Origin of the sequence: Legionella sp. km772, assembly GCF_003989735.1 — a bacterium.
GTDB lineage: Bacteria > Pseudomonadota > Gammaproteobacteria > Legionellales > Legionellaceae > Legionella.
Window position 1 is genome coordinate 1 of the sequence record NZ_RZGQ01000003.1, and the last position, 56,927, is coordinate 56,927.

A 56,927-nucleotide genomic window follows, 5' to 3' on the forward strand; every position below is an offset into this window, starting at 1 on the left:
TTTTTGATTTTTTTGATGCAGTGTAATAATTTCGCTTTTTGGTCATTCTATTCCCCTCTTATATTAGAAGAATAGCTCTTAAAAATACCTTTTTTTCGTCTAAAAATCCGCGCCTATATCATATATCTTCTCCATAATAAGGTGGTATACCTATCCAATGAAGTTTATTTTGCTTTGGCTCATCATAAGAATGGGTCTGATTTTTATCTTGTTGGATTCTCCTAGTGATTTTTTGCATGACTATTTTTGTTAAGCTCTTAGAAAAGTTATCGTCCTTAATAGAGCTTATTTGTTCTTTTATGCTAGAACAGGAATCGGTAAAAAAAAGACATAAAACCGCAGCCGATAAGGGTTCAATGCTGCCCATAAAGCGATGCTTGAGATTATGTGAAAGAAATGCGGCATCCCTTTGCGCAGTATAAACATAAGCATAGACACGGGAAGCATAAGCATCACCTAATTTATTTTCTTTAACCAGATCAAACATTATCTGATCCCACTTCATTAGGCTTTTTTGCGTAATTTCATGGGATGAATTCAAGGTGTTTAATAATTGAGTATCCTGGTTGGAATAACTGAAATAAGTAGGCAGCGTTTCATGGGTGGGATGGTATAAATAAAAAGCAAGAATACAGCTCAGTGATACAATCGAGATACTTATTAAAAGAGAAATCTTTGTCACTTTTGTCATACTATCCCTTATGACAGATCTTGAACAGCCATCATAGCATAGTAAACGATCACTAAACAAATCGCTCCTGTAGTGGTGAATAGTGAATGCCTTAGCGCTTTTCAGTTAAGCTTAGGATCAACATAATAAGCAATTATAGTCTAAGCTTTGCTTGGTGTTCATCTCATTCCAGCTAAGCGGGAGGGTGAACACCAGTACTTTCTTTGTACTTGGACTGCAGTAGCCCAAACTCATCATTTATTCTCTTTAGGGGAATTTTTCAAATGAGGTGGACAAGTATATTCGGCAATCACATTACTGTGATCATCAATGGTTTGTAAAATAATAGGGAATTGCCATAGGGTGTGCAGGTGTTTTAAGACAGCCTCGGTTGTTTCCCCTAATGGGACTCTATTTTGCTGTGTATGGCGTAAGGTAAGCGAGCGATCACCTTGTAAGTCTACTGAGTAAACTTGGATATCTGGTTCAAGATAGCCTAGATTATACTGCTTTGATAAGGCCTCACGGATCTTTTGATATCCAGGATCATCATGAATGGCATTGACAAAAATTTCAGCGCTTTGATCATCATCCACGATATGGAATAGCTTTAAATCCCGAATGAGCTTCGGTGACAAATACTGGGCGATAAAACTTTCATCCTTATAATTACGCATGGCGGTATCTAAGCTGGTTAACCAATCCGTATTCGCTAAATAAGGAAACCACTGCTTGTCTTCATCCGTTGGATTTTCGCAAATACGTTTGATGTCTTGCATCATATGATAGCCCAAAGTATAGGGGTTAATCCCATTATAGTAGGGGCTATTATAGGGAACTTGCATAATAACATTGGTATGGCTTTGTAAAATTTCGAGCATGAATTCATCAGTTACTAAACCCTCATCATACAAGGCATGTAAAATGGTGTAATGCCAGAAACAAGCCCAACCCTCATTCATTACTTTGGTTTGCCCTTGCGGGTAAAAATATTGCGCCAGTTTCCTTACTATACGCACAATTTCCCGTTGCCAAGGTTCTAGTAAAGGGGCATTTTTTTCAATGAAATATAAAATATTTTCTTGGGGATCTTCAGGAAAATGCTTTTTCCGTCCCTGCTCGTCTTGTTGTTTACTTTGGGGGATCGTGCGCCATAATTCATTCACTTGTGATTGCATATAGATTTCACGATTCTGCTGGCGAATTTTTTCTTCTTGGATGGATAAGGCGGTAGGGTGCTTATAGCGATCAACGCCATAATTCATCAAAGCGTGGCAAGCATCTAAAATACTTTCCACCTCATCGATACCGTAACGCTCTTCACAGTCACTAATATATTTTTTAGCAAAAACTAAATAATCAATAATCGCATCCGCTGAGGTCCACATCTTAAAGAGATAGTTATTTTTAAAAAAAGAATTATGGCCGTAGCAGGCATGGGCGATCACTAAAGCTTGCATGGCAATGGTGTTTTCTTCCATTAAATAAGAAATACAGGGGTTAGAATTAATGACCATTTCATAGGCTAAACCCATTTGCCCCCGTTTATAACTTTTCTCCACGCCGACAAAATGTTTGCCAAAAGACCAATGATAATAACCTATAGGCATTCCAACAGCAGCATAGGCATCCATCATTTGCTCTGCGGTAATAATTTCAATTTGGTTCGGATAGGTATCTAGCCTAAAATTTTTTGCAATACGGGCAATTTCGCGATCATAGTTTTGAATTAATTCAAAGGTCCATTCGGCCCCAGTAGATAAAGGCTTCTTTTTCATGTAGTTTTCCTTTTAAACAATTCGCGAAAAACAGGATAAATATCAGCAACCGTATCGATATTTTCCATGGCAAAATTAGCATAATTCTCTTTTACTTGTTGGTATACTTCCCATAAACTTTGATGATGACGAGGCATAATTTCTATATAGGCAAAATATTGCAGTAAGGGCATAATTTTTTCTTGCAGTAACTCTTGGCAATAAGGGGAATCAGCATTCCAGTTATCGCCATCAGACGCCTGAGCTACGTAAATATTCCAGGCTTGCGGCGGATAGCGCGCCTCGATAATGGTGTGGAGTAATTCCAATGCACTCGATACCACGGTCCCCCCCGTTTCCCGAGAATAGAAGAATTCCTCTTCATTGACTTCTTTGGCCGAGGTATGGTGACGAACAAAAACTAATTCAATTTTTTCATAATTTTTGGTTAAAAACATATAGAGCAAAATAAAGAAGCGTTTGGCAATATCTTTTTTAGCCTCATCCATTGAGCCCGAGACATCCATAACACAAAACATAACCGCTTGTGTGGACGGGGCGGGGATACGGACCCGATAATTATAGCGAAGATCAATCGTATCTATAAAAGGAACGCATTGGATTTTTTTTCTAAGCACTTCACAGTCATGTTGTAATTTGGCAATTAAGGATTTATCAGGATCAGACTCCCCTAAAAGGCGGATTAATTCTGCTTCAATTTCTTTTAATTGGCGTTTATACGGAGAGGCTAAGGCGACTCGCCGACCAGTGGCTTGTCGCATGGAACGTAATACATTGATATTATTTGGAATACCGCTGGTCGACACGCCAGCCCGCACCGTTTTAAAAGCATTGATTTTAGAGAGTTCCTTTTTTACTAAATCCGGAAGCTCCAAATCTTCAAAGTAAATTTCTAAAAATTCTTCGCGAGTTAGCTCGAAAATAAAATTATCTTCACCTTCGCCATCATTACTTGCATTACTACCACTTCCCCCCGATTCACCGCCTTCTGGTCTTTTTATTCGATCGCCGGTAATAAAGTTATCATTACCCGGCAAAACGCGTTCAACATGTCCGCCTTTGCCTCGATGAAACATCGGTTCAGAAATGTCTTTCGAGGGAATAATGACCTGTTCCGCTTTATCAATTTCAGTAATACTACGCTTTCCCACTGCATCCGAAACAGCGCGCTTGATCTGATTTTTATAGCGACGAATGAAGCGCTGGCGATTAACCGTACTTTTTTTACCTGTATTTTGTCGTCGATCAATTAATTGCGACATAATTGCAGCTCCAAATCTTCCCTAAGGTCTTAGGAAAAACCTTTATCATTAATTAGTGATAAAGGTTTTTCATAGCGTAGATATCCTAATTATTGTGATTTACGTACTCGTAAATACCATTCGCAAAGCAAGCGGACTTGTTTGCGCGTATATCCTTTATCGACCATGCGTGAGATAAATTCTTCGTGTTTCTTTTTGTCATCCTCAGATGCTTTGGCATTAAATGAGATAACAGGTAAGAGATCTTCCGTATTAGTGAACATTTTTTTCTCAATTACCGTTTTTAGTTTTTCATAACTATTCCATACTGGGTTTTTACCACGGTTATTGGCGCGAGCGCGTAAAACAAAATTCACTACTTCGTTACGAAAATCTTTTGGATTTGAGATTCCTGCTGGCTTTTCAATTTTTTCGAGTTCTTGATTTAAGAGGGCGCGATCAAAGATTTCTCCGGTATCTGGGTCGCGATAGTCTTGATCCTGAATCCAAAAATCAGCATAAGTAATATAACGGTCAAAAATATTCTGGCCGTATTCCGAATAAGATTCTAAATAAGCCGTCTGAATTTCTTTGCCAATAAACTCTACATACTTCGCTGCTAAATATTCTTTAATAAAGCCTAAGTATCTTTCTTGCACTTCTTGTGGAAATTGTTCTTGCTCGATTTGTCGTTCGAGGACATACATTAAGTGCACTGGATTTGCTGCGATTTCTGTATGATCAAAGTTAAAAACTTTAGATAAAATTTTAAAGGAGAAACGAGTTGAAATACCGCTCATTCCTTCATCAACACCAGCAAAGTCTTTGTATTCCTGATACGATTTAGCCTTAGGATCGGTATCTTTAAGGCTCTCGCCGTTATAGACCCGCATCTTAGAGTAAATACTAGAATTTTGCGGCTCTTTTAAACGAGTTAGCACTGAGAATTGGGCGAGCATATCTAAGGTCCCTGGGGCGCAGTGAGCTAAAGATAAGGAGCTGTTGCTAATAAGCTTTTGATAGATTTTTAATTCCTCGGAAACTCTTAAGCAATAAGGTACTTTGACTATATTAATACGGTCAATAAAAGCCTCATTATTCTTATTGTTTCTAAAAGTTTGCCACTCAGCCTCGTTTGAATGGGCAAGGATTATTCCTTCAAAGGGGATAGAGGATAGACCTTCCGTAGCATTATAGTTCCCTTCCTGGGTGGCGGTGAGCAAGGGATGTAATACTTTAATCGGCGCTTTAAACATTTCTACGAATTCTAAAAGACCGCGGTTAGCCCGACAAAGGCCGCCAGAGTAACTATAAGCATCGGGATCATCTTGGGAGAATTCTTCAAGCTTACGAATATCGACCTTACCTACTAAAGATGAAATGTCCTGGTTGTTTTCATCGCCTGGCTCAGTTTTAGCTACGGCAATTTGTTTTAAACGCGAGGGTTTAACTTTAACCACTCTGAATTTACTGATATCGCCATTAAATTCTTGTAAACGCTTCACTGCCCAAGGTGACATTAAATAACGTAAATGGCGGGTCGGAATATTGAAGCGCTCTTTAAGGAGCTCACCATCTTCCTCGGGGTTAAATAAGGCTAAAGGGGATTCAAAAACAGGCGAACCTTTAATCGCGTAGAAGGGCGTTTTTTCCATCAAATCTTTCAGCTTTTCAGCAATAGAAGATTTACCGCCGCCCACAGGGCCTAAAAGATAAAGCACTTGTTTCGTTTCCTCCAAGCCTTGTGCTGCATGCTTTAAGAAGCCAACAATCTGCTCGATGGGCTCTTCCATGCCGTAGAACTCTTTAAACACACTGTAGCGATGAATGACTTTATTGGAAAAAATGCGTGAGAGCACGGGGTCATGTCGGGTATCAATGAGTTCTGGTTCGCCAATAGCTAGAAGCAAACGTTCTGCAGGATTGGCATAAGCAGAGGGATCTGTTTTACATAATTCAAGATATTCATCCAAACTCATTTCTTCTTCTTTGTTATCCACAAAGCGCTTGGTGTAACCTGCTAAAAAATCCTGTGTGTTCATCTCGCATCCCCTATCTCGTAAACCCAGCTTTAGATATAAACTTATTCTTGTTATTTCTTAGTGTTTTATTTCTTAGTATAGTAGGTAACTGCTTTAATTTACTATCTCCAAAATTAATTTTATTAAATAAATCACTAAACTTAATCGCTTTTTTTTAAGGAATGCAATGACTATGCCAGACACCACTGTATATTTGAAAGATTATAAACCAACCTCATTTCGGGTCGAAACGGTCGATTTAAGTTTTGATTTATATGATGATCATGCTCTTGTAACCAGCCGCCTAGTCTTGCATCGTCAGCATGAAGGCAAATTGCATCTTTATGGAGACGAATTAGAGCTTCTTAGTATTGCAATGAATGGTCAGGTTTTAGAGCCCTCGGCCTTTCAATTGCAAGAGAGTGATTTAATTATCGATAATTGCCCTGATCAACTGACCCTTGAGATCCTTACTCGTATTAAACCACAAGACAATACGCAATTATCGGGTTTATATCGTTCTAATCATTTATTTTGTACTCAATGCGAGGCGGAAGGATTTCGGCGGATCACCTATTTCCTAGATCGGCCTGATGTGTTAGCGAAATACACAACCCGAATTTCTGCAGATAAAAAACAATACCCTATTTTGTTATCCAATGGGAATTTAATGGAACAGGGCGAGGCAGAAAATGGCCGTCACTGGGTTGTATGGCAGGATCCTTTTAAAAAACCCTCTTATTTATTCGCGCTGGTTGCGGGTGATTTGGCCTGTGTTAAAGACAGCTTTGTTACTGCCTCTGGACGGGTTGTTGATTTGCGGATTTATGTAGAGCCTGGCAATGAAGATAAATGTGACCATGCCATGATTTCCTTAAAAAATTCCATGCGCTGGGATGAGGAAGTATATGGTCGAGAGTATGACTTAGACATTTTTATGATTGTTGCTGTTAGTGATTTTAATATGGGGGCGATGGAAAATAAGGGTTTAAATATCTTTAATTCTAAATATATTTTAGCCCGCCCTGACACGGCAACTGACCAAGATTTTGCTGATGTTGAGGGAGTAGTCGCGCATGAGTATTTCCATAATTGGACCGGTAATAGAGTAACCTGCCGTGATTGGTTTCAACTAAGTTTAAAAGAAGGCTTGACAGTATTCCGCGATCAAGAGTTTTCTCGTGATATGAATTCTCGTCATGTGAATCGAATTATGGACGTAAAAGCGCTCCGTAGTACCCAATTTCCTGAAGATGCCGGAAGCATGGCTCATCCAGTAAGGCCTGAATCCTACCAAGAAATTAATAACTTCTATACAGCGACTATTTACAATAAAGGGGCAGAAGTTATTAGGATGCAACATACTTTATTAGGTAAAGAGGGTTACCGTAAAGGAATGGATTTATACTTTCAACGCCATGATGGGCAGGCAGTGACCATCGATGATTTCGTTGCTGCAATGGAAGATGCCAATGGTGTAGAATTAAGCCAATTTAAACGTTGGTATAGTCAGGCTGGAACACCGGAAATTAAAGTTCAAAGTAGTTATGCAAATGGTTGTTTGACCTTACACATGCACCAATATTGTCCTGCAACTCCAGAATGCCACGATAAAAAGCCCTTTCATATTCCTATTAAAATAGCTTTATTCGACTCTAATGGGCAAACAATTCCTTTGGCCTCCGAGGTCATTGAATTAAAAGAAGAAGAACAAAGTTTCTCTTTTGCCGGCTTAACAGAAAAACCAGTTGTTTCTTTGTTAAGGGAGTTTTCCGCACCTATAGTCTTAGAAGATGGTTTAAGCGAAGCAGAGCTGATGTTTCTCCTTCGTCATGAAACCGACGGCTATGCAAAATGGAACGCGTCGCAACGGCTGGTATTAAATTGTTTGCATGAGTGCTTAAAAAAACCACTAAGTGCTGAGTGTATCGATGAAACGCTTATTGCTGCGTTTCAGCATGTATTGCTTGATAATGCGATGGATATGGATCTTCGTGCTGAATTACTTATGCCCCCGGGTTTTGAGGAGGTTGTAGCCTCCTTAACCGAGGTGGACGTGACTGCGATTGAATTTGCCCGCGATAAATTCCGCCAGCAATTGGGTTTAAGTTTGTATGACTATTGTCGGACCACTTATGATCAACTGTGGCAAATGGAAGATCACCACATGAATGGGCAGGCTTATGGACGCAGGAAACTACGAAATCTTTGTTTGTGGTTAATGATGAAGGCGAATGAACAGGCGACTCTAGAGTTATGTAAAAAGCAATTTGCTGCTGCAAAAACCATGACTGATCAAATTGCCGCTTTTTCTTTATTGGTCAACTGCGCAGATAACACCAGCCGTACGCAAGCCATTGAGCGCTTTTATCAACAATGGTCTCATGATGAGCTTGTTTTAGATAAATGGTTTATTATTCAAGCCACCAGGGAACATCAGGATACCTTAATCCATGTAGAGCAATTATTAAAACATCCTGCCTTTAGTATGAAAAACCCTAATAAAGTGCGCTCTTTAATTGGCGCGTTTTGTCAGGGAAATCCCCGAAATTTTCATCATATAGATGGAAGCGGCTACCGATTTTTAAAAAGCATGTTAATTACTTTAGATCAAATAAATCCTCAAATTGCTGCCCGTTTAGCAACGCCATTTACCCGCTGGCAGCGTTATGATAAAACAAGGCGGCAATTTATGACTGCGCACTTAGAGGAGTTAAATAATTTAAAGTTATCCCGTGATTTACAAGAAGTTGTTAGTAAAAGCTTGATTCTTACTTCGGCTTAATTTGCCTCTCTAAGCGTCATTTAATTAAATTGGGTCTTTGTTGACCCAATTTAAAAGAGGGTTTAAAAGCTACTAATTACAGTTAATAACATATAGAGGTAAATTCAGGTGTCTCTTCGTTGTGCGGTTATTGGTAATCCTATTGCTCATAGTTTATCGCCTCGCATTCATCACGCCTTTGCGCAACAGTTTAATTTGCCCTTATTGTATGAGCGCATCCTGGGTAATGATTTAACTTTCGAACAACAAGTCTTTAGTTTTTTTGCTGCAAAAGGCCGAGGCTTAAATGTGACCTTGCCATTTAAACAACGAGCTTTCATGATGGCCAATAGCCATTCAGCCCGTTGTGCCAAAGCCGGTGCAGCTAATACGCTGTGGTATGAAGATAATAAGCTGTGCGCGGATAATACCGATGGGGTGGGCTTAATAAGAGATTTGTGTCGTTACCTTCCTTTGCAAAATAGCCGTATTTTAATTCTTGGCGCTGGTGGTGCTGCCCGCGGAATTATCCACCCTCTTCTTGAGATGCAACCCCACCAACTGGTCGTTGCAAACCGTAGCCTTGAACCTCTAGCACAATTACAAGCGGAAATTGCGCAAATTCGCTGTCTTGGTTTAACGCACTTAGAGGGGGAGTTTGATCTCATTATTAACGCTACTTCAGCGGGCGTTCTGGGTGATAGTCTCATCATTCCTAAGCAAGTGCTGCAAAACCGTCCTTTTTGTTATGATCTTGCTTATCGCTACCAAGCCCTAACACCTTTTGTCGACTATACCCAACAATTGGGCTGTGAGGCTGTTGATGGTTTAGGAATGTTAGTGGAGCAAGCCGCCGAAGCATTTTATTTATGGCACAGAGTAAGGCCTGATACCCAGGCTGTCTTAAATAGCTTATAGCGTTTTAAAAGCCGTCGGACTTGCACGTCTTTTGCGCGATTTTAGATTAAACAAAAAAGGTTTCTACTTGATGGGCTACTGCTATAGTATCTTGGTAGCCTAATTCAAGAAGCTCACGGGTAAATTGCTTTTCAAATAATAAGAAGCTTAATAAATCGCCCGATTTACTGCGGCCACCTAAGACATTTAAAAGGTATCTTAAGAAGGCAGGCATAGCGGTGTAATGTTGTTCCACAATTGAGGTCATATTGCGACTCGGGCGCAAATGTAGGGTATGAATGGGGCGCCAGGGCGAACGATGCTTTTTCCATATTGAAAGTAGCGTGGAAATATCATTCATGCGATTGACCATCTCTATGTCACGATCGAGGTTGTCTAAAAACAAACCACTCAGCATATTTCCTAAGACATGGGAGAACGATATCTCTTTACTGGGCTCAGGAACGGTAGGTTTAAATTCTGGCAATTCTCGGGTGCCAAGAATCATAATTTTATCCACATTAAAACGAATTGCACCACGAAGTGGGGCGACCAATCCCATACTCCCATCACCGTAGTGGAGATCATCTATAGCGATGGTAGGGAAAAACAGGGGGAGTGCACTTGAGGCTAAAATATGGTCGGTTTGTAAGAGTGTTCTTTGACTGCTATGCCGAGGGTAATGCCAATCAAGAAAATCAGGATTATGATGATTATAAAAAGATACAGTTTGATGGCTTTCATAACAGGCAGTAATCACTTCAAAGGCTTGCAAGTCACCCTCATTGATATTATGCGCAATGCGGGAAAAATCGATATTTTCATCAATCAATTGCCGTAAGGGGGAGGTGTCAAGTAAGTGGCCCGCTTGCCGCTGCTTCATTATTAAGGTGCTTAAATTACGTAAGACCGATTTGCTTAATTCATAATTGCTCGCCTTATAAATTTGTTGGCAATGTATTTCACTCCAAATGGATTCTAACTTCTCTAAGGCATTGGGAAAGTCATCGGCATTTTCAGCCAATACTACGGCATTAATGCAACCCACACTTACCCCACTAATCACTTCAAACGGTAATTTTTTTACTTGAAGAATTTGGCCTACTGCTTTTAATGCACCAGCTTGATAAGCCCCGCGAGCACCACCACCTGCTAGATAAAGAGCTTTTTGTCCCATAATTTTTTGTTATTTTTGCCTATACTGCAAATATAGATGAGTTTGTTTTCAATTAGCAAGCGAATACTTACTTCATACAGGCTTAATATTTATTTGATATCATTAAATTAAAGGGAGATGGAGTATCTTCATGAAAATGGCCAAAAAATTTCGCAGCCAATTTAAGGTCGATGAGAAAAAAAAGCTCTTACAAGAGATACAAGAAGATTTCGATTACCATGCGAAAAAATTAAGTGCTGATGAGCTTTCTCTAATAGCCCTTAAGAAAATGTCCCGTTATGCGCGCTTTGTAAAAGATTTTCAACGCACGGCGAATGCAGTAATGACCGTTGGCGAAAGCATTGATGACATTCATGATACACCTCAAACGGAAGAAGTTGCCCATGGTTTTCATATAGGCGCTGCGGTCTTAGCAGTTTATAATTTTTTACGTATTCCCTTTATGTATTTATCAGCTTATCTATTGGATCAACCCATTCCGTTTACCTTAAGTAATAATGCTCGTTGGCTTTATTCAGCGGTATTATTGGCCTTAAGTATTACTGCCATTGCAGCACCTGTAACGGCGCCAATTATTGCCTTTGTTAGTGCGGGCATTGCGTTTGCTGCCAGTAGTTTTTTCTTAGCAAAGGTACTCTATGAGCGTTATAAGTTAGCTAAAGAAAGCGATCGGCTCGATTTGAAAATTCAACGCGCCGAAGCAGAGTTAGAGCGAATCCACCAAGAAGCCAAGCAGCTTGAGCAATCCTTTGATGAACTAACCGCAAAATCAGCCATTATCGATGCATGTATCCGTACTGATGAATTAAAGCGGTTGCACGATAAACAAAAAGTACGGTTAGAAAAACTCTATGATCAAAAACTCCAAAATACCCAATTAAAAGCGCAATTTGGGCTGAGCAAAGTACTATTTAAGAGTATTTCCTTGATTTTGGCTACGGCGACTATTGTAGGTCTAGTCGTGTCCTTATTTTTTCCACCCGTAGGCTTAGGAATTCTAGCGGGTGTAGCTCTCGTGGGGGCGACTTATTTATTAGGACGAGTATTGGCGCCAGTGCTCTCATCCTTTAGCGAATGGTTAAAAACTAAGTGGAAGCCTACTCCTCATGAAAGCTCAGAGGATAGTGATAAAAACGATTTGCGTCCGGAAGCAAGTCTTCAGGATAGCCAACAACAAAAAGACGATGCCATTATGGCTATAAAACCTAGTCCAACCCTTATCCTGGCCCATGAGTCAACTGCTGAGGTAATGCGCGAGCTTTCCGATAATAAAGTAGAAGGCTCTGGAGCGGGGCGCGAAGAGCAAGCACCTATTGCCAGTGCGCCTTTATTTTCTATCAAACCCTCGCCTAATAAAGTGGCGCCAAAAAGCAAAACCAAACAAGCCGATGAGGATGATTCCGAAACCGAAAACGAAGGGTTGTTACCTCATTAAGAGTGGACAAAATCTTATTGATGATTGCAAATGCTCCTAAATTACTTTAACGTAGATTTTTATCTCTTAGCTTAAGGAATAAAAATCATGGTGCGTTTATTTCGTGAACAACCACGGGCCTTCCACATGATTTTTATGTTGGAATTATGGGAGCGTTTCGGATTCTATACGGTTCAAGGTGTTTTAACGCTGTATTTCATTCGGTATTTAGGTTATAGCGATATAGATTCATACTATACTTTTGGCGCCTTTTCCGCTCTAGTTTATGGCCTAGTGGTGGCGGGTGGCTATCTTGGTGATCAAGTGCTGGGTACTAAACGCACCCTTGTTTTAGGTTTAATCGTTTTAGTTTTAGGCTATTTTTCTTTAGCAATCACCGATAAAGAACACGTCTTTTTTGCTTTAGGTCTAATTTGTGTTGGTAATGGCTTATTTAAAGCTAATCCCTCTAATTTATTGGCTAAATGTTATGAGCCGAATGATTCGCGCTTGCATGGCGGTTTCACCCTTTATTACATGGCTATTAATTTGGGCAGTATGGTTGCTTTGTTTGCGGGACCCACTATTGCGAGCCGTTACGGCTATTCGCCTGCTTACATGCTAAGTGCTATAGGGCTAGTTTTAGGTCTAGTTAATTATGGCTTACAACATCACTATGTGGCTCATATTCATACCCCAGCAGATGCAAGAAATATTTCTTGGTGGCAATGGCTTATGGTCTGCTTCGGTATTTTACTCGTTGCTCAAGGCTCTGCTTATTTATTACAGCATTTATCCTTAGCAAAAAATTTATTATTAGCGATTACACTTATTGTGGTCCTTAGTTATTTTTATTTAATGAAGCAGGAGAGTAAGCTTTCTTGTATGAAAATGCTGGTGGCCTTTATTCTGATGGTTGAGGCAGTTATTTTTTTCACCCTCTATCAGCAAATGCCTACCTCCCTGAATTTATTCGCAGTAAACAATGTCATCCCTGATTTTTTCGGGTTGAGTATTGATCCTCAAAGTTTTCAGGCCCTTAATCCTATTTGGATTGTAACGATGAGTCCGGTACTGGCCTATTTATATAATCGTTTACATAAGAAGAATATTTTCATTACTACTCCTTATAAATTCGCTTTAGGTATGTCCATGTGCGCATTTAGTTTTTTAATTCTCTATTTTGCACGCTATTTTTATACCGATGCTGGCATGGTTTCCTCATGGTGGTTGATTGTTAGCTACCTCTTCCAAAGTTTGGGTGAGTTGCTTGTTTCTGCTTTGGGGGTTGCCATGGTGGCGGAGCTAGTTCCAGCTACAATAGCCGGCTTTGTGATGGGAATATGGTTTTTGACCTCCGCTGTAGCTGGTTTTATCGGTGCGACTGTAGCGTCTTATACGGCCTTACCTACGCATATAAAACCAGGTATTGAATCCTTAATGATCTATACGAAGGTTTTTGCTTGCATCGGTCTTGTGACTTTAATCATCGCTGTTTGTATGTGGCTTATCTCGCCTTTACTAAGCCGTTATATTGCCCTGGAGGAAGACCAAGGCGAAAAACAAACTTCTCTTAATTTTTCTACTGTCCTGAGTTCCTCTTCATAATATAGCGGCTGCATTGCAGCCGAATCCCCTCAGCTTTTATTGCAATCACTCGACTGCAAGATAGATAAGTTACCACTCGCTCAGGGCGCTAAGAACCCATTATTATAAATAATTCGCTGCTGTATATTGGCGCCATTTTTAAAATGGGCGGCATCTTTTTACTTGTTTAACTTAATGATTTTTTCAAATTTAGCGATTTTTTCTCTAGTTGATGTTCAATCCTAAGATTCTTAATGTTTTTTTAAGGAAAAGTGTATAAAATATATTCATTTATTTGTCTTGTTTGGACAAGTGCTTTATGCAAACACGCGCGAGGTTAGCTGATGAGTAAAATGATCAAGTTAAGTGACAAAACTCAAGAACTAATTAAGCAGTATAAGATGCTAGCTTATTCTAAGAAAGAAAGTTTAGATTCGTTCTCCTCAGTCGTAGAGCAGCGTGTGTTAATAAATTGGTTGCATGAGGAAGTCAGCACCCCCTCTCCGGTTAAACGAAAAATAAAAAAAGAGATGGAATTTCTGCTCGCTTCATTACGGGTCGAGCTTTTACGGGACCTATTGCTGGCAATGGACATTAACCCTGAAAGCTACAAAAAAAATGAATCAGCCCCTTCCAACAAAAACAACTTAAAATTTTATCTACTGGCAATTGCTGGTACGGTCCTTGCTGCTTGCGAAGGTTTTGATAGTATTACTAGCCTCTTAGGGGTTTTTGCTTTACCTTCGATGATTACCCTTATGGCTGGGCTTGCTTTTTCTGCCTTATCGGTAATGGTATTTTATGGTTTTAATCTAGTTCAAGTAGCAAAAAATCTCGATGTTAAATTAAGGGATGCTCCGAAATTATTAGATCTTTATCTACTGCAATTGGATGAAATTAAGAGCCTGCGCAAAAAAATTAACACCTATAAATTGGCTCGGCTTTCATTAGACGAGTTGAATGATTTAGCCCAGGTTGTTTCAATGTTAGAAAGCCGTTTGGCTGCTTTAGGTGAGTCGAGTAAACAATTCAACGACGCCTTAAATAGCCCTCACATTAAACTGGCGAAAAACCTTTTTGTCGGGATCGCAGGCCTCATGTTTTTTGGTAGTGGTTTTTTTGCAGGGCAATCGGTAAGCGTTTTTTTGCTTGGTTTGATCATGGGTAGTGTGCTACCAACTTTTCTCCCCGTTGTTTTAGTTAGTACGGCTGTAGGGCTTGCAGCGTTTAGTTTATACTGGTATGTAGAAAAAGTTGGTCTGCAACAGTTGATTAGTGGTTGGTTTGGCCTTGATGAAGAGAAAATAGAAAAACTTTGCAGTTCAGCAGAGTTGGAAAAGCAGACTGAAAAACTGAGTAACTTAAAAGAAAAAATAGTAGAAACAGCAGAATTAGCTCGCCAGCTTAAGGACTTACAAGCGCAAGGAAAACAGGAGCCTCAACCAGATCTTGCTTTGGCAAGAGACGAGACGCGTCTGCTAAAGAACAGTGCTGGTTCTCGTCCCAAGAGTAGCGCTAGCGGTAATATCTACTCTTTTCATCAGTCTTTAAAAGCAGCACCAAAATCTATCCTTGCAGAGGAGGCAGAGGCCTCACCTACGCAGCTTGACCCAGCAAATAGCTTAATGACTCAAATTTAAAATATCTTTTATGAAGGGAATAGTAATTTTGCGATGAGCTTGTAATGAAGCCTTATCTAAAAGATCCAGCATTTGATGAAGATCATGCATGTTTCTTGAGCAGCGCTTAATTAAAAATTGCAGTACGCTTAACGACAAATCAAAGCCACGTTGGTGAGCCACAAGTTTTAAGGTCTGAATTTTTTCTTCATCGCTTAATTCATGTAATTGCCAGACCAGGCCCCAAGCTAATCGGGAGCGTAAGTCGGCTAATTGAATAGGGCTGCTACTTGGTGGTTGATTTCCGGAAATAATGAGTAAGCTGTTTTCATTATCTTTAATTTTGTTATACAAATGGAATAAAGCCTCTTCCCAGATTTTATCAGTCGCTATAGCGTCTATATCATCAATACAAATTAAAGTTTGCTCCTCTAAACCTTCTAAAGAGTCTGACCCCCATTCCTTTAAAAGGCTAAGGGGCAAATAAATAGCTGATTGATCGGAATTCACCGCTTGACAACAACCTTGCAGAATATGTGATTTTCCGCATCCAGTAGTACCCCACAAATAAAGTATTTTTTCACTCTTGAATTGCAAGATATCCACTAATTGCTGCTTTAATAATTCATTGTTTTGCCAATTAAAATTATCTAAAGTCGCTTCATCATTTAATTGGATTGCTAAGGCTAACTGCTTATTCATTGGATAATTCTTTTTTAGGCCAAGCCTTATGACAACCAATCCATAAATAATGGATATAAGTAATGAGCGTGGTTACTGCAGTAAGATAAATTAAGCTGGTTATTAGATAGGGTGAAAATTTAAAATAGGCTAATTCAAATAAACACACGGTTACTAACACCAACTGCAACGTAGTATTGAATTTACTGAGCAAGGTTGGTTCAAAATCTAATTTGCGACGAATAAACCAATACCATGCTAATACACCCATGGAAATAGTCAAGTCACGTAAAAAAACTAAAACTACTAACCACCAAGGTAAAGAGCCTAATATAGCTAAAGAGATAAAACTTGCAGCAACTAATAATTTATCAGCCATGGGATCTATGAAGGAGCCAAAAAAACTTTGCCAGTGAAAAAAGCGAGCCAACCACCCATCTAACCCGTCAGAAAGTCCGGCAAGGATAAATATATAAAAAGCCTCTTTGTATTGATGATCGAATAAATACAATACAAAGGGGACGATTAATCCTAACCGGCACAATGTTAATGCATTGGGTATATGTTTTAATATCATAGGCCTACGATAATCTAGTTGCCCTTGGGTACGTACTTTAGGGTTAATTTTGTAACTATTTAGCTGTTACAGCTAACAATAGTAAGTAGTTTATACAATACAATGTTTGCTGTCACCTTCTTGCAAGTTTAGCATTAGATTATCATTTAGTAACTCCACAATTCGATCTTTTATAGGTTCGCCATAGGATTATCCTTTTTGACATAGACAGGCTCCCTATCTATTGGTTTTAACAAATAACTTAAATGCGCTCTACTTTGCCAGGGCTCATTAATTAATTTAATGTATTGTTCTGTTAAGTAACTTGTAGGTAAGTCCTTATTTAATTTACTAAATAAATAGCTAAGGCTTTGCCGTACTTGCCTCCAGAGTCCCTGCTTCTCGATTTGGTATTTTAGATGGAGATGTTCGACCCAAAAGTAAATATTATTTTGTAGCATAGTGGTGAGGAATTCTTTTCTTAAGTCTTGGTTTAAATCACTCTCCTTGTTCCGCACCTCTTTCTTTTCCAAATTAATGCGATGTTTCATGGTAAGGTGGTCTAGGTCGCGCAGTATTAATCCTTGCGGTAGCTGCTTGCTAATACTTAGGGCCATGTGTTCCGCTTGCACTGCAAAACTAAGACTATGTTTTAAAAGCAAATGCAGTGGGCCGTGCAAAATTTTAGTGCAATAATGCGAAAAATAAACGAGCGGATTTAATCCGCTTTTTTCAATAAGATCATCGATAAGTAGATTGGAAGAAAGCGGTGAAGGAGCAAATAGGCTTAATAAAGGGATTGTTTGTTCCCCTGCATTTAAAGCATTAGGACTTTGTATTAAGCTAAAACCTACGCTAGTTTGGGGGCTGAATGCTGTTTTAAGCTGTACGGTTAAAGGTTTAGAGGATAAAAACAAGGTGTGGTTATAGTTTTGTTCGTGTACCAAAAGTGAATGTAAAATATTTTCCACCGCACCGTCTTTTTCTGGCGCTAATTTTAAAAGTGTAGCACTATTTAAGGGCATCACTAGATCAAGACTTATGGTGGGGCGTACTTTTTGCTGATGAGGCAGAAGGATGAGGCTTTTGTTATCCATAAGTCCAATACAATGGGCTTGTAAGTGGTTACGCCATACCCAAGGATGTATCGGAATAGGCTGGTATTGGCTTGCATCAAGGTGATGAAGAGAGACTTTTTGTTGCCATGAAGCATACTCTTGCGGGAATTCTTTGGCCATTAGGGGGCTAGAATCAGCTAAGGTGGTGCTTTTTCTTAGTGCAGCCCAATGAATACTATATTGGGCTTGAAATTCAGCCGAGTATTGCAAGACTTCCCGACGCGTATAAGTTCTAGTGTTTTTTAAAGAAGGGCGAAGAGCTTGGTGTAAACAAGCCCATTGCTCTAGAAATAAATAACTGCTTTGCTTGTTTTGCTGTTCTATCCAGTGCCACATGGTTGGATGCCCTGCGAGTTCTTTGCCAAGACTCCTCTGCCAGCACTTCTTATACGCTAGAGCCATGGCCATATTGGCCACGGTTTCACTGCTTTGTTGTACTAATTTATCCCAAGTAAAAAAACGACTTTCCGGCAAGGTTCTTTTTAAATGTATACGTAGTTGCTCTAAAAAATCATGGATATGATGCGAGATAAGCGGAGAGGATAGATAGCCCTCATTTATCGCTGCCTGTTGAAGCTCTTTTAAGTAGCTCCGATGCGCAAGGGTCAAGTAGTAATCAATTTGCTGTTGCGAGAGGGCAACGCCCATTTCAAACAGTAAAAAACGTAACTGATGACTTAATTCATGAAAACTGCCGTAAGCCAATGCCATAAAAACCTCGCTAAAGTGAGCTCATTTCTATCAATATAAATGATAATCATTCTCATTTGCAATATTTTAAAAAATTAATTTAACCTTTTTTCTAGGTTAAGGAGAAAGGTTAACTTTTAATGGATAAATAAGAGAGGGTAGATAAAGACGATTAGGTAAAATGGTGTTGGCTGATCCGGTAATAAAGCAATCCAAGAATTTTTCCGCCCGATAGAACAAAACAGAATAAGAGAATCAGTAAACTTGGATTGCTTCGCAATGGATTAAAAATTAGATTCTAGCTTTAAAGCAGAATTATTATCTGATTGCTTTATTGCTCTTTATTTTTTCTATAGATAATTGCCGTATGGCCAATCATTTGGACTAATTCTGCCTCTAGTTGTTGGCAGAGAGCATTAGTCATTTCAATGCGATCTTCTTTTTCCGCGCCATTAATTTTGACTTTAATCAACTCATGGGCATTTAAAGCAAGATCGGTTTCTGCAATGACTGCCTCCGTAAGCCCTTTTGCACCGAGAAGAATCACGGGTTTTAGATGGTGGGCTTGGGCTTTTAATGATTTTTTGAACGAAGTATCCAATTTAAAAGGTTTCCTATACTAAAATGGTAAATTATTGCACGTTTTGCTGGGAAACGATAGTAAAATTCAGTATGATAGGGGAAATTAGTTTTATTGTTACAATTATGCCTCGTACAAAAAGCAGCAAACGCTGGTTGCAAGAACATTTTGATGACGTTTATGTCAAAAAAGCCCAAGCTGAAGGCTACAGGAGCCGGGCTGTTTATAAATTAAAAGAAGTGGATGAGAAGGAAACCTTATTAAAACCGGGGATGACCGTTGTTGATTTAGGTGCCGCTCCAGGAGGCTGGACTCAGTATGTCAGCGAGTGCTTACAAGGTAGAGGGCATATTGTAGCTTTAGACATTTTGCCGATGGATGGTTTACCTGATGTCCACTTTATTCAAGGCGATTTTCGTGAGGACTCCGTCTTCGAAGAGCTAATAAAAGTTGTTCCTGCGCAAGGTGTGGACTTGTTATTATCCGATATGGCCCCAAATATGAGTGGTAGTGCGGCTATAGATATTCCGCGAGCGATGTATTTAGTAGAATTAGCGTTTGATTTTGCAGAGAAGATGTTAAAACCAGGAGGGAGCATGTTAGTAAAAATTTTTCATGGCGCCGGTTTTGATGAACTCGTCAAAAAAGCCCGCACTTCTTTCGATAAAGTTGTGATTCGTAAGCCTTCAGCGTCACGATCTCGCTCAAAAGAAACCTATTTGCTGGCAAAGGGCTATAATTTATAGTAGCTTTATAGTTGTATGTTAAATAAAATAATAGCCTATTTGAGTGTATCTTTAATCAAGGCGTAGTTTTATCGCTTTCACAATAGCTGTAAGTAACTAAATGAGGTTAATACTTTGAACGACATGGTTAAGAATTTATTTTTATGGCTGATCATAGCGATTGTTCTCGTCTCTGTGTTCAGTAATTTTGGTCCCCGTAACTCTGTTGCTGAAAAAGTGTCTTATAGCCAGTTCTTAAAAGAAGTCGAACAAGGCATGGTCAACTCAGTCACTGTTGAAGATAATAAAATTATTAAAGGAATGACCAAGAATAACAAACATTTTGTTACTTATATGCCTATGCCAGATAATGCCTTGCTAGGGCAATTGTTAAAGAGCAAGGTCGATGTTAGTGGCCAAGAAAAACAACAAGAAAGCTTCTTACTCCATTGGTTTATGAATTGGTTACCTATGCTTCTTCTCGTTGGTTTATGGGTCTTTTTTATGCGTCAGATGCAAGGTGGCGGTGGCCGAGGAGCTATGTCATTTGGTCGCTCGCGCGCCCGTTTGTTAGGCGAAGATCAAGTAAAAGTTACCTTTGCTGATGTAGCCGGCGTGGACGAAGCTAAAGACGAAGTTAAAGAATTAGTTGACTTTTTACGCGACCCCACTAAATTTCAAAATTTAGGTGGGCGTATTCCACGTGGCGTTTTATTAGTGGGCTCCCCTGGTACGGGTAAAACTTTATTAGCAAGAGCAGTTGCAGGGGAGGCCAAAGTTCCTTTCTTCACTATTTCCGGTTCAGACTTCGTGGAAATGTTTGTTGGGGTTGGTGCCTCGCGGGTCCGCGATATGTTTGAACAAGCTAAAAAGCATGCTCCTTGCATCATTTTTATTGATGAGATCGATGCGGTAGGACGTCATCGTGGCGCTGGATTAGGTGGCGGGCATGATGAGCGCGAGCAAACTTTAAACCAATTACTCGTTGAAATGGATGGTTTTGAAGGGAGCGAAGGAGTGATCGTGGTTGCGGCAACGAACCGGCCTGATGTGCTCGACCCTGCTTTATTAAGACCAGGTCGTTTTGATCGTCAAGTGGTTGTTCCTTTGCCAGATATCCGTGGTCGTGAGCAAATTTTGCGCGTCCATCTACAAAAAGTGCCTGTAGACATGGATGTTCAAGTGATGCCGATTGCCCAAGGTACCCCAGGGTTTTCTGGCGCCGACCTCTCTAACTTAGTGAATGAAGCTGCTCTCTTCGCTGCGCGTGCCAATAAACGTAAAGTGGGTATGATCGAGCTAGAAAAAGCAAAAGATAAAATTATGATGGGTGCTGAACGTCGCTCCATGGTTATGGACGATAATGAGAAAAAGCTTACTGCCTACCATGAAGCTGGACATGCTATCGTTGGATTATCTGTGCCTGAACACGATCCGGTTTATAAAGTGTCCATTATTCCTCGCGGTCGAGCTTTAGGGGTGACTATGTTTTTACCGGATCAAGATCGTTATAGTCATAGTAAACGCCGTTTGGAAAGTCAATTATCAAGCCTATTTGGTGGTCGTATTGCCGAGGAGTTAATCTTTGGTCTTGAAGGGGTGACTACAGGCGCTTCTAACGATATTATGCGTTCCACCGAAATCGCGCGGAAAATGGTTACCACTTGGGGTTTATCTCCCTTAGGTCCTTTGACTTTTGGAGAGGAGCAAGAAGAGGTATTTTTAGGCCGCTCGATGAACAAACAAAAAGAAATGTCGGATAAAACAGCGCAACAAATCGATGATGAAGTCCGTGCAATTATCGATAGAAATTATCAACGTGCTAAGAAAATTCTCTTGGATAATATGGATAAACTGCATTTAATGGCTGAAAGTTTGATTAAATATGAAACCATTGATGCAAACCAAATTCAAGAAATTATGTCGGGTAAAGAACCTACTCCCCCTGCAGATTGGAATAGTTACAATAAGCCTCTCGACAAAAATGACTCTATCAATAACCAATCGGCTAAACCAATTAACGGTGAAGCCATAATTAATCCCGCTGAAGAACATTAATTATTTATTGCTCATTGATGTTTGCGTAAGAGAGATTCATAGTGAATGCAGATCAATTTGATAACTGGTTGCAAGATTACCAGTTATCAACTCCTAATAACTTTAAAAAGCCGCTTATCATGGGCATTGTCAATGTAACCCAGGATTCTTTTTACGATGGAACTAACTATTTAAATTTGGATAAGGCAACTGCGCATGCCTTAAAGCTAATAAAAGAAGGTGCTGATATAATCGATATTGGTGGTGAGTCCTCTCGACCAGGAGCCGCTGAAGTCTCTTCTAACGTAGAGTTAGAACGTGTCATTCCATTGATTAAACAAATTCGTGCCAGTTCAGATTGCTGTATTTCGATTGATACCTATAAACCCGAAGTCATGCAAGCAGCCGTAGAGGCTGGTGGAAATCTTATTAATGATATTTATGCCTTACGACAAGAAGGTAGTGTAGCGATGGTGGCTCAATTGGGTGTGCCGGTATGTCTTATGCATATGAAAGGGCAACCCAAGTCCATGCAGAACAACCCCCACTACGCCAATGGAGTGGTTTCTGAGGTTGTTGATTTTTTTGTTGAGCGAATTCATCACTGTCAAGAGCAAGGGATCGCTAAAAATCGCTTAATAATCGACCCAGGTTTTGGTTTTGGTAAACAGGTTGATCATAATCTTATTTTGTTAAAACAATTGGCTGAGCTCACCCAATTTAATTTGCCTGTCCTGTTAGGGGTTTCCCGCAAAAGTACCATTGGTGCGGTGTTAAATAAAGAAGTAAATGAGCGGTTAATTGGCAGTATCGCCCTTGCTGTTTATGCCACTTTACAAGGGGTAAGCATACTTCGGGTTCACGATGTTGATGAAACGAGACAAGCAGTACAGATGATCAATGCTATTTATCAGACAATATAAACTAAAAAATTACAATTAATGCACGAACAAGAGGTAAATTAGGATGAGTAGTAAACGTAAATATTTTGGTACTGATGGCATCCGAGGACATGTGGGCCACTCCAATATTAATCCTGAGTTTATTTTAAAATTAGGCTGGGCCGTTGGACGTGTATTAGCGAATGGTCATAGAAAAAAAGTAGTGATTGGTAAAGACACGCGGGTATCTGGCTATATGTTAGAATCAGCTCTTGAAGCCGGCCTTTCTGCAGCAGGAATAGACGTGGCGTTGTTAGGTCCTATGCCTACCCCGGGGATTGCTTATTTAACCCAGACCTTAAGGGCTAATGCTGGTATAGTGATTAGTGCCTCACATAACCTCTTTGAGGATAACGGCATTAAATTCTTTTCATCCGAAGGGGGTAAATTGCCGGATCAAGTTGAATTACAAATAGAAGCAGAATTAGAAAAGAAGCTTGAAATAGTACCTTCTGTTCAATTAGGGAAAGCATCTCGTATTAATGATGCTACTGGCCGTTATATTGAATTTTGTAAATCAACTATTCCTTCTTTGACCCGCTTATCGGGATTAAAAATCGTTGTCGATTGTGCTAATGGCGCGACTTATCATATTGCACCGAATGTATTTGCTGAATTAGGCGCACAAGTAACGGCTATAGGTAATAAACCTGATGGATTTAATATAAATCAAGATTGCGGTTCTACAGCTCCAGAGGAGCTAAGACAAATGGTCTTAAGTTCAGGTGCCGATATTGGTGTTGGTTTAGATGGAGATGGGGATCGGGTTATTTTAGTCGACCCACATGGCAACGTCCTTGATGGCGATCAAATCCTCTATATTATTGCGAAAGACAGACACCAACGTGGCCTTTTACATGGAGGCGTGGTTGGTACTTTAATGAGTAATTATGGTTTAGAACTGGCGTTGGAAGATCTAAACATTCCTTTCCTACGTTCAAACGTTGGCGATCGTTATGTTTTAGAGGCCTTAAGAGAAAATGATTGGAAAATCGGCGGTGAAACTTCTGGCCATATCGTTTGTTTAGATAAAACTACAACCGGTGATGGGATCGTGGCTGCCTTACAGGTTTTATCCATTATGATCAAACAAAATAAAAGTTTAGAGCAGTTACTGGAGGGAATTTCTCTCTTGCCGCAAACCTTAATTAATTTAAAAACCGATCATGCTTCCGTATTGGCAGCAAATACACAAGTAATTTCGGCAGTAAAAAATTTAGAAGAGCGCTTAAAAGGCACCGGACGCGTTCTCCTAAGACCTTCCGGCACCGAACCTCTATTGCGGGTTATGGTAGAGGGGCGCGATGCCAACGTAGTTAAACATCAAGCTCAACAACTCTGTGACGATATTCGCCAAATCGATAGTACAATCCAAAGGCAAACCGTAAGCTAGAGGAGACTATAAATTAGGTATAGTAGGCCTCTTTAGTTGGGTCAGGTCGACCCAACTCTTAAGGCTGTTTGATTGGCGTTATAAATAATTCAGCCTCCTCAATGAGTTCCTCTGTGTGGGTCTTAAAAAAAGAAGGTTTTTTCCTGTATTCATACTCTGGCTGTCCGGAAATCTTACCGCTAATCCAACGGAAGAAATCCTCGATAGCTTCGACAACTTTAAAAAACCCCCGATGCCTCTTTAAAACCTCGTAGCGGGGATCATCAATAATAGATGACATGAGTGATGTTGCTGCAGACGTCCCCATCCCTTTCCAAGTCCAATACAAGGATTGGATGGTCTGCAGTAATAACTCTGCGGCAATGGGATGGCGGATTTTTAAATTTTTATACTGACTATGTAACTTCTTCAAGGGGACAGGGAGGGATTCTTCCTCCAGCTTTTCGGCAAAACACTCAACAATCTTATAATCTGGTTTGAGTGCCAATAAAGCCTCACAATCTTCTTTAGGGCTAGGGCAAGTCTGTCTATAAGTCTCAATAATAAAGAGTTCTTGCTTGTTTTGTAATTCGAACAATATATCTCTTATGAGATGAGAATATTTCTGAGAATAAGGTGTCTTTTTTAGAGCCTCTTCTGTTACGGCATAAAGCTCATGGTACCAGTTTTGTAGCGTTTCAGGATAGTTAGCTAATGCCGCAAGATTCGCCCTATGCCAGAGGTTTACTTGCAGCGCCTCTTCTGCGTTAGGATGGGTGGCTTTTACGCTAACCGAGGTTGTGGTTCCTGAATGCTCATCAGGGGGGGATTTTAAGGTTTGGTGTTTGATGGGGGGATGAACTGGAATAATTTCAATAGCGGCAATATCGGGAGATACAACATCTGGAGAAACAACATCAATACCATCCCTAGGAATTAATTTTGCGGGCACTAAGTTGTGGTCAACAACGGGATCAGCACTCAGCAGCTGGTTGCCCTCTTTGTCAATAATCACGGCGGTTTGCTTAGGGCTAACTGATACTTGTGGCGGTTCAGTTAAATGAGATAAGGTGGGCTTAGTAATAGGTTGACTGTCTATTATTGGCGCATCATGCTCTTTTTTTCCTGAGACAAGGGAAGTGGGGGATATATTAGGCTCATCCATTCCAATGAGGTCATCGCTAGGGCGCTCAAGTGCTGTTGCTTGTTTTATTACCTTTAATGGTTCTGCGTCAATTAGATGAACAGGAGGTAGGACTACCGGATCCGCTAAGTTTTTAGGTGGATAGTGAATTGGGGGTTGATGGATAAGATCTACATCTAGAAAAGTCGGCAGTTCATCAATAATAACAGGCGGTTCTGAGTTATTTATCGCAACTACTGCCTGATGTTCTGTCAGCGTTTTATCTTGCATCACATCGGTTTCGATAATTTTCTTTTTTATTCCAGCCATATCACTTTGACAGGTCGCCAGTTTACCACTGAATTCTTCTATTTGTGCCGCAAACGTTTTTTCTTGCTGTAATTTTGCTTTAAACTCTAAAGCAATTTTAAGTTGCTCGATATTAAATTCAACTTCCCTTTGCATAGTATTGATAGCTTGTACTTTGTCCCTTTGCAGCTGTAATTTGGCGACTAATAATTTTGCTTTACCAAAATAAAGTTCACAGGTCTCTAACTGCTCATTCTTATGAGCTAAATTCGCTTCTTCGGGTAGAGCTTGTTGTAATTCTTCAATACTAGGGAGCAAGGAGTCTTGCTCTGCGGGTAAATTATAGTCGCGCCTATAACCTAATAGCTCGCTCATGATGGGAAGTAATTTGTTAATTAAAGCCAGTAAGGCCTCATACTTCTTGATATTATCCGGTATTAAAAAGATATTATTAATTAATAATAAATAAAAATCGGTTACATCTGCTTTAGGGTTGAAATCTTCGGGTACCTTGCATCCAGGGAGTTGATTAAGGAGGGTTGTCGCCTGACTTACTAAGCGCTCCTCAGTGGCAGACGACATCACATTTGAGTTAGAAATCTTAGTTAATATCTCAATTTGTGCTAATAAATTAGTTTGTTGTAGCTGCTTTTCTTTTTGTAAGTTTAACAAGGTTAAAAAACCCAAGCGTTGAACATGAAGAGCCTGTTCTTCATTGTATTTGCTTTTATTCGCAAGCCAACTAGCCCAAGAGCCTAAATCTACATAGGATAAAATGCTGTCCACCTTCCTCTTATAGCTTTCAATGAGTGCAGGAACGTGAGGGGTTTGCTGAAACTCTATGGTTAAATCTAACTGTAGATCTTTCTTTAAAGGGTGCTTTTGGATTTTTTTCGCCAGGTCTTCTAATTCTATCGTTAATTTCGTATTAATTGCCTGGAGTGATGCTATCTTTGTTTGTGAATCACTGGTTGAAAGACATTCTGCGAATCCCTCTTGAAGTTTTTCTAATTGCGGTTTTAATTCAATAATTTTGTTTAATTTTTCGGCAATAGAGAATTGAAAGGCTTTCCAGCCTTCCTCATTGTCGATCGAAGGTAGTCTTCTTTCGAATTTATTACGCTCGCTATAATGAGAGATAGCATTGAGCAGTTCGGTTTGTTTTTCATTTAATTCTAGCAACTTTAGTTTAGCAGTAGGGAGGGTTATTACTTTAATGTATCCTTGTATGTCTTTACGGATAGCAACAATATGTTCCAACTGTCTCTTAGTAATTAAATCCGGGGGGAGTTCTTGAGTACTGCTTTCAGGAGGTTTTATTTTTAGAGTTTCAAGTAAGGTAGTATACAGGGAGGTTAATTCACTGCGACACTCGGCTATTTCATTTTTTAAACGAGTTAATTCCACTTCTAAAGCGGCTAATTCCTTTTGAGCCACGATACCTTTTTCTGAGTACAGGAGGATATCGGCTTCATGTGATTTTAAATCCTTGATTATTTCTTTCAATTCAACTCCTTGTTGCGCAAGCTTTAGGATAAGATCTAATTGCGTCCAGATGTACTCGAGACCCTTTGGTAAGGCAGAGGATGTAAATTCAGGATAATTGATAAAGATTTTTTGAACAAGTCCAGGGTCTAGCGGCTCTGATAAAGCAGAAATATGCTCTACTATCTGTTGAATAGTTGCTTTCATTTCGTCCCTCCTCCTTGTATGGTCTTTTAGGATTCTAACGAAATACCAGGATTATGCAAATAGCTAATAAACAATCCAAGGAAGATATTTTTTAAGTAATAGCGTAGAAAAAAATGCAATAGCACTACACATCTTAACCAAGTTTAGGTATAGTCTTGCGCAAATTTAGGAGTAAAGATGAGACAAAGAATTGTAGCAGGTAATTGGAAAATGAATGGCCAGTTACCGCAAGTAAAACAATTGATTCATGAGTTAAATGAATTACTACCTGCTGAGTCGTCTACCCAGGTCGTTATAGCACCGCCTGCGATCTATCTGCCAGTAGCTAATGAGTTAGCTCATCCATCTATAAAGCTTGCCGCACAAAATGTTTATCCTAAAGATGCAGGAGCCTATACAGGAGAGCTATCTGGACCGATGCTTAAGGATTATCATTGTCGTTATGTCTTAGTCGGACACTCTGAGCGTCGACAATCTTTTCAAGAAAATGAAAATTTTGTAGCAGAGAAATTCCACCATGTGAAAGATCATGGTATGATACCTATTCTTTGTGTTGGTGAAACGCTAATTGAGCGTGAAAAAGGACAAACAGAACAAGTAATAGCCAAGCAACTGCTTGCAGTGAGTGAAAAAAATAAAACTTGTTTTAAACACTGTGTCATCGCATATGAACCCGTTTGGGCCATAGGCACAGGTAAAACTGCAACGCCTGAGCAAGCACAAGAAATACATCAGTTTATTAGAAAACTGATTAAAGAAACAAATGAACATGATGCTGAGCAATTAACGCTTCTCTATGGTGGAAGTGTTAATGAACAAAACGCCAAGTCACTATTTGCTATGCCAGATATTGATGGTGGTTTGATTGGTGGTGCATCATTAAATGCGAAACAGTTTGTGGAAATTATTAAATGTATCAATTGATATTAATGATTCATGTTGTAGTTGCTATTGTCTTAATTGGCTTAGTATTGATTCAGCACGGTAAGGGTGCCGATATCGGTGCCGCTTTTGGCTCCGGTGCGTCAAATACTCTATTTGGCAGTCAAGGAACAGGTGGGTTTCTTTTTAAATTGACTGGTGGATTGGCAATTACATTTTTTGCTACCAGCTTAACGCTTTCTTATCTTGTATCTACCAAATACCAGAAAGCAGAGCAAGCGCTGCCACAGCAAACAACGTTACCTCAAAATTCAGTTCCTGTACCTGAACAAAGCAAAAGTGGAAAACAATAAAAAGTGTATTTATTTACTTGCTGGTAAGTAAATAAATTAAATAAGAATTGCCGAAGTGGTGGAATTGGTAGACACGCCGTCTTGAGGGGGCGGTGGCGTAAGCCGTGTCGGTTCGAGTCCGACCTTCGGCACCATTTTAATCCGAGCAAGGTGAGCTAATGCTATCTCAATATTTACCCATACTTGTCTTTATTATTTTAGGCTTAATTTTAGGCGTAGTTATGATGGGCGCTGGTGCCTTATTCTCTAAGCACCAACCTGACTCGGCTAAAAATGCACCCTATGAATGTGGTTTTGGTGCTTTTGAAAGCTCCCATATACCTTTTGATGTGCGCTTTTATCTAGTTGCCATTTTATTTATTATTTTTGACTTAGAGACCGCCTTCTTTTTTCCCTGGGCTGTTGCTTTACGTAAGCTCGGTTGGTTTGGGTTTGGCGCAATGATGTTATTTTTAGGCTTATTAGTAATTGGTTTTATCTACGAGTGGAAGCGAGGCGCATTAGATTGGGAGTAATCCCTTTACTAGCACACAGCTGTTTTTGATTATTAACTGCATAGAGGCGAAATAACTATGGCGGTTGCAGAATTGCAAAAAAAAGGTTTTGAAACAACAACAATTGATAAATTATTAGGATGGGCACGCAGCGGATCTATGTGGCCTATGACTTTTGGTTTGGCTTGTTGTGCAGTGGAAATGATGCACGTAGGTGCTGCGCGTTATGATTTGGATCGCTTTGGAGTGATCTTCCGTCCAAGTCCGCGTCAATCAGACGTTATGATTGTTGCTGGTACACTCTGCAATAAAATGGCTCCTGCTTTAAGAAAAGTCTATGATCAAATGCCTGAACCACGTTGGGTTATTTCAATGGGCTCTTGTGCGAATGGTGGTGGTTATTATCATTATTCTTATTCAGTCGTACGAGGTTGTGATCGTATTGTGCCCGTTGATGTCTATGTTCCAGGCTGCCCTCCAACAGCGGAGGCCCTTCTTTATGGCATTATCCAATTACAAAATAAAATTAGACATAAAAAAATAATAGAAGCCTAATTAGAACCCTCAAAGGTGCACATTAAATGACTAAAAGTGATTATTTAGTTGAACAGCTTAATGCCGAGTTTGCAAATTACATTACCCAAACAACGTTTGCTCATGGCGAACTAACTATTGAGTGCAAAGCCCAAAACATCAGAACACTGATGCTCGCTTTACGGGATAATGAGCCCTTTTGCTTTGATCAGCTCATTGATCTTTGTGGTGTAGATTATTTGTATTATGGCGAGTACGATTGGAAAACCGATTCAGCGACAGAAAATGGCTTCTCGCGTGGAGTTGAGCCGCAGGAAACAAGAGCTTGTTCTTTAGATAAGCCGCGTTTTGCTGTAGTTTATCATTTGCTGTCAACATCAAAAAATCAACGGCTACGGGTTAAGGTATTTACTGATGCTGCTCATCTCATTATTCCTTCAATCCATACCGTATGGAAAGGGGCTAATTGGTTTGAACGCGAAGCCTATGACATGTACGGTATTTTATTTGAAGGCCATCCTGATTTAAGACGTATTCTTACGGATTATGGTTTCATTGGACATCCATTCCGTAAAGATTTTCCCTTAAGCGGACAAGTAGAAATGCGCTATGATGCGAAGCTTGAAAAAGTAATTTATGCTCCCGTTGATATAACGCCCAGAATACTGGTTCCTAAGGTTATTCGAAATGACAATCGCTATATGGTCAATAAAGGTGGCGAAGAATGATTGAACTAAAAAACTATACCCTAAATTTCGGCCCCCAACATCCGGCTGCCCATGGAGTTTTACGCTTAGTCCTTGAGTTAGAGGGTGAGACGATTGTTCGTGCTGATCCGCATATAGGCCTTTTGCACCGTGCAACCGAAAAATTAGCAGAAACAAAACCCTACATTCAAAGTATAGGCTACATGGATAGACTTGATTACGTATCCATGATGTGTAATGAGCATGCCTATGTTCGTGCCATAGAAAAACTTTTAGATATTGAAGCACCTATACGAGCGCAATACATCCGAACCATGTTCGATGAGGTTACCCGCATTTTGAACCACCTGCTCTGGCTAGGTGCCGTCGCCATCGATTTGGGCGCTATGACGGTATTTCTCTACTGCTTCAGAGAGCGCGAAGATTTATTTGATTGCTATGAAGCTGTTTCGGGTGCTCGTATGCACGCGACCTATTATCGACCTGGTGGTGTTGCTCGTGACCTTCCTGATACTATGCCCAAATATAAAACCTCACGTTGGCATAGTGATCGCGAAGTGGAAAAAATGAATGAAACCAGAGAGGGTAGTTTATTAGACTTCCTCTGGGCTTTTACCGAGCGTTTTCCTAAGTGTGTTGATGAATACGAAACCCTGCTAACGGATAATCGGATTTGGAAGCAACGGACAGTAGATATTGGCATAGTTTCTCCTGAAAATGCATTGCAGTGGGGTTTCACTGGCCCAATGTTACGCGGCTCGGGCATTGCCTGGGATTTACGTAAAAAACAAAGCTACGCTGCTTATGATCAAATGGATTTCGATATCCCTGTCGGTAAAACAGGTGATTGCTACGATCGTTATTTAGTCCGGGTGGCTGAATTAAGACAATCCAATCGGATAATTAGACAATGTATTGAGTGGCTTCGCAATAATCCAGGGCCTATTAAAATCGATGACCATAAGATTACACCGCCACGTCGGGTAGAAATGAAGCATGATATGGAAGCACTTATCCATCATTTTAAGTTGTTCACTGAGGGTTTTTGTTTGCCAGCTGGTGAAGTCTACAGTGCTGTGGAAGCACCCAAAGGGGAGTTTGGGATTTATATGGTTTCTGATGGTGCGAATAAACCCTATCGTATGAAAATTCGTGCGCCAGGTTTTGCCCATTTATCGAGCTATGATGAAATGGTTCGTGGCCATATGTTAGCTGACGGTGTCGCTATTTTAGCAAGCCAAGATATCGTATTCGGTGAAATAGATCGTTAATTATTTAAAGAACTACTAGTAACTTTATAAAGGTTTTCACATGTCTGAACAGTCAGAAAAAACATTGCGTCACTATATGACAGCAGAACAGATGCAAGATATTGATCATTGGGTTGCCAAGTATCCCAATGAGCAACGTCAATCAGCAGTTATGAGTACGCTACGAATTGCCCAAGAAGCTCATGGGCACTTAACGCCTGAATTAATGGATGCTATTGCAGCCTATCTTCATATGCCAGCTATTGCGGTGTATGAAGTGGCTAGTTTTTACACAATGTACGAGCATAAACCAGTTGGAAAGCATTTGATTAATGTTTGTACTAATATTTCTTGCCAATTACGTAATTCAAAAGAAATCGTAAATTACCTAGAAACAAAATTAGGTATTCAACTAGGCGAAACAACTGACGATGGTCGATTTACTTTAAGATCCGTTGAATGTTTAGGTGCATGTGTCAACGCACCAATGATGCAGGTAGATAAAGATTATCATGAAAATCTAACTACTGATTCTATAGATAAAGTATTGGAACAATACCAATAAGTGATTGAGGTGACTGCCATGGTTGAATTAAATCAAGTTTGTTATCGAACCTTACATTTGCCAAAGTCATGGACTTTATCTGCTTATGAAAGTGTCGGTGGTTATAGTGCTTGGCGTAAAATTTTACAAGAGCAAACTTCTCCTCAATTAATCATTGATGAACTGAAGACCTCTGCTTTGCGAGGAAGAGGGGGAGCAGGATTTCCAACCGGTTTGAAATGGAGTTTCATGAATCGCAATACTCCGGTGCAAAAATATGTAGTATGCAATTCAGACGAAGGCGAACCTGGCACCTGTAAAGATAGAGATATATTAGCACTTAATCCCCATCAATTAATTGAAGGGATGGCCATTGCCGGCTATGTAATGGGATCAACGGTAGGTTATAACTATATCCGTGGGGAATTTTGGTTGCCTTATGAGCGGATGGAAGCTGCACTTAAAGAAGCTTATGAAGCCGGTTTATTAGGAAAAAATATTTTAGGTTCAGGCGTCGATTTTGATTTATATAATCACTTAGGTGCAGGAGCTTATATTTGTGGTGAAGAAACCGCATTGCTGAACTCTTTAGAGGGAAAAAAGGGTCAACCTCGGTTTAAGCCACCTTTCCCTGCTAACTATGGTTTATACGGTAAGCCGACCACCATAAATAACACTGAAACCTTTGCCTCAGTTCCAGTAATTATGGAAAAAGGTGGTGATTGGTTCTTGAAATTAGGAAAACCTAATAATGGCGGTGCTAAATGTTTTAGTGTTAGTGGTCATGTAAATAAGCCTGGTAATTTTGAAATACCTTTAGGAACTCCTTTTAAGACCTTATTAGAATTAGCCGGTGGAGTTATCAATAATCGCAAACTCAAAGCGGTTATTCCAGGCGGTACCTCCATGCCAGTTCTACCAGGTGATATCATGTTGGGTCTCGATATGGATTATGACAGTATCCAAAAGGCAGGTTCAGGCCTGGGTTCTGGCGCCGTTATCATAATGGATGAAACGACCTGTATGGTTGATGCTTTATATCGTATTTCTGAATTTTATATGGATGAATCTTGCGGGCAATGTACACCTTGCCGCGAAGGAACAGGCTGGTTAGTACGTTTACTACATCGTATCAAGCATGGTCATGGCGAACCCGGAGATGTCGAAAAGCTAGTGAACGTAGCTGACAATATTGAAGGGCGCACAATCTGTGCGTTAGGTGAGGCAGCAGCCTGGCCTGTACAGAGTTTTGTAAAGCACTTTTATCATGAATTTGATTATTTCATTAAGCATAAACGCTCGGTCGTCGCAGCATAATTTAAAAGGTTAGACCATGGCTACTATTGAAATTGACGGTAAAACATTTGAAGTTGAAAATGGCAAGATGATTATCGAAGTCGCTGATGAGGCTGGTATTCATATTCCTCGTTTTTGTTATCACAAAAAATTATCTGTTGCAGCTAACTGCCGTATGTGTTTAGTTGAAGTTGAGAACGGTCGAAAGCCTGTTCCTGCTTGTGCAACTCCCATTACTAATGGGATGAAAGTATTTACTAAATCAGAGCAAGCTCTACATTCACAAAAAGTAGTAATGGAATTTTTGTTAATTAACCATCCCTTAGATTGCCCTATTTGCGATCAGGGTGGTGAATGCGAATTACAAGATGTTTCGATGGGCTTTGGAACTGATCAATCAGAATATACCGAGAGTAAACGCTCAGTTGAAGATGATAATTTAGGAACCCTAATTGCAACTGAAATGACGCGTTGTATTCATTGCACACGCTGTGTCCGTTTTGGTGAGGAAGTGGCAGGAATCAGAGAGTTGGGAGCAACTGGCCGCGGCGAGCACATGCAAATTGGTACTTATGTAAATCATAGTATGACTTCGGAAGTTTCTGGTAATATTATCGATCTATGCCCGGTAGGTGCATTAACTTCTAAACCTTTCCGTTTTACCGCCAGGGCTTGGGAATTAGTGCAGCATGAGAGTATTGCACCGCACGATTGTCTGGGTTCAAATGTCTATCTACATACCCGTAATAATAAATTAATGCGTGCTGTTCCCAAAGAAAATGAAGCAATTAATGAAACCTGGCTTTCAGATCGTGATCGTTTCAGTTATCTGGGCTTAAATTCCGCCCACCGTGCTGGAAAACCGCAAATTAAACGCAATGGCCAATGGGAAACAGTGGATTGGGAAACCGCCTTAAAATTTACTGCCGATGGTTTCAGTAAAGTAATTAAACAATATGGTCCGGAACAAGCTGCAGCCTTTGCCTCGCCTTCTTCAACCTTAGAAGAATTGTATTTATTGCAAAAGCTCATGCGCGCTCTCGGTGTTCATAATATTGATCACCGTCTGCATCAGATAGATTTTAAAGATCAAAATCAACAAGCGGCTACACCAATAAGCACCTTAGTGTATGAGGAATTAGAACAGCAAAATAATATCATCGTGGTTGGCTGTAATATTGATAGGGAAGTACCTCTTGCGGGAATTAAATTACGTAAGGCTTACCGTAATGGTGCTCATATCTACGCCATTAATTCTGTGGACTATGAGTATCGTGCAAAATTATCAGGCTCTGTAATTGTTTCCCCATTAGAATTACCCATGCAACTGGCCCGCCTAGCCCTTGCGCTTACTAGTGATGTAAAATCCTTACCTGCAGAGGCTCAAAAACTCTTAATTGGTTTAGAGCCAGATCAAATGAGCAAAGATCTTGCTACGGGCTTGCAAAATGGTAAAACAGCAATTATTACAGGCGCACTTTGCGAAAACCATCCAGAGGCTTCATTAATTCGTACTTTAGTACATTTAATTGCGGGACTAAGTTCAGCCAAAATTTTACGCTTGACTAGCGGTGCAAATGCAGCTGGAGCCAGTCTTGCCGGGATGTTGCCACATCGACTAACTGGTGGAAAAGAACTTGCTGAACCTGGATTAGATGTGCAAGCGGCGCTGAATGCTAAACTTAAAGCTTATTTCTTAATGGGCGTGGAGCCTGGTTATGATTTCGCAAACCCTTTTGGTGCTCGTCAATCAATGTTGGGTGCTGAATTTGTGGTATTGTTGTCTGCTTATGATCAGGAGTCTATGCGCGATTATGCGGATGTGATACTTCCTATTGCACCTTATGCTGAAACCTCAGGGACTTACATTAATGTAAATAATACTTGGCAAACAGTAAAAGGTGCTTTAACACCTTTTGATGAGGCCCGTCCAGCTTGGAAGGTTCTGCGTGTTTTGGGTAATTTATTGCATTGTGATGGCTTTGAGCACACTTCTAGCGAAGAGGTTTTAAATGAGGTTCGCTCGAGCGTAGCAATGACCGCTGCAAGCGAGTATACCCCTTATTATCCAGAGTCGCTTCCTGTCATTAATCATTCATTGGTCCGCGTTGGCGAATGGCCTTTGTACCGTATTGATGCGATCGTCCGCAATGCTCAAGATTTACAAAAATGTGCAGCTTCTGAGCCCGCATGCATACGTATTCATCCCTCAACAGCAGATAGATTGCAATTAGCTGAAGTTGCTACTGTATCTCAAAGTGATATTGAGATAACATTGCCACTGATACGTGATGAGCGCATTGCAGCAGATGTGGTATGGGTCGCAAATGCAATGCCTGAAACTGTAGATTTAGGTCATTCTTTTGCTGCAATAACAATTAAGCGCTAAAATAGGTAAGAACATGCAAAATATTGCCATATTAATTTGGGTTATCATCAAGATACTGGTCATTGTAGTTCCATTATTGCTTTGCGTAGCTTATCTGATCTATGCAGAGCGTAAAGTTATCGGTTACATCCAGGTTCGTATTGGTCCAAATCGAGTAGGTTTTAAAGGTCTATTACAACCTATAGCTGATTTAATTAAGCTCATTACCAAAGAAATTATCGTTCCCACCAAATCGAACAGATATCTTTTTATTGTGGCACCTCTTTTTTCATTAGTTCCCTCCTTAGTGGGTTGGGCAGTAATTCCTTTCCAAGAGGGGATGGTGCTTACTAATATAAATGCAGGCACTTTATATATTTTTGCGATGAGTTCCTTAGGTGTTTATGGTGTCCTTATCGCTGGCTGGGCTTCTAACTCAAAATATGCCATGTTTGGGGCACTAAGAAGCACTGCGCAAACCGTTTCCTACGAAATTGCGATGGGTTTTGCTTTTGTTGGTGCCTTACTCGCAGCCGGAAGTATGAACCTTAGCGATATTGTATTGTCACAGCAAGGGGGTATTTTGCACTGGTGGTTTGTGCCGCTCTTTCCTCTATTCATTGTTTTTTGGATAGCAGGGATAGCAGAAACTAACCGCGCGCCCTTTGATTTAGCAGAAGGTGAATCAGAGATAGTTGCTGGATTCCATGTCGAGTATTCCGGAATAGGTTTTGCTCTATTCTTTCTAGCTGAATATGCCAGCATGATTTTAATCTCAGCGGTATTATCACTGGTGTTCTTAGGCGGATGGCTTTCACCCTTTGAAGGAATACCCGTACTCAATGACATCTTTTTTGTGGTTCCAGGTTTTGTCTGGTTATTATTAAAGATTAGTTTCTTCTTATTTGTGTACTTGTGGGTTAGAGCTACCTTCCCTCGCTATCGTTATGATCAGTTAATGCGTTTGGGATGGAAAGTACTTATTCCTGTTACCATAGTTTGGATTATCGTAACAGCATTAATGGTTGTTACACACCTTAAACCCTGGTTTTGATGGATAATAGAGAAGCCTAATGAAAAAAGCATATCAATACATAAAACATTACGTCCGTAGTTTTCTGTTAATAGAACTTTTGTCAGGATTAAAACTAACTGGCAAATATTTCTTTAAGAAAAAAATTACGGTTCAATTTCCGGAAGAGCAAACTCCTTTGTCTCCTCGTTTTAGGGGCTTACTCGCTTTGCGGCGCTATCCCAATGGCGAAGAGCGATGTATTGCTTGTAAACTATGTGAAGCGGTATGTCCGGCCTTAGCTATCACCATTGAATCAGATGAGCGAGAGGATGGTTCGCGCCGTACTACGCGCTATGACATCGATATGTTCAAGTGTATCAACTGTGGTTTATGTGAAGAATCTTGTCCAGTTGACTCCATAGTGGTGACCCCTATTCATCATTACCATATCAGTGAGCGTGGGCAAAATATCATGACCAAAGAAAAACTTTTGGCAGTGGGGGACTTAATGGAGCCACGTCTTGCGGCTGATCGTCTAGCTGATGAAAAATATAGATAAAGGTACGCACTATGAATGAACAAATTATCCACATAATATTTTATATCTTTGCTTTAATTGCAATTGGTTCAGCACTAATGGTCATCAGCCAAAATAACCCCGTTCGATGCGTGTTATTTTTAGTGCTCACCTTTTTTGCTAGTGCCGTGCTTTGGTTATTAGCAGAAGCCGAGTTTCTGTCGCTAATTTTAATTCTCGTTTATGTCGGCGCAGTTATGACCTTATTTTTATTTGTGGTCATGATGCTTAATATTGATGTTGAAAGTATGAAGGGCCATTTTATGCGCTACTTGCCCATAGGCTTAATTTTAGTAGCGTTTTTAACCGGATTATTAATGGTGGCCGCACCATCTGAGCTATTTAAAGCTGCTAGCGGATCACAAAAGCCCTCTTCATCGAGCTCTGAGTTACTAGCGCAAGAAGGGGTAAGCACTGCAAAAGCTGCGCTTTCTAATACAGAATCTTTAGGCCTTGTTCTTTATACAGACTATTTATTAGCCTTCGAAATCGCTGCAGTTATTTTATTAGTGGCAATTGTTTCTGCAATTACCTTGGCACACAGAGGCACCGCTCGCTCTAAACGGCAAGATGTTGTGAAGCAACTATTAACTCGAAAAGAAGATCGGGTTCAATTAGTACAAATGCAATCAGAAAAATAAAACATTGGGGAATTCTTTTATGATACCGGTTAATGATTATCTGATATTAGGTGCGATCTTGTTCGGCTTAGGCTTGGTAGGCATTATGCTAAATCGCAAAAATATCATTTTATTGCTTGTTTGTGTTGAGTTAATGCTGCTTGCCGTTAACACAAACTTTATCGCTTTTTCTCGTTATTATCATGATGTTGGCGGACAAGTTTTTGTTTTTTTCATTCTGACGGTAGCTGCTGCTGAAGCTGCAATAGGATTAGCCATAGTCATGTTACTTTATAGAAATCGTGGCAACATTGATGTTGATAAAATGAATCATTTAAAAGGTTAGAATCGTGAGTATACACCAACTATGTTTAATAATTGTTTTAGCTCCGCTAATTGGCTCAATCATATCGGGATTCTTCCGTAATCAGATAGGGCGGGTAGGTGCACATACCGTTACTATCGCTTTGGTTTTTATATCCTTAATTTTATCGCTGTATGTTGGCTGCGGTATCCTTTCAGGCTCTATCCCAACAACTAATAATTTGATTTACCATTGGGCAACCGGTGGGGCCTTATTACCTTATGATTTCAGCCTGGGTTTTCTAATAGATCCTTTAACTGTAGTGATGCTAGTTGTGGTTACTTTCGTTTCTTTGCTTGTCCATATTTATAGCATCGGCTACATGGCAGAGGATGATGGCTATCAACGTTTTTTCAGTTACATTTCGCTGTTTACCTTTATGATGCTGATGTTAGTAACCTCTAATAATTTTTTACAATTATTTTTTGGCTGGGAAGGTGTGGGCCTAGTTTCTTATTTACTCATCGGTTTCTGGTATCAGAAGGAATCTGCTATTGAAGGAAATTTAAAAGCATTTTTAGTCAACCGGGTAGGTGATTTTGGTTTTATTTTGGGAATGGGTTTAGTTTTCGCTTATACCGGTAGTCTAGATTACAGCACGGTATTTAAAAGTGCCAATTATCTCGCGAGCCAAAACATAGAGATTTTTAGTGGTCATTCTTGGTCGCTTATTACCGTTATCTGTATTCTATTATTTGTCGGTGCAATGGGTAAGTCAGCCCAAGTACCTCTTCATGTATGGCTGCCTGAGTCCATGGAGGGTCCGACCCCTATTTCTGCTTTAATCCATGCGGCTACCATGGTGACTGCTGGCGTCTTTATGGTCGCACGCATCTCCCCTTTAATGGAGTTATCAACCACAGCGCTAAGCTTTGTATTGGTTATTGGGGCAACAGGGGCCTTATTTACTGGAATCCTAGCTTTAGTAATGAATGATATCAAGCGAGTTGTTGCATACTCTACCCTATCGCAATTAGGTTATATGATGGTAGCCATGGGGGCCTCAGCTTATAGTGCGGGGATCTTTCATTTATTGACACATGCTTGTTTCAAAGCCTTGTTGTTCTTAGGCGCAGGCTCGGTAATCATTGGCATGCACCATGAACAAGATATGCGTAAAATGGGTGGCTTGTGGAACAAAATGCCCATTACCTATGTGACCTATGTCATTGGAAGTTTAGCGCTTTGTGCTTTCCCTCCTTTTGCTGGTTTTTATTCTAAAGACACGATTATCGAAGCGGCCCAGCTCAGCCAAATTCCAGGTGCTAGTTATGCCTATTTTTGTGTGGCTTTGGGGGCTATGGTAACCGCCTTATATACGTTTAGATCCTTATTTATGACCTTCCATGGTAAGCCACGGATGGATGAACATACTTTAAGCCATCTGCACGAATCACCCTGGGTGGTTTGGTTGCCCTTAGTCATCTTGGCTATTCCTTCCGTGATTATCGGCTACATACTTTATATGCCTATGTTATTTAATCAACCTAGCTTACTAAGTTCTTCCCTGTTTATTTTACCTGAACACAATGTATTAGCCGAACTAGCTCATGAAGTTAGCTCGCCGCTTAGCTCGGCACTTCACTCGGTAACTAGCTTGACCTTTTGGCTAACGGTAGCCGGTGCGCTCATTGCTTGGGTTTGCTATATTGCTGTTCCCGCAATCCCGACGATGTTAGCAAAACACCTTTCTTTCATTTATTCCGTTTTATTAAACAAATATGGCTTCGATCGTTTTAATGACCTTGTTTTTGTCAAGGGTTCTAAAATGATGGGATGCTTGTTTTATAAAGTCGGTGATCAGAAGTTGATTGATGGTTTGATAGTTAATGGCAGCGGTAAGTTAGTGCGATGGTTTTCCAGTAAAGGTCGTACAGTGCAAAGTGGCTATCTATATCATTATGCAACAGTCATGGTATTGGGATTATTCGGTTTCTTGTGTTGGTTGATACTGCGCTAAAGATAAGGTGAAAGTATGCATCATTTGCTTAGTTTATTAATTTGGTTACCCATTCTTGGTGGCGTTTTTGTCCTTTTAACTGGGGATGAAAACAATCCCAATGTATCGCGTTACCTCTCATTATTTACAGTCGTCCTGAGTCTTGTACTCTGCATTCCTTTAGTGGCAGGCTTCGATGTAAATAGCTTTAATATGCAATATATTGAAGAAATAGCGTGGATGCCCTCGCTAGGGATTAACTACACTATTGGTATCGATGGTTTGTCATTACTGCTCATTGCCTTGAGTATATTTACTAACCTGATAGTAATTCTTGCTACTTGGACGAGCATCAATAAAAAAGTTGCCCAATATCTTAGTGCATTTTTAATTATGCAGGGCTTATTAGTTGGCGTATTCTCGGCTATGGATGCTATTTTATTCTATATCTTCTGGGAAGCGACTCTAATACCAATGTACTTAATTATTGGGATCTGGGGTTCCGATAATCGCGTTTATGCAGCCATTAAGTTCTTCTTATACACCTTTTTAGGCTCGGTGCTGATGTTGGCTAGCTTTTTATACATGGGCTATATCGCAGGTTCATTCAAAATTGAAACCTTTTACGCGATTAAATTAGGAATGACTGCACAAACCTTAATTTTTATCGCTTTTTTCTTAGGTTTTGCGATAAAGATACCCATGTTTCCAGTGCATACCTGGTTACCCGATGCCCATACCGAGGCGCCAGCCGGTGGTTCTGTGGTTCTGGCAGCTATTTTGCTAAAGCTAGGTGGTTACGGTTTTATTCGCTTTACCCTGCCTATCGTTCCTGATGCAAGTGCTAAATATGCAGGCTTAATGGTCGCGTTATCGTTAATTGCGGTAGTCTACATTGGTCTTGTCGCCATTGTGCAAAAGGATATGAAACGTCTTATTGCTTACTCGTCTATTTCACATATGGGTTTTGTAACCCTTGGATGTTTCGCCATATTTAGCATTGCTAATAAGACAGGTTTAAATAATGCTGGTCTCATTCTTGAGGGCGCCATTGTGGTAATGATTTCTCATGCCTTTGTCTCGAGCGCTATGTTCGCAGGAGTCGGCTATATTTACGAGCGGATGCATACTCGCTTACTCTCAGATTTTGGCGGCATCGTCAATACTATGCCTATTTTTGCTTCATTTTTTATGTTGTTTGCGATGGCCAATGCTGGTTTACCTGGAACTTCTGGGTTTGTAGGCGAGTTTATGGTTATTTTAGGAAGTATCAAGGCTGGATTCTGGATTGCTTTTTGGGCTGCAACTACGTTGATTATCGGCGCTGCTTATACCCTTTGGATGTATAAGCGGGTTATATTTGGTGCTATAGCCAACCCCAAAGTAGCTGCGTTAAAAGATATTTCTGGTTTTGAATTGAGCGCTTATGTTTTACTGGCGTTGATGGTGATAGCGATGGGTGTTTATCCTAAGCCTATGCTTGAGTATGTACATCAAACAGTAAGCCATACTTTAGCGCTTGCTGATAAGTCCAAATTGTAACATTGCAAGGTAATCAAAAATGATCGCATTATTAGATAATATACATGTAGCACTTCCAGAAATGATTGTGCTTGCCACCGCATGCCTTGCATTGCTTGCGGATCTATTTTTACGCCAGCGCTTTAAGTCAATTGCTTATACAGTAGCCTGTATAGGGCTATTATTGGCTTTGGGTGTCAGTAGCTTATATTTAGGTGATTTTAAAGTTCTTATTTTAAATGGTCTGTTCATTAGTGATGATGCTGGGCATTTAATGAAAATCTTCATTTATCTAACAGTCTTCTTAAGTTTTGTGTATGCGCAACATTACATCGATGAACGTAAAATGCCCAGTGGCGATTATTATGTTTTAGGCTTGTTCGCAACCTTGGGAATGATGGTTTTGGTTGCCTCCCATTCACTACTAACTATCTACCTTGGTTTAGAATTAATGTCATTACCACTTTATGCAATGACAGCCATAAGACGGACGAATAGTGATGCATCAGAAGCAGCCATCAAATACTTCGTGATGGGGGCTATTGCTTCTGGTATGTTGCTGTATGGGATTTCTTTAATCTATGGGGCAACAGGGAAACTCGATTTATTAGAAGTTGCTAACGCAATCAATGCTAATTGGCAGCAGCAAAGCAACTTACTGGCTTTTGCTCTAGTATTTATTTTCGCTGGTGTAGGATTTAAATTGGCCGCCGTTCCTTTCCATATGTGGGCGCCCGATGTTTATCAAGGAGCGCCAAGCTCAGTAAGTTTATTTATAAGTACGGCCCCTAAAATTGCAGCACTGGGCATGGCCTTCAGGCTACTCACCATCGGTTTTATCGACCTTAGCGCGCAATGGCAACAAATACTTTTGGTGATGTCTATATTATCAACTGGTTTAGGAAATCTTTTTGCCGTTGTACAAACCAATATCAAACGCTTATTTGCTTATTCAGCCATAGCCCATATTGGTTATTCATTATTTGGTATTTTAAGTGCATCAGCAGCCGGTTATTCTGCTGCACTCTATTATATTGTGGTTTATGCGCTGATGTCAGCGGCCGCGTTCGGCTTAATTGTTTTAATGTCGTCACAAGGTATGGAAATTGAATCTATTGATGATCTAAAGGGGCTTAATAAAAGAAGTCCATGGTTAGCATTTATGATGCTTATCGTGATGTTCTCAATGGCTGGGGTTCCTCCAACCGTGGGCTTTTTTACTAAATTACTGGTTTTAAAAGCTTTGGTAGATGTACAGCTAACTTGGGTAGCTATTTTAGGCCTCGTCTTTACCGTGATCGGCGCTTATTATTACCTACGAATTGTCAAAGTGATGTATTTTGATCAACCTATGAGTAGTGAGCCTATTGTAATTAGTAAAGCCAATAGCCTGGTGTACTCTGTAAATTGTTTGGCTTTATTGTTTCTTGGTATATTCCCAAGTGCCTTAATTTCTTTATGTATGAATGCATTTGCATAATTTATTCATAAACTTTAAGAAAGGGCTTGCTATAGTTAAGAACTCTCAGTATAATTGCTTTCAGTTGACGCGGGGTGGAGCAGCCTGGTAGCTCGTCGGGCTCATAACCCGAAGGTCGTAGGTTCAAATCCTGCCCCCGCTACCACCTATTTAGAACCCCATTTATGGGGTTTTTTATTATGTTTAATAGCGCATTACTCGAATCTACATCATTCAACGGTGTGGCCGGGTTCGCCCTTTTTTTTATTTGTTAATATATATGATACGAGATGAATTAGTACAGTTGCTGTCACCTACTATTAACAATATGGGATATGAGCTTTGGGGTTGTGAATTTCTTTCTCAAGGGAAACATTCTTTATTAAGAATCTATATAGATAAGGAAGATGGTATCGGAATAGAAGATTGCCAAGCAGTGAGCAGAGAAGTTAGTGCCTTGCTTGATGTAGAAGATCCAATCCCTGGTAATTACAGCTTAGAAGTATCTTCTCCTGGTATACCTAGACCTTTATTTAATAGTGAGCAGTATCAGCGTTATATTGGGCAGGAAGCACAAATTAAAACGTTTAAGCCTGTGAATGGTAAACGCAAGTTGTTAGGTATTATTGTCTCTGCAACCGAGAGTTCAGTAGTGCTGGATATAAACAATGAACATCAAGAACTGCTTTATTCAAATATTGTGAAAGCAAGTTTGACAGTCTAGAGAGGCGAACAATGAGCAAAGAATTGTTATTAGTTGCTGAGGCATTATCAAACGAAAGAGGTGTTAGTAAGGACGTAATTTTACTAGCCATTCAGGCCGCATTGGAGTCTGCTACTCGTAAAATGTTTAGTTTGGATGTAGGCATACGGATTAAATTAGATCCACGCACAGGCGAATATGAAACATTTAGATATTGGGATGTCGTTGATGAGGATGAGCTAGAATTTCCTGATCGTCAATTAACTCTTGAACAAGCCCAAGAACGCAATCCTAAAATTTCCCTACACGAGCGAATTGAAGAGTCCATTCCTTCTATTGAGTTTGGCCGTATTGAAGCACAAACCGCTCGCCAAGTAATTATGCAAAAAGTAAGGGAAGCTGAGCGTGATTTAGTTATTGATCAATTCCGCAGTAAATTAGGCCAACTTATTTATGGTACGGTGAAAAAGGTAACTCGTGATAACATCATTATCGATTTAGGTGGCAAAGCTGAAGCATTTTTACCACGGTCCGAAATGTTGCCTCATGAAATGTTTCGTCCTAATGATCGAGTGAGGGCTTATTTATATGACATTACCCCTCAGTCACGTGGACCGCAATTATTTGTAAGCCGTACCCGTAATGAAATGCTAATCGAATTGTTTAGAATCGAAGTGCCTGAGATTGGCGAAAATATAATTGATATCAAAGCTGCTGCTCGTGATCCAGGAAACCGCGCTAAGATTGCGGTTAAAACCAATGATGGCCGTATTGATCCAATTGGTGCTTGTGTTGGAATGCGAGGCGCCCGGGTTCAAGCTGTTTCTAGTGAGTTGGGTGGCGAGCGTGTTGATATCGTCCTATGGGATGATAATCCTGCTCAATTAGTTATTAACGCGATGGCACCAGCCGATATTTCTTCTATCGTTGTCGATGAAGATACCCATACGATGGACTTGGCGGTCGAAAAAGAACAATTATCGCAAGCAATTGGCCGGAACGGGCAAAATGTTCGACTAGCTAGCCAACTTACTGGTTGGACATTAAATGTAATGACTACTGATGAATTTGAAAATAAAAATCAGGAAGAGTCGAGCAAAATCATCAAATTATTTACAACTGCGCTTGAAATAGATGAAGAGATCGCTAATTTATTAGTAGCTCATGGTTTTTCTTCTTTAGAAGAAATCGCCTATGTTCCAAAAGATGAATTGTTAGCGATTGAAGAATTTGATGAAGAAATCATTGAAGAACTACGCAATAGAGCGAATGACACCTTATTGACTATGGCTTTATCCTCAGGAAAAGGATTGTCTGGTTCTCCCGATGATTCATTATTGATGATGGATGGCATGACCGAAGATTTAGCCAATAAATTGGCAAACAAGGGCATTAGCACCATGGAAGATTTAGCAGAATTATCAGTAGACGACTTACTAGAAATTGATGGTCTTAGCGAAGAGAAGGCTGGCGCTTTAATTATGAAAGCTCGCGAACCTTGGTTTTTATAAAGATTAATTAACAAGCATACAATCTGGTGAGAGTAGTAATAGAATCAATGAAGCTTATCCAGTAGCTTAGAGGGGATAAAAATATGGCGGATGTGACGGTGAAACAATTAGCTCAAGTCGTTGGTATCCCGGTTGAGCGCTTATTAAACCAGTTGCAGGAAGCAGGATTATCTTTCACTGATGATCACCAGACTGTAAATGAAGATCAAAAGCGTATTTTGCTTAATTATTTGAAAGGCAGCTCTGCAAAAGATGTGCGTGTGACGCCTGAACGAATTACTTTACGTAAAAAAAGTATGTCTCAAGTAACAGTAGGACATGATAGTCATAGTGGTAAAACGGTAAACATTGAAGTGCGGAAGAAAAAGACTTTTGTCAAACGAAGTTCTATTCCTGAGCAACCTGAAGTAGAAGAATTGCCTGTAGAAGAAACGGTGGTCGATGTGGTAAATGAACAGCTAGAGCCTGTTCTTACTCATGAGGAGCCGAGCGCTAATGAGCAGTTGCACAGTGATGAGACCGTTCAGACAGCAACGGAAATTGAAGCGGCTCAACCTGAGACCTTGGCTGATACCTCCTCAGTAGAATCCTCTGAAAATCCTACCTTAGAGAGTATTGAATCTACTGCAACAATTCCGACTGATACTCCAGTAGAAGCTACCCCTGAAGCAGGCCATAAAACGCATAAAGAAGAAAAACACGAAAAACCAGCTAAAAAGAAACATCCTGAAATGACTAATAATGATTCGGAATCTTCTGATTTTAAGAAGGTTAAGAAAAAGCCTAAATACCAAAATTTCGAACGCGAGGAAGAGGATCAAGAAAGTCATCATCGGGGTGGACGAAATAAATTTAAAAAACGTAAAGGTCAAGAAAAATCGGATAGATATCGCGAGGCTGAGGAAAGTCTTACTCATGGCTTTGCTCTACCTACTGCCCCTGTGGTTCGTGAAGTCCTTATACCTGAAACCATTACGGTTGCTGACCTAGCAAAACGGATGTCGGTTAAAGCGGCAGAAGTAATTAAAGTGATGATGTCCTTAGGCGCTATGGCCACTATTAACCAAGTCATTGATCAAGAAACTGCGGTTATTGTTGTGGAAGAGATGGGCCATAAAGCGGCTATGTTAAAAGAAGATGCGATAGAAGCAGGTTTAGGTGAATCTATTTCTCATGGTACGAATACGGAGTCAAGAGCTCCGGTGGTAACCATTATGGGGCACGTGGATCACGGGAAAACCTCTTTACTCGACTACATTCGCCGTACTAAGGTAGCTGCAGGCGAAGCAGGTGGTATTACCCAGCATATTGGTGCTTATCACGTGAGTACCCCGAAAGGTGACATTACCTTCCTAGATACGCCAGGCCACGCTGCCTTTACTGCGATGAGAGCTCGTGGGGCGCAAGCTACTGACATCGTTGTGCTTATCGTAGCTGCTGATGATGGTGTGAAACCGCAAACCATAGAAGCAATTCAACATGCTAAAGCGGCAAAAGTCCCTATTATTGTAGCCATCAATAAAATGGATAAACACGATGCTGATCCTGAGCGGGTAATGAATGAGTTATCTAATTTTGAAGTCATCCCGGAAGCTTGGGGTGGAGATACTATGTTTGCCCATATTTCCGCTAAATCAGGTTTGGGGATTGATGAGCTTCTCGATGCTATTTTATTACAATCTGAAGTTTTAGAATTGACAGCTCCGACTGACGGTTCAGCTAAAGGGGTGGTCATTGAGTCGCGCTTAGACAAAGGACGCGGTCCTGTTGCCACAGTATTGGTACAAAGTGGTACTTTAAGAAAAGGTGACATCCTCTTAGCTGGCTTACAATATGGTAGGGTCAGAGCTTTGGTAGGCGATAATGGGGATCTAGTTGAGAGTGCTGGCCCCTCTATCCCAGTGGAAATTTTAGGTTTATCTGCTATTCCTCATGCGGGCGACGAGGCCATTGTAGTGCCGGATGAAAAGAAAGCGCGGGAAGTAGCTTTATTTCGACAAGGTAAATTCCGCGATGTTAAGCTAGCTCGTCGTCAGAAATCATCCATCGAAGGCATCATGGAGAATATGACCGCTGCAGAATCAAAGATCTTAAACATTGTCTTGAAAGCGGATGTGCAGGGTTCTTTAGAAGCTATCTCTGATGCGCTGATTAAATTATCGAATGACGAAGTAACGGTACAAGTCATTGCTAATGGCGTAGGTGGAATAACCGAGTCAGATGTCCATTTAGCAATTGCTTCTAATGCAGTTCTAATCGGATTTAATGTGCGCGCCGATGGTGGTGCTAAGAAATTAGCTGAGCAAGAATCAGTAGCCTTGCATTATTTTAGCGTAATTTACGACATAGTTGACCAAATAAAAGGTGCTCTAACCGGGATGTTGGCTCCTCAGTTTAAAGAGGAAATCATCGGTACGGCTGAAGTACGTGATGTATTTAAGTCACCTAAAATTGGCGCTATTGCTGGCTGTATGGTTGTTGAGGGTATAATTAAACGTAATAACCCCATCCGTGTTTTACGCGCTAATGTGGTGATTTATGAAGGTACTTTAGAATCATTACGTCGTTTTAAAGATGATGTTGTTGAAGTACGTCAAGGTTTTGAATGTGGTATTGGGGTGAAAAACTACAATGATGTGAAACCTGGCGACTTGATTGAAGTATATGAAACTATAGAAATTAAGCGTGATTTATAAATGAGTAATTTTAAAAGAACGGATCGAGTTGCGGAAATGATCCAGCGCAAATTAGCACAAATTATTCCGCAAGAAGTAAAAGATCCACGCCTAAAGGGCATTATTACTATTTCAGCAGTAAAAGTTGCTGCTGATTTAGGCCATGCAAAAGTCTATTTTACGGTTTTTAATGATGATAAAACGCTGGCTGCAACTATTTTGAATGCAGCTGCAGGTTATCTTCGTAGTGCTTTAGCGCGTAGTATTACCTTACGCACAGTTCCCCAACTACATTTTGTTTATGATGAATCAATCGAATACGGTGAGCGCTTAAGTCGATTAATTGATAAAGCAAATGACATAAACCCTGACGATAATGCCAATAGCGGAACCTAAAAAACCAATAAACGGGATTTTGTTATTAAATAAACCGCAAGGAATCACATCGAATAAGGCCCTGCAAAAAGCTAAAGGCTTATATCAAGCCAAAAAAGCGGGTCATACTGGCAGCCTTGACCCTTTGGCGACGGGTATGCTCCCTATTTGTTTCGGTGAAGCGACTAAAATTTGCCAATATTTTTTAGATGCAGACAAATGTTACCAAACCACCGGAATTTTAGGGGTGAAAACTAATACCTCTGATTCGACCGGTGAAATTACTCATCAAGTAGATGAGTTTACTATTAGTTCGGCAGAACTTAATCTTGTTTTGGATAAGTATAAAGGAGACATAGAGCAGGTGCCATCAATGTTTTCTGCTTTAAAACATAAGGGGCGGCCACTTTATCACTATGCCCGTAATGGCCAAGAAATTCAACGGCCCGCCCGTAAAATATCAATAAGTGAATTAAGCTTAGAGCAATTCGATGGAGTACATTTTGATTTAATGGTACTTTGCAGTAAAGGGACTTACATTCGTAATCTCGTAGAGGATATTGGAGAGAGCTTAAATGTAGGCGCCCATGTAAGTCGTTTGCACCGGGTTTATACCTCAGGCTTCGAAAACAAGCCGATGTATTCTTTAGAAGAGTTAGCTGAGCTGTCAGAGGGACAACGGCTAGAGTGTTTAATCCCGATGGATACGGCGATTGATTATTTTCCTAGTCTCGTTCTCGCAGATGAAGAGGTGTTGGTTTTGCGTCAAGGTCGAATACTTAGTGCGCATTTACCCCCTCAGAATAATGTTGAACAGCTGCGTTTATATGATAAAACCAAACAATTCATCGGTTTGGGCGATAGGCTAGAGAATGGTGATATTAAAGTTAAACGTTTACTATCGTTTTAACGCCAATTGTAGCTTTCGGAGTGTTTAATCTAAAAATAACAATGGGGCTTTATCTAATTTTTGTAAGAAAGTATACTGATTAACCAGCAAAATAGACGGGACAGACCACCAAGATCAAGCGCTTAATAACGAATTTTGGGAAAAATATCAATTTTTTTACAGAAATTATTTTCCAGCTCTTGTTTCATGGAGAATGCCTTGGTAGAATGTCCGCCTTTAAATGAACATTTAGTAGTTCCAGGAGTGTATAATGTCGCTAAATAGCGCAGATAAAGCAGCAATTATTAGTGAGTACAAACGTGCCGATAAAGATACTGGTTCACCAGAGGTACAAGTTTCTTTGATTACTGGTCGTATCAAGTATTTAACTGACCACTTTAAAGCTAATCAGAAAGATTTCCATTCTCGACGTGGTTTACAAAGCCTAGTTAATAAGCGCCGTAAACTATTGAAATATTTAAAGCGTAATGACAGTGCTCGTTATCAAACCTTAATTCAAAGTCTTGGATTAAGAGATTCTTATTGATAGAGTTTCTTTATGCTCTTGAGCTACATCAACGCTCTACAGTCGTTTAAAATAAAAGGCGCAGTATTATGCGCCTTTTTTCGTTATAAAATTTACTAATGAGGAACATTACGTGAAAATTACAAAACAAGTAGCTTTCGGTGAACATACCCTAGTTCTAGAAACCGGAGAAGTCGCTCGACAAGCCGATGGCGCCGTATTAGCAAGCATGAATGGCACTCAAGTATTAGTTACTGTGGTTGCAAAAAAAGATGGTGCGGAAGGTAATGACTTTTTTCCTTTAACGGTTAATTATCAAGAAAAATTTTATGCGATAGGTAAAATCCCTGGTGGTTTTAATAAGCGTGAAGGCAGACCCAGTGATCATGAAACCTTAGTTTCTCGTCTCATTGATAGACCCATCCGTCCTTTATTTCCTGAAGGCTTTCATAATGAAGTCCAGATTATTGCCACGGTTCTCTCTTTAAATCCCGATGTGTCCTCAGACATCATCGCCATGATTGGCGCATCTGCTGCGCTTGCCATTTCTGGCGTGCCTTTTAGCGGGCCGATTGGCGCTGCGCGCGTAGGTTATAAAGACGGTATTTATTTATTAAATCCCAGCAAAAAAGAGTTAGAAGATTCCCAATTAGACCTAGTGGTAGCCGGTACTAAAGACGCTATTTTAATGGTGGAATCTGAAGCTAAAGAATTAAGCGAAGAAATCATGCGTGGCGCTATTATGTATGGCCATGAAATGATGAAAAATGTGATTAAAGCTATAGGCGAATTAGCCGCCGAAAGCGGTACTGAGCGTTGGAACTGGCAAGCAGGTGAAACGGATGAAGTATTACGTTCACGTATTCATGATATGGCAAAACAAGAAGTAGAAGCGGCTTATTTAATTAAGGACAAGCAACAGCGTTATCAGCGTCTTGGTGAGTTAAAAGAACAAACCATTGCTGCTTTAACTGCTGAAAATGATGAATTAAAATCCGATGTGATTGCGAATTTATTCACAGCGTTGGAAAGCTCCATTGTCCGTAATCGAATTTTAGACGGTGAGCCTCGCATTGATGGCCGCGATCAAAAAACGGTTCGCCCCATCTCTATCCGTACTAAATTTTTAGAAAGAACCCACGGTTCTGCCTTATTTACACGCGGTGAAACCCAAGCCATTGTGGTTGCTACTTTAGGTAATGAGCGTGATGCCCAAACTTTAGATGGGATTAGCGTTGATACTAAAGATCGATTTATGCTGCATTATAATTTCCCTCCTTACTCGGTAGGTGAAACAGGGCAAGTAGGTAGCCCTAAACGCCGCGAAATTGGCCATGGCCGGCTAGCTAAGCGGGCGCTTATGGCTGTATTGCCTAGTGCCAGCGAATTTCCTTATGTCTTACGGGTTGTATCTGAAATTACTGAATCTAATGGTTCAAGCTCTATGGCTACTGTTTGTGGTAGCAGTTTAGCATTGATGGATGCTGGCGTACCTTTAAAAGCACCTGTAGCCGGGGTTGCCATGGGTTTGATCAAAGAAGGCGAGCGATTTGCGGTATTAACGGATATTTTAGGTGATGAAGATCATCTGGGTGATATGGATTTTAAAGTAGCAGGTACTTTAAATGGTATTACGGCTCTGCAGATGGATATGAAAATTACCGGCATTACCAATGAAATTATGGAGCAAGCTTTAGAGCAAGCATTAGCCGGACGTATCCATATTCTAGGAGTAATGAATAATGCGCTAGCCGAGCACAGAACAGAGTTATCTCAACATGCTCCGCGGATTACCACCATGAAAGTAGCGGAAGATAAGATTCGTACTATTATTGGTAAAGGTGGTGCAACAATCAAAGGCTTAATTGAAACAACTGGGGTTTCAATTGATATCGATGATAGCGGTGTTGTTCAACTATTTTCTCCTGATGCCGAAGCTTTAGAAGAGGCACAAAAGCAAATTAAATTGCTCATCGCTGAAATTGAAGTGGGACAAACTTATCAAGGAAAAGTAAGTAAAATCGTTGATTTCGGTGCCTTTATTAATCTCTTGCCTGGTAAAGATGGTTTATTACATATTTCACAAATTTGTTCTGATCGCAGCCAAAAGGTAGAAGAGATTTTACAAGAGGGCCAGGATATTGAAGTATTTGTTGCTGGCATTGATAAACAAGGTCGCGTCAAGTTGGAGTGGAAAGATAAACCGCAAGCGGCTACTCCAGAAAAAACTGAAGAGCAGGCTGCTTCTGAGCCCTTAGAAGTAGCTGAGCTTCCTCATTCCTCAGAAGAAGAGTAATCTTCTTAGCGATAACTAGGGGCCTGGATGCCCCTAGTTATTTTCTTTCTGAAATGAAGACGTACTTTAATTCGCCTTAATCGATATGTTTTACCAGAACACCTAGTTTACCTCTCTTTTTATAAGCAAGGGCTTTAACTCACTTAGTAATTGAGTACCTAAACCTCGACTTGCCCCCCTACTCAATGATACTTATAAGCCTCACCTGCGCGAGAATTTTTCTTTTGGTTTTATACCTTATTATGTTTATTCGAATATACTTAATTAAAAAGAAAAATAGTAATTAGGAAAAGTGACTATGGATGGGAAGGCACTTGGTGAATTATCCAGTATAGGCGTTGAGCAAGTTAATGAGTTCGGTGAGCGTTATTTTTCAAACCTCAATTTTAACTCCTTTTATAAGGTCAGCGCGCAGGATTTATATGAGCAAGACTTTGATGATTTATTCAAAAAAAACGCTCTTTATGTGATTGTAGGAACGGACTCAGGCCTATTTCCTAAATATATTAAACATAAGGGGATCCCCGATGGGAGTCGATACATCTTTATTGAGCCGAGTGCTATCTTATCAGAGCTTTTAAAAGCTAAAGTCCTCAACACCACCGAACTCAATTTTGCGTTTACTGATGAAAATACCTGGATCGAAGCTATAGAGGCGTTTAAAGGTGAAGAGTATTTTTATTTAAATTCTGTCCATATCAATTATGCCTATTGTACTAAAGAAGATAATCTAAATATTTATATGGATTTATGTTGGTATGTAGATGAGAAGATAAGGCAATTACATTATGAATATAGGGTTACCATCGGTACAGAACAGTTTATTGTGCAGCAGCTATTAAATTTAGTTGATAACCAACATCCAGCGATGCATTTAGCCGGAGCATTTAACGGAAAAACCGCCTTTGTTTTAGGTGGGGGGCCTTCCTTAGATGAGGCTTTGCCTTGGCTGTTAAAAAATCGTTCTTGGGTAGTCCTCTTGGCTGCTTCTAGGATTTCGAAACGATTATTGGACCTTGGGATTGAGCCCGACTTTATTATCTCAGGTGATCCTTTTTACCTAAATTATTCAGTGAGTAAAGATATTTATAATTTCAGTACCAAACCCATCCTCATTCATAGCTGCTATGTTTATCACCCTTTATTAAGCCAATGGCAAGGGCGTTCTTTCTATTTAGATAATCGTCTGTTTTGGAATGCGGCCATCAATGAAGACAATTTAATCTCTAACCCGCCTACCGTTTCGAATGCCGCACTCGGTGTGGCTTTACAGATGGGATTTTCGCAAATTTTTTTAGCAGGTGTTGATCTGTGTTTTACGAAAGATGGATTTACGCATGCGCAAGGGAGTAATGAATACGCGGCCGGCGCACGTTTTAATTTAACGGGGATTGAAGTTGAAACTTATGACCATACTAAGTCACCCACCGCCTTAGATTATCGATTCGCCAGGGACTTTTTAGAGCGTCAAGTACAAGATATTGCACCTAATCGGGTATATAATATTTCTTTGCATGCTGCAAAAATTGCTAATATAAAATACATGCCGTTATCGCAAATAACACTAGATAAAAAAGATATTGATATTAATGCTATTGTTACGCCCTTATTTATAAAAAACGTCAATATAAATTATTTCCATGACCTTAGGCAGGAACTCAATAAAGCACTCTATCAATTTAAGGAAATTCACAAATTAGCTACTACCGCCTTAAAATACAATAACGAACTTTATGGCGAAGATGGAACCATTAAAGATTATCGTATAAAGAAAAAATTAGATAAAATCGAAAAATTACTTGATCATCAATATCATGATTACTCTGAGATAGTGAAAGCTTTTGGTTTAAAGCAATTTATCCAATTTATAAAACCGCACGAGGAAATAAAACCCTTAACGAGTATTGATGAGCGAATAGAGCTGGCCCAAGAGTTAAAAGAACGGCTGGATATTTATTATAATTCTTTTATAGATGGCAGCAAAAATTTAATCAAAATAATAGAGCGTATTCATCAAATACTTAGGGCACGGGAAGAAGAGCAGAAAGCGGCGCCTAATTGGGATTTAATTATTGAATCTTGTAGAGCCGAACAAGCTTATGGGCGAGTTTATATTTGGGAACAATTAGAAAGTGCCAAGTACCTAGCTGCTGAACACCAGAAGGTATTTGCTGAATTTAAGCTCAAGTTTGCAGAAACCTTGGCTGATGCTCAAACTTTAGTTTTTCAAAAGATCAAAAAAAGAAATAGCTTGTCTTTGGCCAATCATCGTGCAAGTACTTTATTTAAGCAGAAAAAGCTCGAAACTTTAAGGAATATGCTTCCCGCTTTAGATAAGCATTTTGAGGCAGATAAAGTTGCTCCCTATCATTTTTTAATCCAAGGTTATGTTGCTGAATTAGAAAATGATAAAGAAAGGGCCTTAAGCTATTATCAACAGGTACTCGAAGCTGGTGCTGGGCCTTTAAAGGAAGCCTTATTACGCATTGTGCATTTAGATTTTCAAGAACAGGCTAATGAAGGGTTGGGACATCAGGCTTTAGAATGTTTGGCTCAGCTCGACCCCCGTTATTTAGTTTTTTATGCCGAAAGTTGCCGGATAAAAGGCAATGTTGCTGATGCAATAAACCTTTATATTAAATATTTGGCCATTTTCCCAGGGGATTGGCAGTCTTCACTGGCATTAGCCGAATTATTTTATCAACAAAAAATCTATGAAGGTACTGCCCTTTTATTAAAGCAAGTGTTAGAAAAAAATCCAACGCAAAAATCCGCTTTATTATTGAAGCAAAAATTAGATGCTGTACAAGGATAAAGGCCAGCGTTCCTGCAATGAGGGATTTATAGACGCGTATAAAAGCAGATTAATGGTGATTAATCATCTAAATAGGTCATCGTGCCATCTTTGGCTAAAGATTTAGCCAAGCCATTATGCTCCATATGGGCATTAATGGTTATAAGCTCGGGCTGTTCTCTTAATAAGCTTAAAACATCCTCCATAGTAAATTGGCTATTTTGTGGATAAAGCTTTTGGTATATGCGCAATACGAAATCAAAATCTTCCGGATAATCCACGGTCCATCGTAAATGAGAGAGATTTTCGGTATTGCTTAGTTTACCCAGTTTAAACAATTCAGGATGTTGATAAATGAATAAAGTAACGTGCTCTCTTTGGGAGCGAAGTTTTGCTTCGTAATAGGCTTTTTCTAATGCACTAAAACGAATTACTTCCGCACTCATCCCTACGGGAAAAAGGGAGGTTGAGGTGTAATCATTATCCTTGTTTAAATGCTCCTCAACTACTTTATCGATAATAGAAGGATCCAGCAGAGGGCAATCCGCTGTTAGTCGCACCACGTGGCTGGCTTGATAATGTTTGGCGCATTCATAATAGCGATTTAAAACATTGTTTAAACTGCCTCGAAAAACCTCTTGCTTGTTCTGGATAAAATAGTTTGCTAAAGGATCATCACTGATATCTGTACTGGTCGCCATAATAGCTAGATCTAAAGACTGCGCCTGTTGCATTCTTGTCCATTGATGCCAAACCATGGGATAGCCTAGAATAGGTTTTAATACTTTTCCAGGACATCTTGAGGAGGACATCCGTGCTTGAGTGATAGCAATAATCATTTCTTACTCGCTAATAATGTCGTCTTGGCTTAAAGGCGTGCCATATTTTAGATCCCGTTTAGCCTTCGCGCCAATAACCTTCGTTAAATACCTGGGATGTAAGCCTAGTGCCGGCCTGACCGAGCGTATATTTTCATAGCTTAAGGTTTCACCTTGTTTAATATCTTGTACTACATAAAGTGAGCGACGAAAGGTTCGACCATCTATTTCACTGGCTTTAATGCTATAGTCTACTTTACCCAGAGCTTGATAAGCTCGCTTTGCCTGAAATACCAGCTCTTTGAACTCATCAGGATATAAGGAGAAGGCGCCATCGACAGAGTTTTTATCTAAGGTAAAATGTTTTTCGATTAAGCTTGCGCCAAGAGCCACTGCAGTGACAGAAGCAGTTTGATCGATGGTGTGATCACTTAAACCAATTGGAAAAGAAAAGCGTTGTCTTAAATCGGTAATAGTATTTAAATTACAGTCTTCAATAGGGGTAGGGTAACCACTGATGCAATGGAGAACAACGAGCTCACGGCCCCCATTATCAAACACAGTTTCGACTGCCTCTTCAATTTCATCTAAGGAAGCAAGCCCTGTAGAGATAATAATCGGTTTTCCTGTAGAGGTGACTTTTTTAATTAGTCCTATATCAGTAATTTCATAAGAGGCAATTTTATAAGCAGGGCAATTAAGATCCTCTAAGAGATCCACCGCCGTATCATCAAAAGGGGAGGAAAATAAAGTAATGCCATGGGCGTGGGCCCGTTCAAATAAAGCTTGGTGCCACTCCCAGGGGGTATGGGCCTCTTCATATAAATCATACAAAGTCCTATTCGCCCATAACCCTTTTTTGATCAGAAACTCTGGTCCATCATGCTTTAAAGTTATCGTATCGGCTCTATAGGTTTGAATTTTAATAGCTTCCGCACCAGTTTTTGCTGCTTGATCAATTAAATCCAAGGCTTGATTGATATCACCTTGATGGTTGCCTGAAAGCTCGGCAATAATATAGGGAGGATGGCCTGGGCCTATTGTCCGTCCGTTAATGGTGACGGTGGTTGAAAATTGTTTGAATTTATTCATCTTGAGCGGTCCTTGTTTTATCACACAACTATGAATAAGCTATCCATAATTAAAATATATTCTTAATATTGGCACAGGAAAACAGGATTGTCAGGTAGGGCGAAACGGCAACCTTATTCATTTCTTTTAACGGGCTAGTTTTGTTTTATTTATTAGATTTGCGCAAATACGGCATCCAGTGCAGGTAAACTAAGCCCTGCTTCAACGCTTCTTAATAACTCATGTTACGCACGGTCAATTTTAAGCTGCCATATTTTTAAGCTCCTGCCAAGCAATCTGGTTCGCTCTAAGAATCAATTTGTACTTAATAGCAAAGTGATTTAAATGAGTTTT

Annotated in this window: 44 protein-coding genes, 2 tRNA genes and 2 pseudogenes; 36 read left to right on the plus strand and 12 right to left on the minus strand. The window is 40.0% G+C overall.

Translation table 11 applies throughout. From position 1 onward, the window contains the following. Nucleotides 1-118: 118 nt before the first annotated feature. From ELY15_RS00840 to ELY15_RS00855, 4 genes are all read right to left on the minus strand, one after another. Nucleotides 119-691, minus strand: a complete 573-nt coding sequence (locus ELY15_RS00840; protein ID WP_127097764.1) for a hypothetical protein — start codon at nt 689-691, stop codon at nt 119-121. Between the two features lie 233 nt (nt 692-924). Continuing rightward, nucleotides 925-2,448 (minus strand): SpoVR family protein, encoded by a 1,524-nt coding sequence (locus ELY15_RS00845; RefSeq protein WP_127097765.1) that lies wholly within the window; start codon nt 2,446-2,448, stop codon nt 925-927. Continuing rightward, on the minus strand, nt 2,445-3,710 hold the full coding sequence (locus ELY15_RS00850) for a YeaH/YhbH family protein (RefSeq protein WP_127097766.1): 1,266 nt from the start codon (nt 3,708-3,710) through the stop codon (nt 2,445-2,447). Before ELY15_RS00850 ends, ELY15_RS00845 begins: the two co-directional genes overlap by 4 nt. Before the next feature lie 89 nt (nt 3,711-3,799). After that, the gene (locus tag ELY15_RS00855; RefSeq protein ID WP_127097767.1) at nt 3,800-5,731 is read right to left on the minus strand and encodes a PrkA family serine protein kinase; all 1,932 of its coding nucleotides are present in this window, start codon (nt 5,729-5,731) and stop codon (nt 3,800-3,802) included. Between the two features lie 172 nt (nt 5,732-5,903). Between ELY15_RS00855 and pepN the strand changes: the two genes are divergently transcribed. Then, the gene (gene pepN / locus ELY15_RS00860) at nt 5,904-8,495 is read left to right on the plus strand and encodes an aminopeptidase N (protein WP_127097808.1); all 2,592 of its coding nucleotides are present in this window, start codon (nt 5,904-5,906) and stop codon (nt 8,493-8,495) included. A 108-nt stretch (nt 8,496-8,603) separates the two neighbouring features. Beyond that, nucleotides 8,604-9,392: a shikimate dehydrogenase gene (gene aroE / locus ELY15_RS00865; protein ID WP_127097768.1), complete on the plus strand. Its 789-nt coding sequence runs from the start codon at nt 8,604-8,606 to the stop codon at nt 9,390-9,392. Between the two features lie 46 nt (nt 9,393-9,438). On the opposite strand, the gene ELY15_RS00870 is transcribed toward aroE, so the two are convergent. Beyond that, nucleotides 9,439-10,551 (minus strand): patatin-like phospholipase family protein, encoded by a 1,113-nt coding sequence (locus ELY15_RS00870; protein ID WP_127097769.1) that lies wholly within the window; start codon nt 10,549-10,551, stop codon nt 9,439-9,441. Nucleotides 10,552-10,678: 127 nt separating this feature from the next. Between ELY15_RS00870 and ELY15_RS00875 the strand changes: the two genes are divergently transcribed. The 3 genes from ELY15_RS00875 (at nt 10,679) to ELY15_RS00885 (ending at nt 15,189) form a co-directional block, all read left to right on the plus strand. Beyond that, nucleotides 10,679-11,983, plus strand: a complete 1,305-nt coding sequence (locus ELY15_RS00875; protein WP_127097770.1) for a hypothetical protein — start codon at nt 10,679-10,681, stop codon at nt 11,981-11,983. Nucleotides 11,984-12,070: 87 nt separating this feature from the next. Beyond that, nucleotides 12,071-13,570: an oligopeptide:H+ symporter gene (locus ELY15_RS00880; RefSeq protein ID WP_127097771.1), complete on the plus strand. Its 1,500-nt coding sequence runs from the start codon at nt 12,071-12,073 to the stop codon at nt 13,568-13,570. A 323-nt stretch (nt 13,571-13,893) separates the two neighbouring features. Further along, entirely contained in the window at nt 13,894-15,189 is a 1,296-nt protein-coding gene (locus tag ELY15_RS00885; RefSeq protein WP_127097772.1) for a hypothetical protein, read from the plus strand. On the opposite strand, the gene hda is transcribed toward ELY15_RS00885, so the two are convergent. The 4 genes from hda to yhbY form a co-directional block, all read right to left on the minus strand. Then, nucleotides 15,172-15,870: a DnaA regulatory inactivator Hda gene (hda, locus tag ELY15_RS00890; protein WP_127097773.1), complete on the minus strand. Its 699-nt coding sequence runs from the start codon at nt 15,868-15,870 to the stop codon at nt 15,172-15,174. The genes ELY15_RS00885 and hda overlap by 18 nt on opposite strands. Continuing rightward, nucleotides 15,863-16,426, minus strand: a complete 564-nt coding sequence (locus tag ELY15_RS00895; RefSeq protein ID WP_127097774.1) for a CDP-alcohol phosphatidyltransferase family protein — start codon at nt 16,424-16,426, stop codon at nt 15,863-15,865. The genes hda and ELY15_RS00895 overlap by 8 nt, the downstream gene beginning before the upstream one ends. A gap of 170 nt (nt 16,427-16,596) precedes the next feature. Beyond that, the gene (locus ELY15_RS00900) at nt 16,597-18,234 is read right to left on the minus strand and encodes an IucA/IucC family protein (RefSeq protein WP_127097775.1); all 1,638 of its coding nucleotides are present in this window, start codon (nt 18,232-18,234) and stop codon (nt 16,597-16,599) included. Nucleotides 18,235-18,544: 310 nt separating this feature from the next. Then, complete coding sequence (gene yhbY, locus ELY15_RS00905; RefSeq protein WP_127097776.1) at nt 18,545-18,814, minus strand: ribosome assembly RNA-binding protein YhbY; 270 nt, start codon at nt 18,812-18,814, stop codon at nt 18,545-18,547. A 104-nt stretch (nt 18,815-18,918) separates the two neighbouring features. Here yhbY and rlmE point away from each other — a divergent pair, with 104 nt between their 5' ends. The 4 genes from rlmE (at nt 18,919) to glmM (ending at nt 23,889) form a co-directional block, all read left to right on the plus strand. Next, the gene (gene rlmE, locus ELY15_RS00910; RefSeq protein WP_127097777.1) at nt 18,919-19,539 is read left to right on the plus strand and encodes a 23S rRNA (uridine(2552)-2'-O)-methyltransferase RlmE; all 621 of its coding nucleotides are present in this window, start codon (nt 18,919-18,921) and stop codon (nt 19,537-19,539) included. Nucleotides 19,540-19,662: 123 nt separating this feature from the next. Further along, nucleotides 19,663-21,576: an ATP-dependent zinc metalloprotease FtsH gene (gene ftsH, locus ELY15_RS00915; RefSeq protein ID WP_199744134.1), complete on the plus strand. Its 1,914-nt coding sequence runs from the start codon at nt 19,663-19,665 to the stop codon at nt 21,574-21,576. A gap of 41 nt (nt 21,577-21,617) precedes the next feature. Next, complete coding sequence (folP, locus tag ELY15_RS00920; RefSeq protein WP_127097779.1) at nt 21,618-22,478, plus strand: dihydropteroate synthase; 861 nt, start codon at nt 21,618-21,620, stop codon at nt 22,476-22,478. A gap of 43 nt (nt 22,479-22,521) precedes the next feature. Next, nucleotides 22,522-23,889 carry a phosphoglucosamine mutase gene (gene glmM / locus ELY15_RS00925; protein WP_127097780.1) on the plus strand — a complete coding sequence of 456 codons (1,368 nt, stop codon included), beginning with the start codon at nt 22,522-22,524 and terminating at the stop codon, nt 23,887-23,889. Nucleotides 23,890-23,947: 58 nt separating this feature from the next. Here glmM and ELY15_RS00930 read toward each other — a convergent pair whose 3' ends face one another. Continuing rightward, on the minus strand, nt 23,948-26,992 hold the full coding sequence (locus tag ELY15_RS00930) for a hypothetical protein (protein WP_127097781.1): 3,045 nt from the start codon (nt 26,990-26,992) through the stop codon (nt 23,948-23,950). Nucleotides 26,993-27,169: 177 nt separating this feature from the next. Here ELY15_RS00930 and tpiA point away from each other — a divergent pair, with 177 nt between their 5' ends. The 27 genes and pseudogenes from tpiA to ELY15_RS01060 all read left to right on the plus strand — a co-directional run bounded on the left by tpiA (nt 27,170) and on the right by ELY15_RS01060 (nt 54,705). Then, on the plus strand, nt 27,170-27,916 hold the full coding sequence (tpiA, locus tag ELY15_RS00935; protein WP_127097782.1) for a triose-phosphate isomerase: 747 nt from the start codon (nt 27,170-27,172) through the stop codon (nt 27,914-27,916). Then, on the plus strand, nt 27,904-28,227 hold the full coding sequence (gene secG, locus ELY15_RS00940; protein WP_127097783.1) for a preprotein translocase subunit SecG: 324 nt from the start codon (nt 27,904-27,906) through the stop codon (nt 28,225-28,227). Before tpiA ends, secG begins: the two co-directional genes overlap by 13 nt. 49 nt (nt 28,228-28,276) lie before the next feature. After that, nucleotides 28,277-28,361 (plus strand) — tRNA-Leu (locus tag ELY15_RS00945). 24 nt (nt 28,362-28,385) lie between these two features. Next, entirely contained in the window at nt 28,386-28,742 is a 357-nt protein-coding gene (locus tag ELY15_RS00950; protein ID WP_127097784.1) for an NADH-quinone oxidoreductase subunit A, read from the plus strand. A gap of 57 nt (nt 28,743-28,799) precedes the next feature. Beyond that, nucleotides 28,800-29,276: an NADH-quinone oxidoreductase subunit B family protein gene (locus tag ELY15_RS00955; protein ID WP_127097785.1), complete on the plus strand. Its 477-nt coding sequence runs from the start codon at nt 28,800-28,802 to the stop codon at nt 29,274-29,276. Between the two features lie 26 nt (nt 29,277-29,302). After that, nucleotides 29,303-29,983 (plus strand): NADH-quinone oxidoreductase subunit C, encoded by a 681-nt coding sequence (locus ELY15_RS00960; protein ID WP_127097786.1) that lies wholly within the window; start codon nt 29,303-29,305, stop codon nt 29,981-29,983. Beyond that, nucleotides 29,980-31,233, plus strand: a complete 1,254-nt coding sequence (locus ELY15_RS00965) for an NADH-quinone oxidoreductase subunit D (RefSeq protein WP_127097787.1) — start codon at nt 29,980-29,982, stop codon at nt 31,231-31,233. Before ELY15_RS00960 ends, ELY15_RS00965 begins: the two co-directional genes overlap by 4 nt. Nucleotides 31,234-31,273: 40 nt before the next feature. Then, complete coding sequence (nuoE, locus tag ELY15_RS00970; protein ID WP_127097788.1) at nt 31,274-31,777, plus strand: NADH-quinone oxidoreductase subunit NuoE; 504 nt, start codon at nt 31,274-31,276, stop codon at nt 31,775-31,777. Nucleotides 31,778-31,795: 18 nt separating this feature from the next. Beyond that, entirely contained in the window at nt 31,796-33,073 is a 1,278-nt protein-coding gene (gene nuoF / locus ELY15_RS00975) for an NADH-quinone oxidoreductase subunit NuoF (protein ID WP_127097789.1), read from the plus strand. 16 nt (nt 33,074-33,089) lie between these two features. Continuing rightward, complete coding sequence (nuoG, locus tag ELY15_RS00980) at nt 33,090-35,441, plus strand: NADH-quinone oxidoreductase subunit NuoG (protein WP_127097790.1); 2,352 nt, start codon at nt 33,090-33,092, stop codon at nt 35,439-35,441. Nucleotides 35,442-35,454: 13 nt separating this feature from the next. Next, nucleotides 35,455-36,474, plus strand: coding sequence for an NADH-quinone oxidoreductase subunit NuoH (gene nuoH / locus ELY15_RS00985; RefSeq protein WP_127097791.1), 1,020 nt, complete (start codon nt 35,455-35,457; stop codon nt 36,472-36,474). 19 nt (nt 36,475-36,493) lie between these two features. Beyond that, nucleotides 36,494-36,994 carry an NADH-quinone oxidoreductase subunit NuoI gene (gene nuoI, locus ELY15_RS00990; RefSeq protein ID WP_127097792.1) on the plus strand — a complete coding sequence of 167 codons (501 nt, stop codon included), beginning with the start codon at nt 36,494-36,496 and terminating at the stop codon, nt 36,992-36,994. Between the two features lie 11 nt (nt 36,995-37,005). Further along, nucleotides 37,006-37,653: an NADH-quinone oxidoreductase subunit J gene (locus ELY15_RS00995; RefSeq protein ID WP_127097793.1), complete on the plus strand. Its 648-nt coding sequence runs from the start codon at nt 37,006-37,008 to the stop codon at nt 37,651-37,653. Nucleotides 37,654-37,672: 19 nt separating this feature from the next. Beyond that, complete coding sequence (gene nuoK, locus ELY15_RS01000) at nt 37,673-37,978, plus strand: NADH-quinone oxidoreductase subunit NuoK (protein ID WP_127097794.1); 306 nt, start codon at nt 37,673-37,675, stop codon at nt 37,976-37,978. A gap of 4 nt (nt 37,979-37,982) precedes the next feature. Beyond that, nucleotides 37,983-39,956: an NADH-quinone oxidoreductase subunit L gene (gene nuoL / locus ELY15_RS01005; protein ID WP_127097795.1), complete on the plus strand. Its 1,974-nt coding sequence runs from the start codon at nt 37,983-37,985 to the stop codon at nt 39,954-39,956. A 15-nt stretch (nt 39,957-39,971) separates the two neighbouring features. Beyond that, a complete protein-coding gene (locus ELY15_RS01010; RefSeq protein ID WP_127097796.1) occupies nt 39,972-41,477 on the plus strand; it encodes a NuoM family protein in 1,506 nt (501 codons plus the stop codon). Between the two features lie 19 nt (nt 41,478-41,496). Then, nucleotides 41,497-42,936 (plus strand): NADH-quinone oxidoreductase subunit NuoN, encoded by a 1,440-nt coding sequence (nuoN, locus tag ELY15_RS01015; protein WP_127097797.1) that lies wholly within the window; start codon nt 41,497-41,499, stop codon nt 42,934-42,936. Between the two features lie 68 nt (nt 42,937-43,004). Further along, nucleotides 43,005-43,081 (plus strand) — tRNA-Met (locus ELY15_RS01020). A 114-nt stretch (nt 43,082-43,195) separates the two neighbouring features. After that, entirely contained in the window at nt 43,196-43,639 is a 444-nt protein-coding gene (gene rimP / locus ELY15_RS01025) for a ribosome maturation factor RimP (RefSeq protein ID WP_127097798.1), read from the plus strand. Between the two features lie 11 nt (nt 43,640-43,650). Beyond that, the gene (nusA, locus tag ELY15_RS01030; protein WP_127097799.1) at nt 43,651-45,129 is read left to right on the plus strand and encodes a transcription termination factor NusA; all 1,479 of its coding nucleotides are present in this window, start codon (nt 43,651-43,653) and stop codon (nt 45,127-45,129) included. 83 nt (nt 45,130-45,212) lie between these two features. Continuing rightward, nucleotides 45,213-45,555 (plus strand): annotated as a pseudogene (locus ELY15_RS16710) (translation initiation factor IF-2 associated domain-containing protein); the annotation flags it as partial. 257 nt (nt 45,556-45,812) lie between these two features. Further along, nucleotides 45,813-47,825: pseudogene (gene infB, locus ELY15_RS01035) on the plus strand (translation initiation factor IF-2); the annotation flags it as partial. Next, nucleotides 47,826-48,200, plus strand: coding sequence for a 30S ribosome-binding factor RbfA (gene rbfA / locus ELY15_RS01040; RefSeq protein ID WP_127097801.1), 375 nt, complete (start codon nt 47,826-47,828; stop codon nt 48,198-48,200). It abuts the pseudogene before it with no gap. Beyond that, nucleotides 48,181-49,089: a tRNA pseudouridine(55) synthase TruB gene (gene truB, locus ELY15_RS01045; protein ID WP_127097802.1), complete on the plus strand. Its 909-nt coding sequence runs from the start codon at nt 48,181-48,183 to the stop codon at nt 49,087-49,089. Before rbfA ends, truB begins: the two co-directional genes overlap by 20 nt. A 250-nt stretch (nt 49,090-49,339) precedes the next feature. Continuing rightward, nucleotides 49,340-49,615, plus strand: coding sequence for a 30S ribosomal protein S15 (gene rpsO / locus ELY15_RS01050; RefSeq protein ID WP_127097803.1), 276 nt, complete (start codon nt 49,340-49,342; stop codon nt 49,613-49,615). Between the two features lie 112 nt (nt 49,616-49,727). Further along, nucleotides 49,728-51,890: a polyribonucleotide nucleotidyltransferase gene (pnp, locus tag ELY15_RS01055; protein ID WP_127097804.1), complete on the plus strand. Its 2,163-nt coding sequence runs from the start codon at nt 49,728-49,730 to the stop codon at nt 51,888-51,890. 298 nt (nt 51,891-52,188) lie between these two features. Beyond that, a complete protein-coding gene (locus ELY15_RS01060; protein WP_127097805.1) occupies nt 52,189-54,705 on the plus strand; it encodes a 6-hydroxymethylpterin diphosphokinase MptE-like protein in 2,517 nt (838 codons plus the stop codon). 59 nt (nt 54,706-54,764) lie between these two features. Here ELY15_RS01060 and ELY15_RS01065 read toward each other — a convergent pair whose 3' ends face one another. Together ELY15_RS01065 and pseI are read right to left on the minus strand one after the other, a co-directional pair. Beyond that, nucleotides 54,765-55,523, minus strand: coding sequence for a cytidylyltransferase domain-containing protein (locus ELY15_RS01065; protein ID WP_127097806.1), 759 nt, complete (start codon nt 55,521-55,523; stop codon nt 54,765-54,767). A gap of 3 nt (nt 55,524-55,526) precedes the next feature. Continuing rightward, entirely contained in the window at nt 55,527-56,594 is a 1,068-nt protein-coding gene (pseI, locus tag ELY15_RS01070) for a pseudaminic acid synthase (protein ID WP_127097807.1), read from the minus strand. Nucleotides 56,595-56,927: the final 333 nt, after the last annotated feature.

Excerpts from the sequence above, each read along its gene's own strand:
- ELY15_RS00880 (WP_127097771.1), top strand. The coding sequence starts at position 12,071 with ATGGTGCGTTTATTTCGTGAACAACCACGGGCCTTCCACATGATTTTT.
- ELY15_RS01065 (WP_127097806.1), bottom strand. The coding sequence starts at position 55,523 with ATGATTATTGCTATCACTCAAGCACGGATGTCCTCCTCAAGATGTCCT.
- rbfA (WP_127097801.1), top strand. The coding sequence starts at position 47,826 with ATGAGTAATTTTAAAAGAACGGATCGAGTTGCGGAAATGATCCAGCGC.
- ELY15_RS00955 (WP_127097785.1), top strand. The coding sequence starts at position 28,800 with ATGGCGGTTGCAGAATTGCAAAAAAAAGGTTTTGAAACAACAACAATT.
- ELY15_RS00965 (WP_127097787.1), top strand. The coding sequence starts at position 29,980 with ATGATTGAACTAAAAAACTATACCCTAAATTTCGGCCCCCAACATCCG.
- rlmE (WP_127097777.1), top strand. The coding sequence starts at position 18,919 with ATGCCTCGTACAAAAAGCAGCAAACGCTGGTTGCAAGAACATTTTGAT.
- ELY15_RS00995 (WP_127097793.1), top strand. The coding sequence starts at position 37,006 with ATGAATGAACAAATTATCCACATAATATTTTATATCTTTGCTTTAATT.
- ELY15_RS00960 (WP_127097786.1), top strand. The coding sequence starts at position 29,303 with ATGACTAAAAGTGATTATTTAGTTGAACAGCTTAATGCCGAGTTTGCA.
- nuoH (WP_127097791.1), top strand. The coding sequence starts at position 35,455 with ATGCAAAATATTGCCATATTAATTTGGGTTATCATCAAGATACTGGTC.
- nusA (WP_127097799.1), top strand. The coding sequence starts at position 43,651 with ATGAGCAAAGAATTGTTATTAGTTGCTGAGGCATTATCAAACGAAAGA.
- nuoN (WP_127097797.1), top strand. The coding sequence starts at position 41,497 with ATGATCGCATTATTAGATAATATACATGTAGCACTTCCAGAAATGATT.
- secG (WP_127097783.1), top strand. The coding sequence starts at position 27,904 with ATGTATCAATTGATATTAATGATTCATGTTGTAGTTGCTATTGTCTTA.
- ELY15_RS00950 (WP_127097784.1), top strand. The coding sequence starts at position 28,386 with ATGCTATCTCAATATTTACCCATACTTGTCTTTATTATTTTAGGCTTA.
- ELY15_RS00850 (WP_127097766.1), bottom strand. The coding sequence starts at position 3,710 with ATGTCGCAATTAATTGATCGACGACAAAATACAGGTAAAAAAAGTACG.
- ELY15_RS00900 (WP_127097775.1), bottom strand. The coding sequence starts at position 18,234 with ATGGCATTGGCTTACGGCAGTTTTCATGAATTAAGTCATCAGTTACGT.
- hda (WP_127097773.1), bottom strand. The coding sequence starts at position 15,870 with ATGAATAAGCAGTTAGCCTTAGCAATCCAATTAAATGATGAAGCGACT.
- ftsH (WP_199744134.1), top strand. The coding sequence starts at position 19,663 with ATGGTTAAGAATTTATTTTTATGGCTGATCATAGCGATTGTTCTCGTC.
- rimP (WP_127097798.1), top strand. The coding sequence starts at position 43,196 with ATGATACGAGATGAATTAGTACAGTTGCTGTCACCTACTATTAACAAT.
- ELY15_RS00895 (WP_127097774.1), bottom strand. The coding sequence starts at position 16,426 with ATGATATTAAAACATATACCCAATGCATTAACATTGTGCCGGTTAGGA.
- ELY15_RS01010 (WP_127097796.1), top strand. The coding sequence starts at position 39,972 with ATGCATCATTTGCTTAGTTTATTAATTTGGTTACCCATTCTTGGTGGC.
- ELY15_RS00875 (WP_127097770.1), top strand. The coding sequence starts at position 10,679 with ATGAAAATGGCCAAAAAATTTCGCAGCCAATTTAAGGTCGATGAGAAA.
- nuoK (WP_127097794.1), top strand. The coding sequence starts at position 37,673 with ATGATACCGGTTAATGATTATCTGATATTAGGTGCGATCTTGTTCGGC.
- ELY15_RS00840 (WP_127097764.1), bottom strand. The coding sequence starts at position 691 with ATGACAAAAGTGACAAAGATTTCTCTTTTAATAAGTATCTCGATTGTA.
- nuoG (WP_127097790.1), top strand. The coding sequence starts at position 33,090 with ATGGCTACTATTGAAATTGACGGTAAAACATTTGAAGTTGAAAATGGC.
- pepN (WP_127097808.1), top strand. The coding sequence starts at position 5,904 with ATGCCAGACACCACTGTATATTTGAAAGATTATAAACCAACCTCATTT.
- glmM (WP_127097780.1), top strand. The coding sequence starts at position 22,522 with ATGAGTAGTAAACGTAAATATTTTGGTACTGATGGCATCCGAGGACAT.
- nuoI (WP_127097792.1), top strand. The coding sequence starts at position 36,494 with ATGAAAAAAGCATATCAATACATAAAACATTACGTCCGTAGTTTTCTG.
- ELY15_RS00885 (WP_127097772.1), top strand. The coding sequence starts at position 13,894 with ATGAGTAAAATGATCAAGTTAAGTGACAAAACTCAAGAACTAATTAAG.
- nuoF (WP_127097789.1), top strand. The coding sequence starts at position 31,796 with ATGGTTGAATTAAATCAAGTTTGTTATCGAACCTTACATTTGCCAAAG.
- nuoE (WP_127097788.1), top strand. The coding sequence starts at position 31,274 with ATGTCTGAACAGTCAGAAAAAACATTGCGTCACTATATGACAGCAGAA.
- ELY15_RS01060 (WP_127097805.1), top strand. The coding sequence starts at position 52,189 with ATGGATGGGAAGGCACTTGGTGAATTATCCAGTATAGGCGTTGAGCAA.
- rpsO (WP_127097803.1), top strand. The coding sequence starts at position 49,340 with ATGTCGCTAAATAGCGCAGATAAAGCAGCAATTATTAGTGAGTACAAA.
- pseI (WP_127097807.1), bottom strand. The coding sequence starts at position 56,594 with ATGAATAAATTCAAACAATTTTCAACCACCGTCACCATTAACGGACGG.
- truB (WP_127097802.1), top strand. The coding sequence starts at position 48,181 with ATGCCAATAGCGGAACCTAAAAAACCAATAAACGGGATTTTGTTATTA.
- ELY15_RS00855 (WP_127097767.1), bottom strand. The coding sequence starts at position 5,731 with ATGAACACACAGGATTTTTTAGCAGGTTACACCAAGCGCTTTGTGGAT.
- ELY15_RS00845 (WP_127097765.1), bottom strand. The coding sequence starts at position 2,448 with ATGAAAAAGAAGCCTTTATCTACTGGGGCCGAATGGACCTTTGAATTA.
- tpiA (WP_127097782.1), top strand. The coding sequence starts at position 27,170 with ATGAGACAAAGAATTGTAGCAGGTAATTGGAAAATGAATGGCCAGTTA.
- ELY15_RS00930 (WP_127097781.1), bottom strand. The coding sequence starts at position 26,992 with ATGAAAGCAACTATTCAACAGATAGTAGAGCATATTTCTGCTTTATCA.